Source organism: Acidovorax sp. Root267 (assembly GCF_001429215.1).
GTDB classification, from domain to species: domain Bacteria; phylum Pseudomonadota; class Gammaproteobacteria; order Burkholderiales; family Burkholderiaceae_C; genus Acidovorax; species Acidovorax radicis.
On sequence record NZ_LMJC01000001.1, the window covers coordinates 919,665 to 975,729 of the forward strand.

52 protein-coding genes and 1 pseudogene (2 of these 53 only partly in view) are annotated in these 56,065 nt (G+C 65.4%); 32 read left to right on the forward strand and 21 right to left on the reverse strand.

The features are described from left to right. Positions 1–841, reverse strand: partial view of a nitronate monooxygenase family protein gene (locus tag ASE39_RS04045; RefSeq protein ID WP_057270237.1) — the 5' portion only. 131 nt of this gene lie to the left of the window's left edge; 841 of the gene's 972 nt are visible here — the first part of the coding sequence; the start codon lies at positions 839–841; its stop codon lies off the left edge, out of view. A gap of 137 nt (positions 842–978) precedes the next feature. Here ASE39_RS04045 and ASE39_RS04050 point away from each other — a divergent pair, with 137 nt between their 5' ends. Continuing rightward, entirely contained in the window at positions 979–1,509 is a 531-nt protein-coding gene (locus ASE39_RS04050) for a PadR family transcriptional regulator (RefSeq protein WP_010466513.1), read from the forward strand. Positions 1,510–1,718: 209 nt separating this feature from the next. Here ASE39_RS04050 and ASE39_RS04055 read toward each other — a convergent pair whose 3' ends face one another. Further along, positions 1,719–2,366, reverse strand: coding sequence for a DsbA family oxidoreductase (locus ASE39_RS04055; protein ID WP_010466514.1), 648 nt, complete (start codon positions 2,364–2,366; stop codon positions 1,719–1,721). Between the two features lie 240 nt (positions 2,367–2,606). Here ASE39_RS04055 and ASE39_RS04060 point away from each other — a divergent pair, with 240 nt between their 5' ends. Next, positions 2,607–2,915: an antibiotic biosynthesis monooxygenase gene (locus ASE39_RS04060; protein WP_010466516.1), complete on the forward strand. Its 309-nt coding sequence runs from the start codon at positions 2,607–2,609 to the stop codon at positions 2,913–2,915. A gap of 60 nt (positions 2,916–2,975) precedes the next feature. Here the strand turns inward: ASE39_RS04060 and ASE39_RS04065 are convergent, their stop codons facing one another. Further along, a complete protein-coding gene (locus ASE39_RS04065) occupies positions 2,976–4,493 on the reverse strand; it encodes an AMP-binding protein (protein WP_057270238.1) in 1,518 nt (505 codons plus the stop codon). 286 nt (positions 4,494–4,779) lie between these two features. Between ASE39_RS04065 and ASE39_RS04070 the strand changes: the two genes are divergently transcribed. The 3 genes from ASE39_RS04070 to ASE39_RS04080 all read left to right on the forward strand — a co-directional run bounded on the left by ASE39_RS04070 (position 4,780) and on the right by ASE39_RS04080 (position 8,263). Beyond that, positions 4,780–5,811: a DUF533 domain-containing protein gene (locus ASE39_RS04070; protein WP_057270239.1), complete on the forward strand. Its 1,032-nt coding sequence runs from the start codon at positions 4,780–4,782 to the stop codon at positions 5,809–5,811. 223 nt (positions 5,812–6,034) lie between these two features. Further along, positions 6,035–7,378: an SPOR domain-containing protein gene (locus ASE39_RS04075; RefSeq protein WP_057226138.1), complete on the forward strand. Its 1,344-nt coding sequence runs from the start codon at positions 6,035–6,037 to the stop codon at positions 7,376–7,378. Positions 7,379–7,510: 132 nt separating this feature from the next. Then, positions 7,511–8,263: an SGNH/GDSL hydrolase family protein gene (locus ASE39_RS04080; RefSeq protein ID WP_057270240.1), complete on the forward strand. Its 753-nt coding sequence runs from the start codon at positions 7,511–7,513 to the stop codon at positions 8,261–8,263. A 25-nt stretch (positions 8,264–8,288) separates the two neighbouring features. Here the strand turns inward: ASE39_RS04080 and ASE39_RS04085 are convergent, their stop codons facing one another. Together ASE39_RS04085 and ASE39_RS04090 are read right to left on the reverse strand one after the other, a co-directional pair. Next, positions 8,289–9,062 (reverse strand): alpha/beta hydrolase, encoded by a 774-nt coding sequence (locus tag ASE39_RS04085; protein WP_057270241.1) that lies wholly within the window; start codon positions 9,060–9,062, stop codon positions 8,289–8,291. Between the two features lie 15 nt (positions 9,063–9,077). Continuing rightward, positions 9,078–10,088 carry a M14 family zinc carboxypeptidase gene (locus tag ASE39_RS04090; RefSeq protein WP_057226132.1) on the reverse strand — a complete coding sequence of 337 codons (1,011 nt, stop codon included), beginning with the start codon at positions 10,086–10,088 and terminating at the stop codon, positions 9,078–9,080. A 180-nt stretch (positions 10,089–10,268) separates the two neighbouring features. Here ASE39_RS04090 and ASE39_RS27255 point away from each other — a divergent pair, with 180 nt between their 5' ends. From ASE39_RS27255 to ASE39_RS04095, 3 genes are all read left to right on the forward strand, one after another. Next, entirely contained in the window at positions 10,269–10,403 is a 135-nt protein-coding gene (locus tag ASE39_RS27255) for a hypothetical protein (protein ID WP_282434117.1), read from the forward strand. Further along, positions 10,372–10,536, forward strand: coding sequence for a hypothetical protein (locus ASE39_RS26850; RefSeq protein ID WP_010466530.1), 165 nt, complete (start codon positions 10,372–10,374; stop codon positions 10,534–10,536). Before ASE39_RS27255 ends, ASE39_RS26850 begins: the two co-directional genes overlap by 32 nt. Before the next feature lie 255 nt (positions 10,537–10,791). After that, entirely contained in the window at positions 10,792–11,265 is a 474-nt protein-coding gene (locus ASE39_RS04095) for an HU family DNA-binding protein (protein ID WP_010466532.1), read from the forward strand. A gap of 143 nt (positions 11,266–11,408) precedes the next feature. Here the strand turns inward: ASE39_RS04095 and ASE39_RS04100 are convergent, their stop codons facing one another. From ASE39_RS04100 to ASE39_RS04115, 4 genes are all read right to left on the reverse strand, one after another. Continuing rightward, positions 11,409–13,208, reverse strand: coding sequence for a feruloyl-CoA synthase (locus ASE39_RS04100; RefSeq protein ID WP_057270242.1), 1,800 nt, complete (start codon positions 13,206–13,208; stop codon positions 11,409–11,411). Between the two features lie 155 nt (positions 13,209–13,363). After that, a complete protein-coding gene (locus ASE39_RS04105; protein ID WP_057270243.1) occupies positions 13,364–14,305 on the reverse strand; it encodes a 3-hydroxyacyl-CoA dehydrogenase NAD-binding domain-containing protein in 942 nt (313 codons plus the stop codon). Between the two features lie 11 nt (positions 14,306–14,316). Then, on the reverse strand, positions 14,317–15,309 hold the full coding sequence (locus ASE39_RS04110; RefSeq protein WP_010466539.1) for a Bug family tripartite tricarboxylate transporter substrate binding protein: 993 nt from the start codon (positions 15,307–15,309) through the stop codon (positions 14,317–14,319). Positions 15,310–15,349: 40 nt separating this feature from the next. Beyond that, positions 15,350–16,270, reverse strand: a complete 921-nt coding sequence (locus ASE39_RS04115; RefSeq protein ID WP_057270244.1) for a 3-keto-5-aminohexanoate cleavage protein — start codon at positions 16,268–16,270, stop codon at positions 15,350–15,352. Positions 16,271–16,400: 130 nt separating this feature from the next. On the opposite strand from ASE39_RS04115, the gene ASE39_RS04120 reads away from it, so the two are divergent. Further along, entirely contained in the window at positions 16,401–17,093 is a 693-nt protein-coding gene (locus ASE39_RS04120) for a Crp/Fnr family transcriptional regulator (RefSeq protein WP_010466542.1), read from the forward strand. Positions 17,094–17,174: 81 nt separating this feature from the next. Here ASE39_RS04120 and ASE39_RS04125 read toward each other — a convergent pair whose 3' ends face one another. From ASE39_RS04125 to ASE39_RS04140, 4 genes are all read right to left on the reverse strand, one after another. Then, on the reverse strand, positions 17,175–18,002 hold the full coding sequence (locus ASE39_RS04125) for an alpha/beta hydrolase (protein ID WP_057270245.1): 828 nt from the start codon (positions 18,000–18,002) through the stop codon (positions 17,175–17,177). Next, the gene (locus ASE39_RS04130) at positions 17,999–19,549 is read right to left on the reverse strand and encodes a benzoate-CoA ligase family protein (RefSeq protein WP_057270246.1); all 1,551 of its coding nucleotides are present in this window, start codon (positions 19,547–19,549) and stop codon (positions 17,999–18,001) included. The genes ASE39_RS04125 and ASE39_RS04130 overlap by 4 nt, the downstream gene beginning before the upstream one ends. 38 nt (positions 19,550–19,587) lie before the next feature. Further along, a complete protein-coding gene (locus ASE39_RS04135; RefSeq protein ID WP_057270247.1) occupies positions 19,588–21,138 on the reverse strand; it encodes a 3,4-dehydroadipyl-CoA semialdehyde dehydrogenase in 1,551 nt (516 codons plus the stop codon). Positions 21,139–21,200: 62 nt separating this feature from the next. Next, the gene (locus ASE39_RS04140; protein WP_057270248.1) at positions 21,201–21,668 is read right to left on the reverse strand and encodes a DUF4863 family protein; all 468 of its coding nucleotides are present in this window, start codon (positions 21,666–21,668) and stop codon (positions 21,201–21,203) included. 252 nt (positions 21,669–21,920) lie between these two features. Here ASE39_RS04140 and ASE39_RS04145 point away from each other — a divergent pair, with 252 nt between their 5' ends. From ASE39_RS04145 to ASE39_RS04170, 6 genes are all read left to right on the forward strand, one after another. Beyond that, positions 21,921–22,862 carry a helix-turn-helix transcriptional regulator gene (locus ASE39_RS04145; RefSeq protein ID WP_057270249.1) on the forward strand — a complete coding sequence of 314 codons (942 nt, stop codon included), beginning with the start codon at positions 21,921–21,923 and terminating at the stop codon, positions 22,860–22,862. Between the two features lie 165 nt (positions 22,863–23,027). Continuing rightward, entirely contained in the window at positions 23,028–24,692 is a 1,665-nt protein-coding gene (gene boxC / locus ASE39_RS04150; RefSeq protein ID WP_057270335.1) for a 2,3-epoxybenzoyl-CoA dihydrolase, read from the forward strand. Positions 24,693–24,723: 31 nt separating this feature from the next. Beyond that, on the forward strand, positions 24,724–26,151 hold the full coding sequence (boxB, locus tag ASE39_RS04155; RefSeq protein ID WP_057226111.1) for a benzoyl-CoA 2,3-epoxidase subunit BoxB: 1,428 nt from the start codon (positions 24,724–24,726) through the stop codon (positions 26,149–26,151). A gap of 148 nt (positions 26,152–26,299) precedes the next feature. Beyond that, positions 26,300–27,571 carry a benzoyl-CoA 2,3-epoxidase subunit BoxA gene (gene boxA / locus ASE39_RS04160; protein WP_057270250.1) on the forward strand — a complete coding sequence of 424 codons (1,272 nt, stop codon included), beginning with the start codon at positions 26,300–26,302 and terminating at the stop codon, positions 27,569–27,571. 492 nt (positions 27,572–28,063) lie between these two features. Further along, positions 28,064–28,276: a hypothetical protein gene (locus ASE39_RS04165; protein WP_010466559.1), complete on the forward strand. Its 213-nt coding sequence runs from the start codon at positions 28,064–28,066 to the stop codon at positions 28,274–28,276. Between the two features lie 216 nt (positions 28,277–28,492). Further along, positions 28,493–29,518, forward strand: a complete 1,026-nt coding sequence (locus tag ASE39_RS04170) for an SDR family oxidoreductase (protein ID WP_057270251.1) — start codon at positions 28,493–28,495, stop codon at positions 29,516–29,518. A gap of 18 nt (positions 29,519–29,536) precedes the next feature. Here ASE39_RS04170 and ASE39_RS04175 read toward each other — a convergent pair whose 3' ends face one another. Then, entirely contained in the window at positions 29,537–29,914 is a 378-nt protein-coding gene (locus tag ASE39_RS04175; RefSeq protein WP_057270252.1) for a DUF779 domain-containing protein, read from the reverse strand. Between the two features lie 169 nt (positions 29,915–30,083). Next, positions 30,084–31,607, reverse strand: coding sequence for an aldehyde dehydrogenase family protein (locus tag ASE39_RS04180; protein ID WP_010466565.1), 1,524 nt, complete (start codon positions 31,605–31,607; stop codon positions 30,084–30,086). 310 nt (positions 31,608–31,917) lie between these two features. Between ASE39_RS04180 and ASE39_RS04185 the strand changes: the two genes are divergently transcribed. Further along, positions 31,918–33,867 carry a sigma-54-dependent Fis family transcriptional regulator gene (locus ASE39_RS04185; RefSeq protein WP_057270336.1) on the forward strand — a complete coding sequence of 650 codons (1,950 nt, stop codon included), beginning with the start codon at positions 31,918–31,920 and terminating at the stop codon, positions 33,865–33,867. 24 nt (positions 33,868–33,891) lie between these two features. Here the strand turns inward: ASE39_RS04185 and ASE39_RS04190 are convergent, their stop codons facing one another. Further along, positions 33,892–35,478 (reverse strand): methyl-accepting chemotaxis protein, encoded by a 1,587-nt coding sequence (locus ASE39_RS04190; protein ID WP_057270253.1) that lies wholly within the window; start codon positions 35,476–35,478, stop codon positions 33,892–33,894. A 207-nt stretch (positions 35,479–35,685) separates the two neighbouring features. Here ASE39_RS04190 and ASE39_RS04195 point away from each other — a divergent pair, with 207 nt between their 5' ends. Beyond that, on the forward strand, positions 35,686–36,186 hold the full coding sequence (locus ASE39_RS04195) for an NAD(P)H-dependent oxidoreductase (RefSeq protein WP_057270254.1): 501 nt from the start codon (positions 35,686–35,688) through the stop codon (positions 36,184–36,186). A gap of 340 nt (positions 36,187–36,526) precedes the next feature. Here the strand turns inward: ASE39_RS04195 and ASE39_RS04200 are convergent, their stop codons facing one another. Both ASE39_RS04200 and ASE39_RS04205 read right to left on the reverse strand, forming a co-directional pair. Beyond that, positions 36,527–37,486, reverse strand: coding sequence for a sugar kinase (locus ASE39_RS04200; protein ID WP_057270255.1), 960 nt, complete (start codon positions 37,484–37,486; stop codon positions 36,527–36,529). Positions 37,487–37,489: 3 nt separating this feature from the next. Continuing rightward, positions 37,490–37,879 (reverse strand): RidA family protein, encoded by a 390-nt coding sequence (locus ASE39_RS04205; protein ID WP_057270256.1) that lies wholly within the window; start codon positions 37,877–37,879, stop codon positions 37,490–37,492. 117 nt (positions 37,880–37,996) lie between these two features. Between ASE39_RS04205 and ASE39_RS04210 the strand changes: the two genes are divergently transcribed. The 8 genes from ASE39_RS04210 to ASE39_RS04245 are packed head-to-tail and all read left to right on the forward strand — an operon-like array spanning position 37,997 to position 47,250. Then, positions 37,997–39,607 (forward strand): ABC transporter substrate-binding protein, encoded by a 1,611-nt coding sequence (locus ASE39_RS04210; protein WP_057270257.1) that lies wholly within the window; start codon positions 37,997–37,999, stop codon positions 39,605–39,607. A gap of 18 nt (positions 39,608–39,625) precedes the next feature. Continuing rightward, a complete protein-coding gene (locus ASE39_RS04215) occupies positions 39,626–40,576 on the forward strand; it encodes an ABC transporter permease (protein WP_057270258.1) in 951 nt (316 codons plus the stop codon). After that, positions 40,573–41,436 carry an ABC transporter permease gene (locus ASE39_RS04220; RefSeq protein WP_057270259.1) on the forward strand — a complete coding sequence of 288 codons (864 nt, stop codon included), beginning with the start codon at positions 40,573–40,575 and terminating at the stop codon, positions 41,434–41,436. Before ASE39_RS04215 ends, ASE39_RS04220 begins: the two co-directional genes overlap by 4 nt. Beyond that, entirely contained in the window at positions 41,433–42,500 is a 1,068-nt protein-coding gene (locus ASE39_RS04225) for an ABC transporter ATP-binding protein (RefSeq protein WP_057270260.1), read from the forward strand. The genes ASE39_RS04220 and ASE39_RS04225 overlap by 4 nt, the downstream gene beginning before the upstream one ends. Beyond that, a complete protein-coding gene (locus tag ASE39_RS04230; protein ID WP_010466588.1) occupies positions 42,497–43,519 on the forward strand; it encodes an oligopeptide/dipeptide ABC transporter ATP-binding protein in 1,023 nt (340 codons plus the stop codon). Before ASE39_RS04225 ends, ASE39_RS04230 begins: the two co-directional genes overlap by 4 nt. Beyond that, positions 43,516–44,802, forward strand: coding sequence for an amino acid deaminase (locus ASE39_RS04235; protein ID WP_057270261.1), 1,287 nt, complete (start codon positions 43,516–43,518; stop codon positions 44,800–44,802). The genes ASE39_RS04230 and ASE39_RS04235 overlap by 4 nt, the downstream gene beginning before the upstream one ends. Positions 44,803–44,804: 2 nt before the next feature. After that, entirely contained in the window at positions 44,805–45,767 is a 963-nt protein-coding gene (locus ASE39_RS04240; protein WP_057270262.1) for a MurR/RpiR family transcriptional regulator, read from the forward strand. Between the two features lies 1 nt (position 45,768). Beyond that, on the forward strand, positions 45,769–47,250 hold the full coding sequence (locus tag ASE39_RS04245) for a D-aminoacylase (RefSeq protein ID WP_057270263.1): 1,482 nt from the start codon (positions 45,769–45,771) through the stop codon (positions 47,248–47,250). A gap of 199 nt (positions 47,251–47,449) precedes the next feature. Here ASE39_RS04245 and ASE39_RS04250 read toward each other — a convergent pair whose 3' ends face one another. Next, positions 47,450–47,758, reverse strand: coding sequence for a hypothetical protein (locus ASE39_RS04250; RefSeq protein ID WP_057226079.1), 309 nt, complete (start codon positions 47,756–47,758; stop codon positions 47,450–47,452). Between the two features lie 744 nt (positions 47,759–48,502). Here ASE39_RS04250 and ASE39_RS27035 point away from each other — a divergent pair. After that, positions 48,503–48,746, forward strand: a pseudogene (locus ASE39_RS27035) (DUF4148 domain-containing protein); the annotation flags it as partial. Between the two features lie 411 nt (positions 48,747–49,157). Here ASE39_RS27035 and ASE39_RS04260 read toward each other — a convergent pair. After that, complete coding sequence (locus tag ASE39_RS04260) at positions 49,158–50,036, reverse strand: MBL fold metallo-hydrolase (protein WP_057270265.1); 879 nt, start codon at positions 50,034–50,036, stop codon at positions 49,158–49,160. A gap of 111 nt (positions 50,037–50,147) precedes the next feature. On the opposite strand from ASE39_RS04260, the gene ASE39_RS04265 reads away from it, so the two are divergent. The 5 genes from ASE39_RS04265 to fusA all read left to right on the forward strand — a co-directional run bounded on the left by ASE39_RS04265 (position 50,148) and on the right by fusA (position 54,599). Then, positions 50,148–50,489: a metalloregulator ArsR/SmtB family transcription factor gene (locus ASE39_RS04265; protein ID WP_010466601.1), complete on the forward strand. Its 342-nt coding sequence runs from the start codon at positions 50,148–50,150 to the stop codon at positions 50,487–50,489. Next, on the forward strand, positions 50,479–50,910 hold the full coding sequence (locus tag ASE39_RS04270) for a YeeE/YedE family protein (RefSeq protein ID WP_057270266.1): 432 nt from the start codon (positions 50,479–50,481) through the stop codon (positions 50,908–50,910). The genes ASE39_RS04265 and ASE39_RS04270 overlap by 11 nt, the downstream gene beginning before the upstream one ends. Positions 50,911–50,928: 18 nt before the next feature. Further along, positions 50,929–51,375, forward strand: coding sequence for a YeeE/YedE family protein (locus ASE39_RS04275; RefSeq protein WP_057226073.1), 447 nt, complete (start codon positions 50,929–50,931; stop codon positions 51,373–51,375). Between the two features lie 15 nt (positions 51,376–51,390). After that, positions 51,391–52,044, forward strand: a complete 654-nt coding sequence (locus ASE39_RS04280; RefSeq protein WP_057226070.1) for a DUF599 domain-containing protein — start codon at positions 51,391–51,393, stop codon at positions 52,042–52,044. Between the two features lie 494 nt (positions 52,045–52,538). Next, positions 52,539–54,599 (forward strand): elongation factor G, encoded by a 2,061-nt coding sequence (fusA, locus tag ASE39_RS04285; RefSeq protein WP_057270267.1) that lies wholly within the window; start codon positions 52,539–52,541, stop codon positions 54,597–54,599. Positions 54,600–55,247: 648 nt separating this feature from the next. Here the strand turns inward: fusA and ASE39_RS26210 are convergent. Next, positions 55,248–55,727, reverse strand: a complete 480-nt coding sequence (locus ASE39_RS26210; RefSeq protein WP_140426673.1) for a hypothetical protein — start codon at positions 55,725–55,727, stop codon at positions 55,248–55,250. A gap of 248 nt (positions 55,728–55,975) precedes the next feature. Between ASE39_RS26210 and ASE39_RS26215 the strand changes: the two genes are divergently transcribed. Then, a protein-coding gene (locus ASE39_RS26215; protein ID WP_140426674.1) for a hypothetical protein crosses the window boundary here: on the forward strand, positions 55,976–56,065 show its start. The gene runs 117 nt beyond the window's last position; only the first 90 of its 207 coding nucleotides appear in the window; it begins with the start codon at positions 55,976–55,978; its stop codon lies off the right edge, out of view.

Here is a 56,065-nt window from a genome sequence, read left to right on the forward strand (position 1 = left end):
CCTTGGCGGCGCCCCCGCCAAAGTTCATCTTGCTGGGGTCGCTGGTGGGCAGGTTTTCAGGATCCAGCCCCGCGGCCACGATGGACGGCCGCAGGTAGTTGCCGTGCACCCCCGTGAACAGGTTGCTGTAGACGATATCGTCTGAGCTGGAGTTCACGATGGCCTGCTTGTAGCCCTCCACGGCGCGAGCCTCTTCGGTGGCGATGAAAGCCGAGCCGATGTAGGCAAAGTCTGCCCCCATGGACTGGGCAGCCAGGATGCCGCCACCGGTTGCAATCGCACCCGAAAGCGCGAGAGGGCCGTCAAACCACTGGCGGATTTCTTGGATGAGCGCAAACGGGCTCTTGACCCCCGCATGCCCACCTGCGCCAGTCGCCACGGCAATCAGCCCGTCGGCCCCCTTGTCCACCGCCTTGCGCGCAAAACTGTTGTTGATCACGTCGTGCAGCACCACGCCACCATAGCTGTGCACGGCGGCATTGATGTCTTCGCGGGCCCCGAGCGACGTGATGATGATGGGCACCTTGTACTTCACGCACAGTGCCATGTCGTGCTCCAGCCGCTCATTGCTTTTGTGCACGATCTGGTTGATGGCAAAAGGCGCGGCGGGCTTGTCGGGGTGCGCCCGATTGTGGGCCTCCAGCGCTTCGGTGATTTCGGCCAGCCACTCATCGAGCAGCGAGGCAGGCCGGGCATTGAGCCCCGGCATGGAGCCCACAACACCCGCCTTGCACTGGGCGATCACCAGCTGGGGCGTGCTGATGATGAACAGCGGCGAGGCGATCACCGGGAACGGCAGGCGGTTGAGCGGGGCTGGCAGGCGCGAGGCGGGCAATGACATGGTGGCTCCAGTGGGGGATGGCAGGACAACGGCGACAGATGGCTGCCCAAACAATGCAACCAGTTGCATAAATATATGCTACCCAACCCGTCAATGCAACTGGTTGCATTGATTTTTCACAAGCTAGACTGCCGGCCATGTCGATGAGCCACGCCCTGTTGATTTCCTTGCTGGAAAAACCCTCCTCCGGGTTCGAGCTGGCACGGCGCTTTGAGCGCTCCATCGGTTACTTCTGGCACGCCACCCACCAGCAGATCTACCGCGAACTGGGCCGAATGGAAGCCGCAGGCTGGATCGAAGGCCAGGCAGCGGACGACGCGGGCCGCACGCGCAAACGGGTTTACCAGGTCTTGCCCGCGGGTCGGGGCGAACTCGCCCGCTGGACGGCCGAGCCCGCTGAACACCTGTTGCCACGCGATGCCTTCACGCTCAAGGTCCGCGCAGCCGCCGTGATGGAAGAGCTGGACCTGCGGCCCGAGGCCCAGGCCTATATGGCGCTGCACCAGGCCCGCCTGGCCGAATACCAGGCCATTGAGCAGCGTGACTTCCCCGAGCTGGAGGGCCTGAGCCGCCGGGACCGCATCCAGCGAGCCATCCTCCAACGCGGCATCCGCTTTGAAGTTTGCGAGATCGAGTGGGCGCAGACGCTGCTGCAGGCGCTGGAATGAGGCCTTCAGCTTCGTGGCCCGCAGAGTCAGCCAGGGCCATTGCACCGCGAAGCTGAGGGAAGCGGCTGGCATTCCGCCACGCAGCACCCGCAAGACCTGTAAAAAACTAGCGCCTCAGCTGCAATTTCCTAGTCAAATCGGCCATTAGCGCTTTTACGTAGAACGTTTACAGCTATCTAATGAATAGCAAACTCCATCCCCAAGGCGGGTCAGCCCTGCGCTGCAATCTGCCGCAGGGCCTGCTCGAACACCTCCACCGGCTGACCGCCCTGGATCAGGTGGCGCTCGTTGATGATGATGGCGGGCACCGAGTGAATGCCGTTTTGCAGATACAGCTGCTCGCGTTCACGCACCTCGTCGGCGTAGCGGTCGGACGCCAGCAGCGCACGCGCCTCACCAGCGTCAAGCCCCACCTCCTCGGCCACACGCACCAGCACCTCGTGGTCGCTGGGGTTCTGGCCGTCGGTGAAATAGGCCTTGAACAGCGCCTTCTTCAGCGCGGGCTGCACGCCCTTTTCTTCAGCCCAGTGCAGCAGCCGGTGCGCATCAAAGGTGTTGTAGATGCGGCTGCGCTTGTCCATGCTGAAGGTAAAGCCCAGTTCCGCGCCGCGTGCAGCGATGGCCTCGCGGTTCTTCTGGCTCTGCTCGGGCGTCGCGCCGTATTTTTCATGCAGATGCTCACCAATGTCCTGACCTTCTGGCGCCATCTGCGGGTTCAGCTCGAAGGGCTGAAAGTGCAGATCCAGTGCAACCTCGCCCTTCAGCCGGTCGGCCGCCTGCTCCAGCGCCTTGAGGCCGATGATGCACCAGGGGCAGGAGACATCGGAGACGAAATCGATCTTGAGGGTCGTGGTCATGCGGGTTCCAGTGAGGAAAGATGCGGCATCGTAGGCGTGGAGCCATACCCGTGCAGTCGCCGGGTTTACTAGGGTGCCACAGAGTGGTTGCCAGCCCGACGCGACGGTCCACCCCATGCCCAAATCGGCGGGCCGTACGTCGATCTTCCTCCCTGTGCTCCGTGTACAGGCGGGGGATATAGTGCATGGCGGTATGCACTGAGCCAGGCCCTTTGATTCACCATCGCCAAAAGGATCGCAATGACCGCATTTGCACTCATCATCAAGCACAAGACGCTGCCTGGAAAACGCGAGGAGGTCCGAAAAATCTGGGAAAAGCACATGGCACCGGCCATTGCGTCCAACCCAGGCCATACGGCCTACTTCTACTGCTTTGACAATGCCGACCCGGATTCCATCTGCGCATTCCAGCAGTATTCAAGCGTTGAAGCCTCCCAGGAATTTCTGAAAACGAGCATCTACGCCGCGTACCTGAAAGACGTTGAGCCTTTGCTGGCCGGTCCTCCTCAGGTCACGGCACTGACGCCCATCTGGTCCAAAGTGGCCTGACAGCTTCCAGCGGGGCGTCCACTCGCCACGCGGGCGGGCACCTGTTGACACGGACGCGCCTTAGCGCAACCACTCCCGCAGCTCTGTCTTCAACACCTTCCCATAACTGTTCTTTGGCAGCGCCTCCACCCAACGGTACACCTTGGGCCGCTTGAAGCGCGCGATGTGCTCCAGGCACAGGGCGTCCAGCACCGTATCCGCGATAGGCGGGCCCCCGCCAGCGACGAGAAAGGCAATCACCACCTCGCCCCATTCCGCATCGCGCAGCCCCACCACGGCGACCTCGTGTACCTGGGGGTGAAGCAGCAGCACCTCTTCGACCTCGCGCGGGTAGATGTTGGAGCCGCCCGAGATGATCACGTCCTTGGAGCGGTCCTTGAGCGTGAGGAAGCCGTCGGTATCCAGGCTGCCCGTGTCACCCGTGTACAGCCAGCCGTTACGCAGCGTCTGCGCCGTGGCGGCGGGGCTGTTCCAGTAGCCGGGCATGACGGTATCGCCGCGCACCACCACCTCGCCGGTCTCGCCGGTGGGTACGCTCTGGCCTTGGGCGTCGACCACGCGCACCTCCACCAGCGACTGCGCCACGCCGACCGAGGCCATGCGGTCGGCCCAGCGGGGATGGGCGGTGTCGGCCAGATGCGCGCGTGACAGCGCCGTGATCGTCATGGGGCTTTCGCCCTGGCCGTAAATCTGCACGAAGCGATCGTTGCCCATCACGGCCATGGCGTTGCGCAGGTCGTCGGCATACATGGGGCCGCCGCCGTAGACGATGGTTTTGAAGCCGGTCACATCTGCGCTGGTGGCCTGCACGTGCTCCACCAGCCGGTGCACCATGGTGGGCGCAGCAAACAGTGTGAGCTGGCCCACCGATGCCGCAAGCTGCACCAGCTCCGCAGGCTCGAAGCCGCCCGACACCGGCACCACGTGCCGCCCGCCGCGCAGCACCTGTGCGTAGTTATAAAGGCCCGCGCCGTGCGACATAGGCGCGGCGTAGACCATGGCGTCGCCGGGCAGCACGTCGTCCACGTCGGTGAAGTAGCAGGCCGTCATGGCCAGCAGGTTGCGGTGGGTCTGCATCACGCCTTTGGGGCGGCCGGTGGTGCCCGATGTGTAGAACAGCGAGGCGACATCCTCGGGTGCGCGGTCACAGACTTCCATGGGTGCGCATGCCACTGCGGCGCGGTATGCGTCGGAGCCGAAGACCAGCAAACCGGCGTCCATCGCCCCCGCCTCCTGCGCGGCAGATGCCAGGGCCTGTGATGCCAACACCACGCGCGCGCCAGAGTCCGCCAGCACGTAGGCCAGCTCCTTGGCATGCAGCTTGTAATTGACGGGCACCGACACCGCCCCGGCCCACACAATGGCGTGCAGCGCCTCCAGATACTCGGGCGCATTGGCGGCATAGATGGCCACACGGTCGCCGGGGGCCACGCCACATTGCACGCGCAGATAGCCCGCCAGGGCGGCGGCGCGAGCGCCCAGGTCGCGGTAGGACCACAGCACGTCGCCCCCCTGCAGCACAGCGGGCTGGTGGGCATGCAGCAAAGCGCTGCGGCGCAGCAGGTGGGCGATGTTCATCGAGTGCACTCCACAACAGAAGTTTTCAGGGTCACCAATCTCCACGGCCGGGGAGACATGCTGGCACTGTAGGCACACAGGGCGTTTGCGCACAGTCGCCCAAATACCCAAGGGAAAACCCCGCCCCGGCCAAGAAGCACCTGGTTACCACGCGCGGCCAATTCCCCACAAGCTGTGGCGTTGAAACGCGGTTGCCTAGACTGCATCTGATCCGCATACGCCGCGACTGGCCCACCCAGGCGAGCGCCCCACCGTTTTCACCCAACGCCTTCGCAGGCAACACCCCATGAACCTGGACCAGCAAAAATCCATCCTCACCATCGCCCTCCTGGCCGCATTTGCAGACGGCAACAAGGACGACGCCGAGCGCGAAGAGATCCGCCGCATTGCCCAGTCGCTCGCGGGCGATGCAGGCATGGCAGACCTCCCGCGCATTTACCAGGACGTGCTGCTCCAGCGCACCAGCGTGCAGGCGGCCGCGCAGGCCTTGAACGAGCCCATGCACCGCCAGCTGGCCTACGAGATGGCCGTGTGCGTGTGTGACGTGGATGGCCGGCAGACGCCTGCGGAGGCGCAGTTCCTGGCCACGCTCAAGACCGCACTGCAGCTGGGTGCACAACAGACCGCAGCCTTTGACCAGGAGGCTGACGCGTTGGTCGACGTGGCCGAGACGGCATCACCCTCTGCCGTGCCTTGGGGCGTGGCAGGCGCGGCCACAAGCGCTGCGGCCTATGCCGCTGCATCGGCGCCGTCGCCCGCATCCGTCCCCGTGCCGGCTGCCAGGCCCGCACCCACCGGCCCCGGCGACGCCGAGCTCGACAAGTCCATCCTGAACTACGCGCTGCTCAACGGTGCACTGGAGCTGCTGCCGCAGTCCTGGGCATCGATGGCCATTATCCCGATGCAGGTGAAGATGGTCTACGGCATCGGCAAGGCGCACGGCGTGGAGCTGGACCAGGGCCACATCAAGGAGTTCATCGCCGCTGCGGGCGTGGGCATGACGTCCCAGTACCTGGAGCAGTTTGGCCGCAAGCTGCTGGGCGGCCTGCTGGGCAAGGTGGCGGGCCGGACCCTCGGTGGACTGGGCGGCGCGGCCACGGGCATGGCGTTTTCGTTTGCCACCACCTATGCGCTGGGCCAGGTGGCCAAGCGCTACTACGCTGGCGGCCGGGTGATGAGCACGGCCATGCTGCGCGATACCTTCCAAAGCCTGCTCGGCCCCGCCAAGCAGATGCAGTCGCAGTACCTGCCGCAGATCCAGCAGAAGGCCGCCACGCTGGACGCCGGCAAGATCATGGCCATGGTGCGCGGGACCTGACGTACCACCGCATCTTCAGTAAATGCTATATTTTTAATAGCATTTAGCGCTTACCAGATAAGCGCCAGAGGCCATTTTCATCAATATTCGACGGTTTACATCGTGTTGATGGGGTGTGGGCTGGCTCCGGCGGTGTACCCACGGGGTGTGGAGGCGTTGCGCCCTCGCTGTACCCGTGCGCAAACCAGGTGGCGCAAACATCGGCCCATGACAGAATCGGCCCATGCTCGACCACACGGATCCTGTCGCCTCCATCATCCCGGCCATGTCGCTCGACTCACCGTCTGACAACGCCATGACGGCGCTGTCCCGGCTGGCACTGGGGCCCGTGAACACGGCCTACTACATGGCCGTCTTCGAGCGCTTTGACAACACGGGCCGCACCACCACCACCTGGAACTGGGCAGCCTGCCTGGCCACCCTCAACTGGATGCTGTTCCGGCAGCTGTGGACTCCCGCGCTGGTCTACCTGGCGGCCGCCGAGGGGCTCGCGCTGATCGTGTACGGCATTGGGCGGACGTTCCTGCAATGGCCGCCGGGCGTGGAACTGGGCGTGCTGGGCGCCTTTGCAATGCTGGCCTTTGCGGTGCCGGGCCTGTATGGCAACGCCATCCTGTATGCCGACATCCGCAAGCGTGTGGCCCGCGCGCTGGCCGCCTCCCGCACGTTGCCCGAGGCCTGTGTGCTGCTGGAGAAGCAGGCCAGCTCACGCAAGCGGCTGCAGGGGCTGGTGCTGGCCAATCTGGTGTTGGTAGCCGCAGCCGCACTGGCGTACCTGGTCTGGGCCCCTTCAGGCACCCAGCCTCTGGCCCTGGAACCCGCCGTGACCGTGGCCCAAGCCACAGCGACGGCCGCATCCCGGCCCAGCCCGGCGGCATCTGCGCCAACGCCAACGCCCGCCGCCACGCCTGCACCCGTACCGGTATCTGCGGAAGCGACCCCGACCCCAGCCGCTCCCTCCACCGCGGCCTCGGCCCCTGCCGCCGCTGCCGCAGTGGCGCCGCCCGCCCTGGCCGCGTCTGCGCCGGTGACCCCCTCCACCACCCAGCCTGCGGCCCCGGTCACCAAAGCACCAAAAGCCCCCGCGCAAGCCAGCACACAGGCGTTGCCCTCCGAGCCCAACGCTCCCGCACAGCCTGCCGCTTCCGCAGCCCCCTCGGTTTCCAAAACACCGACCTCAGCGCCAGCCGCAGCGACACCCAAGCCCGCAGCAAAGGCAACGCCCCCCGCCGAGCCCGCCAGCCGCGCGGCCTCCACACCCAAGGCCAAAACGGCCAAAGCCCCCGCATCGGCCGCTGCGCCAGCCGCCTCCGCCGCCCTGCCCACCGTGGGCACGGCAGCGGGCTACTACATCAACGTGGGGCTCTTTGCCGACGAGGCCAACGCCCGCAAGGCCCAGGCACGGCTGCTCAACGAGGGGCTGCCCGCCTTCCGCCAGGAGCTGAACAACACCAAGGGCCGGCGCATCCGCGTGCGCGTGGGGCCTTACGACAGCCGGGCCCAGGCCGATGCAGCGGCCGAGTCGATCCGGGCGATGGCACTCGAAGCGGTCGTCTTCAAGCAATAGCAGTCCAGGCCACCGAGTCGCCGGCAACGTCGCGCCTGTCCTACGCGTCCCACGGCCTGCCACCGACGCACACAGTCCCTGCCTGCCGGTAGGCTGCAGCAAGGTCCTACTACCCTTGCCGCAGCCCGCCCCATGAAACCCCCCTTCCCCACTTGCGCCGTCCCGTCCCACCGCGTGGCGACCGTGGTGGCGATTGCCACAGGCGCCCTGGTGCTCACGGCATGCGCGCCCTGGCGCATGTGGACTGCCGCTGACTTGGCTCGCGACGCCCAGCCGTACACGGCGCAGCCAGTCGAGCCCGTGCGGCGGGTTCTGGTGGTGGGCGACAGCACGGCAGTGGGCACGGGAGCCAGCATCCCGCTCGAGAGCCTGCCCGGGCGCATCGGCCAGGACCACCCGCAGTGGCGCATCGACAACCCGGCCGCCAACGGAGCACGCTACGCCGACGTGGCAGCCCAGCTGGAGCGGGCGTCTACCGGCTACGACCTGGTGCTGGTGCTCGCCGGTGGCAACGACGTGATCCGATTGACCGCACTGGACACCCTGCGCCCACAGATCGAACAGGTGGTGACCCTGGCCCGCCAAAAAGGCCAGCATGTGGTGCTGATGCCCTGTGGCAACGTGGGGCACGCGCCGTTTTTTATTCCCCCGGTTTCTTGGGCCATGTCGCGCCGGTCCGAGAGCCTGCACACCATGGTCAAAGGCATCGCGGCCACGCGCCAGGTGCGTTATGTGCGCCTGCTCAAGCCGCGCAACGAAGATCCGTTCGTGGCGCGCAGCAAGACACTGAATGCCGCCGACGGGCTGCACCCCAGCAGCGCCGGCTACCAGGAGTGGTACCGCGAACTGGTGGCACAGGGCGGGCTTGCGGGTCTGGGTGAATGAGCACCTGTGCGGCATCTGCGCCAGCTCACACGGAACCCTCCATCCATGCCCGTACCTGCCCAATGACCCATTGCGCATCATCCAGTGGAAGGTCATGTCCGGCATAGGGGTGCATCCGCAGCGGCACCCCCCAGGCCCCTGCGATGGCCTGCGAGCATTGGCTGGACACCAGCCTGTCGTGCTGGCTGGCCAAGAGCAATATGCGCGGGATTTCCGACGCCGGCGCCAGGGGCAGCGCAGCAGGCGCGGTGTAGCGCGCTGCAGCCAGCAACTGGCGCAGGGCGTTGGCAGTCGAAACCGGCCGCTGTCTGCGCAGGGCCACCCAGTCCTCCACCACGGCCCCCTGGACGGAGGCGAGATTGCTGGTCATCCGCAGCACGGCCTGTTCAATGGTTTGCGGGCTGCTCCATGGCAAGGCGCAGCGCAGCACGTGCAGATAGTTGCCTGGCCGCAGCCGGTGGTAGAAGGGGCTGAAGGGCCGCAAGCTGGTGTTGATCAACACACACCCCGCCAGCTCTTCAGGCGCCACCCGTGCCCACTCGGTCGCCACCATGGCACCCAGCGACATGGCCAGCACCCTAAACGGTGGCCGCAAGCCCCGCTCAGCCAGACCTGCGCGGCAGCGCTCCACCATGCCCCGCACCGTAACGGGCGAAACCGCCCCGTGCAGCAGGCCATTGCCTGGCAGGTCCTGCGCCACGACGCGGGCACCCGGCAGAGCGCGCTCGAACGCTTCGGCAAACGCCCCCCAGTGCGCTGCCTCGCGCGTGAGGCCCCTGAGCAGAATCCATGGGTGCATGGCGCTCGGCCTCCATCAGTACCAGGCGGCCAACGCCTGCGCGCGGTGGTAGGCGCGCGTTTCCGGAAGCGGCACCCAGCGCTCGTGGCTGCAGGCCGCGCGGGCCAGAAAATCGAGCAGCGACAGATGGCGCCGCAGCACCCGCTGCTGCCGGTGGTTGATGAGCGGGTTGAAGATGCCGTTGCGCGAAAACAGCTGGCGCGGGTTTTTCTTGATCCACAGCCAGGACCCCATCTCCAGCGTGAGCGGCAGGAAAGTGTGCGCGGGCGCCTCGCGGCAGGCCTGCAGGTACAGGTAGTCCCACAGGTCGCCGTGCGCCAGGTACTGGGCGCTTTGCGGCTCGATGATGTACTGGTGGTGGCTGTGGGCCTGCAGAAAGATCTCCTGCAGTGCATGCAGTTCGGCCAGGTGCGCGATGGGCTTGCGCGTGTGGGCAAACGGAAACCACAGGCGGTCCCGGGCGCCAAACCCTGAATGGCAGTCGATGGCGATGCTGAACGGCCGCGCCAGCAGCTCCTGCGCCACCACCTCGCACAGCGCCTGGCTTTCCGCCTCCATGGCATCGCCAGCGCGCCCCCGGTACCAAGGCAGCCCGGCGCTCACCCGCTGCCCACCGATCCAAGGCGGTACCCGGTCGGTGGCATCGACCGGCGCATTGCGCATGAGGTCCACCCCACGCGGATTGGCACGTGTGGCTGCCCACATGCCACCCGGATTGACCACCGGCATGAAGACCAGGCGCATCTGCTCCAGCTGGCGGTGCAGCGTGGTATCCCACTGCAGCCGCATGACCACGTTCTGCAAGTAAGCGATGACCACCTCGGCGCCGATGCGCTCCAGCCCGTGCACGCCCCCGAAGAAACCGATTGCGGGCACGTCCAGCGACGGGTTGCCCAGGCCAATGGCATGGATCGGAAAGCAGTGGCCTGACGCCAGCGGCACCTGCCGAACCACTTGCACCTGCAGATGGGGCGCCCCCAGCTCGATGATTTTTTCGAGCGCCAGCAGCTCGGGCAGGGTGTTCATGGTGATGGCGATGGCGGCACGGGGCCGCGCAGCAAGGCGATGGACAACGAGCATATCCCCGGCACGCACGCACCAACAGCGCCATCACGCCTCTGTGTGAATTCGGCGAAACGACTCGAAACTGTCACATGACCACGTTACCTTGGCCGCAGACACAACCCTTCGAAGAGGCACACGATCATGCTCTGGAGATTGCTCGGACTGCAGCGGCTGCTGGATGAACTCTTCGATGCTCCGGGCTGGCCCAGCTTCGATTTACCCAGCACCGACGGATGGGCCCAGTATGAAGACGCAACAGCTGCAACGCAGGACTGAGGTGCACCGTATCGCCCTGCTGTGCGGCACCCTGGGCTGTGCACTGGCCTGGGGTCTGGTGGAGTTGCTGGCGTTGCAGCGCCAGCGCTACCACCAGTGGCGCCAACGCCACCAGACCCCTGCACACCGCTGATGCAGCAGCAACACGGACGCATGCGTGCATGCGTGCATGCGAGCGCGTGATCGCACGCAGCACACACGGCCTTCAGCAGACACCGGCTGCGCGCGGCCCCTCATTGGCGGCGTCTTTCTACAGCCCCATCAGAAGCCTCTGACGCTGGCGGGTCTTCGTTTTTGCACGGTATGCCGCAGACACACCTAAAATTGCGCACCTTCCCTTCATTGGGGGGAGGCATATTGCAACTCTGAATAAAGAAGAACCACCATCATGGCAACTGCAAAGAAGACTCCAGCGCCCGCAAAGAAGGCCGTCAAGGCGGCAGCACCTGCTGTCGCAAAGAAGGCGGCACCTGCCGCCAAGAAGGTAGCCGCCCCCGCAGCGAAGAAGGCTGCCGCGCCAGCGGCCAAGCCCGTCGCCGTGGGCATCAAGCCGATCAAGACCGCGTTCAACAAGACCACGCTGATCGCCCACCTGGCCGAGCAGGCGGGTGTGGAACCCAAGGCCACCAAGGCCGTGCTGGCCGCACTGGAAGCCACCATCCTGGGTTCGGTGCACAAGAAGGGCTCTGGCGAGTTCACCCTGCCCGGCCTCATGAAAATCGGCCTGCAGCAAATCCCCGCCAAGAAGAAGCGCTTCGGCAAAGACCCCTTCACCGGTGAAGAGCGCTGGTTCCCTGCCAAGCCTGCAGCTGTCAAGATCAAGACCCGCGCGCTGAAGAAGCTCAAGGACGCCACGGTCTGATTACAGCCGTTGCGACGGACGTGACAAGGTGATGCTCCATCACCTTTCCCCCGCAAAGAGGACCCGTTGCCCAAGGCAGTGGGTCCCTTTTTTTTGGAGGGGTGGATAGGTCAAGGCGCAGAAGGCGCCGCCACCGTACCCCATCAGACGGTGATCACGTTGGGGGCAGCAGGGTCGGCATGCAGCAGTTCCACCTCTGCAGCCCGGCGCGAAAGCACCGCCCCCTGGTTGATATAGCCCTTGTCGGTGATTTCTCCAGCCTCTGGGTCGGGCGGCGCCGCCATCACCAGCGCACGCGTGGGGCACTGCGATGAACCTGCGCCGGCACTGCGGCGAACCTGGATCACAGCGCGCAGGGCTTGTTCCAGCCTCGCGCGGTCCGCTGCGCCTGTGGCTGAAGGAAACACCAGCATGCCCACTTCGTCCCGGTTGTGGCCCGTGAGCACGATGTCCTGCACCAGCGGCGCCAGCTCGGACACGAGCTCCACCCGCAGGGTACCTACCGACACCCAGCTCCCGCTGGAAAGCTTGAAGTCCTCGGCCACCCTGCCGTTGAAGACCACGCCACGCTCCGGCCGCGCGGGGTCCACCAGATAGCCCGCATCGCCGATGCGGTAGAAGCCCTGGCTGTCGAACGCTGCCGCAGTCTCGGCGGGCGCATTGCGATAGCCCGGAAATACCGACACGCCTTTCACCCGCATTTCGAGCTTGCTGCCATTGGGCACCAGCTTGAGCTCCAGCCCGGGCAAAGGTGCGCCAATACAGCCCGCGCCCTCCATGCGCCAGTGCGCGCTGGTCACGGCGGGTGACGTCTCCGTGGAACCCCAGGACGTGGTCAGCCACAGCGGCAGCGCGGGTCGCACGCGTGCTGCCACGGCTTCAAGCCGCTGCCAGGTGGAAGGGGCCAGCGCCGCAGCCGCGTAGAACGCCAGGCGCATGCGTGAAAGAACCTCGGTAGCCAACGCTGCATCCGCTTCCAGAAACGGCAGCAGCATGTCAAAACCACGCGGCACGTTGAAAAGCATCGTCGGCTTCACATCGCGCAGATTGCGCACCGTCTTCTCGATGAGCCCAGGCACCGGCCGTCCCTCATCGATGTAGAGCGTGCCCCCATGGCACAGCACCATGTTGAGGTTGTGGTTGCCGCCAAAGGTGTGGCTCCAGGGCAGCCAGTCCACCAACACGGGCTTTTCGTGGGCCAGAAACCGCCAAGCCTGGGCAATCATCTGCTGGTTGGCGCACAGCATGCGGTGGGTATTGATGACCACCTTGGGACGGCCCGTCGAGCCCGAAGTCAGCAGGTACTTGGCATGGCCATCCGCATCGATGGCCTGGAACGCCTGCAACACGGCCGGGCTTTCCACGCCCGTCCGCAGGTGCGCAAAAGACAAGGCACCGGGCACCATCTCGGCATGGCGGCTGAAGACCTTCAAGGCATCGGATGCGTAGCCCGCCAGGGCGGGCGCGTAGACCGAGGCGTCCGACGCGTAGATCAACGAAGGCTCCAGCACCGCGAGCATGCTGTGCAGGCGGCTCGGGTCCCGGGAGCGTGAATAGGCACTCGACAGCGAACAGGGCGTGATGCCGACATGCATTGCCGCCAGCATGAGCACCGCGTGGTCCACCGCATTGTCGGAAAGGATGGCGATGGGGCGGCCCACAGGCAGTTTCAGGTCCAGCAGCGACTGCGCGACGGCGCCCATGGCCTGGCGCAACTCACCATAGGTCAGGGTGCGCCAGTGCTCGGCATTCTCAGCACGCTCCGCCAGCGCCAGCGCATCGGGTGTCTCTCGCGCCCAACGCTCCACCCACTCGCCGATGCAGCGCGCATAGGCGCCCAGCGCCACGGGAGAACGCAGTGTGAACGAGCCATCGTCCTGGTGGACCAGCATCGTGGCGGACGGTGCTATTTGGCTTTCATCGCCAAGAAATTCGGGGTGCATGGTGTGGGTGGTCTCTCGTGTTCTTGGGGCAACAACAAAAATGGACGACACGGCGCTGGCGAGTGGCGTGGCTGTGCGCAGCAACACTGCCGAAAACGCTGGGTGCACCACGTCGAAAAACCCATGCGGCGGGACCGCACGGTGGCATCGCGAATTCAGTCCAGGACGCGGGCGTCCTGCTTGGCGCGCAGAAGGTTCACCAGCAAGGTATCGCGTGCAGCCGCCAGCTCCGCGCTGGTTCTCTCACCGATTTCCTGGGCTACGCCATCCGCCACAAGGCGCTGGAGCACCGGCGTCATCTGCGGAGCACCCAGGTCCTGCCACCAGTCTTCGATGGGGCCACCGAGGTGTGCCAGCAAATGGGCGATGCCGCCTTCGCCGCCCGACAGGTGCAGGTTCATGAACGGCCCCATCAATGCCCACCGCAGGCCCGGGCCGTGGGCAATGGCGGTATCGATGTCGGTGACACTGGCAACCCCTTCGTTGACCAGATGAAACGCCTCCCGCCACAGCGCAGCCTGCAGGCGGTTGGCAATGTGCCCTTTGATTTCGCGCCGGACATGGATGGGGCGCTTGCCAATGGCTGTGTAGAAATCCATGGCGGTGGCGATCGCCTGGGCCGATGTCATTTCGCCCCCGCCCACCTCCACCAACGGAATCATGTGCGGGGGGTTGAACGGATGGCCCAGCACCACACGCTCGGGGTGTTGGCATTGGGCTTGTATGGCTGTAATGGACAGGCCCGAAGAACTGGAAGCCAGGATGGCCTGCGGCGGGGCGGCATCGTCCATCCTTCGCAGCAGATCCGCCTTGAAGTCCAGCCGCTCGGGCCCGTTTTCCTGCACGAAATCGGCTTGCACCAGGGCGTCCTCCAGCCGGGGGTGAAACTGCAGCCTCGCCATGCTCGCACCCGACGCAAGTCCCTGCCGTTCCAGCGCCGGCCAGTGCTGGGCCACGGCATCGCGCAGGCGTTTCTCGGCCCCTGGTGCGGGATCGGTGGCATCCACGTCCAGCCCCCGGGCAAGGAAGCAGGCAGCCCAGCTCGCGCCAATGACGCCGGTGGCGACCACCGCCACGCGCTTCACGGAAGAAACCATGTCGGTGCCCTTCAGGACTCTGCCGTGAAGCCGATCTTCTTGACCAGCGGACCCCAGCGGTCGAATTCTGCTTGCTGCGACGCCGCCATTTCTGCTGATGTGGAGCCCCGGGCAATGAGGCCCACCACGGCCAGGCTGTCGATCACGGATTTCTCCTTGATCGCGGCATTGATGGCCGTGTTGGCAGCGGCAACCACGCTGGCAGGTGTCTTGGCGGGTGCATAGAAGCCAAACCATTCCTCGGTGGTGAGCTCGGGGAAGCCTTGTTCCGCAAACGTGGGCACCTCGGGCGAGAACGGTGAGCGAGCCTGCCCGGAGGTCGCGATCAGCCGCAGCTTGCCAGCCTTATGGTTGGGAATGAAGTCGCCGCTCGGGGTCACCATCGAGGCAATCTGCCCGCCGACCACGTCCGTGACACCGGGGATGGACCCTCGGTAGGGCACGTGCTTCAAGTCCACGCCGTTGTTCAGGCCCAGCAGCGCGCCGATGAAATGGGGGGTAGAGCCTGCGGCGGGTGAGCCGTAGTTGGCCTGCCCCGGGTTCGCCTTGGCCCAGGCCAGGAAGTCCTTGACTGTTTTGACCGAGGCCGGGACCAGCGGCCCCACGGCCAGCCCATGGTGCATCACAGCGGCGATGGACACCGGCACGAAGTCCTTCGTCGGGTCGTAGCTGAGTTTGCTGTAGATGTGCGGATAGATGGAGGTGCACGAAAAAGGAGACAGCGTGAGCACGCTGCCATCGGCGGGAGCCCCCTTGAGCGACTCCAGCGCAATGCGGCCGCCTGCACCGGGCTTGTTTTCCACAACGGCTGCATTGCGCGTGTAGGACGAACCGGCAAGCTTCTCGCCCACCCGGCGCGCCACGCTGTCGCCCGCGCTGCCCGCCGGGAAGCCGTAGAAAAATTTGACCTGCTCCAGCGTCTGGGCCATGGCGCTCCAGGGAGCCAGTGCCCCCAGCGCGGTCGCATAACCCAGGTGGTTCATGAATTGGCGGCGTGTCTGCATCATCTGTCTCCTCTTTCTTGGTGGGTGAAATCGCAACAACTCAATCTACGGCAAATGCGGGCCGAACGCTACCGGCGCGGGGCAGTCCCATCAGTGCACGGGCTTCTGCAGGGGAGGCGGGCTCCATGTCCAGTTCGCGAATGACGCGCACGATGCGCTCCGTCAACTGCACATTGGTGGCCAGCTCTCCGTGGCGGAAATACAGGTTGTCTTCCAGCCCCACGCGGGCATGCCCGCCCAATAGCAGCGCCGCCACGTTGGCTTCAAGCTGCGAGGGCCCGATGCCACTCACGCAAAAGATGCTGTTGCGCGGCAAGGTGTCCACCATCATCTGCAGGTGGCGCGGCGAGTACGGCATGGCGTTCTGAAAGGCGCGGTGCACGTTCATCACGAGGTTGATGAAATGCGGCCCGTCGTCGTGCCCTTCTTCGATCAGCGTCGTGGTGTCCTGCAGGATGTGCGTGGGGCTGAACACCTCCCACTCGGGCTTGATGCCGCGCGCCTTCATGCCCATTGCCAGCTCGCGCCCTTTGCTGAGCGGGGTGTCCATGAGGATCTCGCGACCTTCAAAACTCAGGTTCAGGGTGGTGGCATCCAGGGTGCACATTTCGGCCCCCGCATCCATGCCCTTGATGCGCTCTTCCCAGGCGATCTCCCAGCGGTCACCGGACAAGGGCCGCACCATGTCGCCATGCACACCACCGCCGGTGGAATTGTTGATGACGATGTCGCAGCCTTTGGCCCGGATGCGGGTGTTGATGTCACGGTAGATGTCTGCGTTGCAGGTGGCGCCGCCGTCGGGGCGCCGGGCATGGATGGCCACCACGCTGGCCCCTGCGTTCCAGCACCGCTCCACGTCATCGGCAATTTCGCCGGGCTGGGTGGGCAGATGCGGGTTCTGCGACTTGTGGGCCATGCCACCGGTGGGGGCTACGGTGACGATGACTTTGCGCTTGGTCATGGCGTGGACTGGTGGAAAATGGTAAGGCACCCATTATTTTTTTTGGCGCCTGCATACTCAGTCATCGCGATGACATTTGGACTCAGGGTATACGAGGACGCCTTTCTCCTTCAATCCGGAGCCCCACCCCATGCTGGTCAAACTGGCGCCGCCCACGGTTGCCAATCTCCTGAAAACCTCGGCCTGGTTTCCATTGCTGGACGACAGCGCGCAGCAACGCGTCATGGACGACCTGCGCGAAGTCGAGGTCGCCCAGGGAAGTGCCCTGTGCCGGCGCGGCGATATGCCCATGCACTGGTATGGCGCCATCGAGGGCCTGCTCAAGTGGACGGTGACCTCGGACAACGGGCGCTCGGTCACACTGGGCGGCCTTTCTGCAGGCAGCTGGTTTGGCGAAGGTACCCTGCTGCGCGGCGTGCCGCGCACGGCGGACATCATTGCGCTGCGCCCGAGCCGGGTCGCACTCTTGCCGATGGAGACCTTTCAATGGCTGCACGCCACCCAGCGCAGTTTCGACCACTTCCTGCTGCGCCAGATCAATGAGCGCATGCACTGGTTCCTGGGCAATTTCACGGCCCACCATCTGCTGGACACCGACAGCCAGGTGGCACGGGCGCTGGCAGGCCTTTTCCACCCCTGGCTGCACCCTGGCAGTGACCCCCACCTGCAGGTATCGCAGGAGGAAATCGCCAACCTGTCCGGTGTCTCGCGCCAGCGCTGCAACGCCGCACTGAAGCGCCTGGAGGCTGCGGGCGTACTGCAGATCGAATACGGTGGCATCACCGTGGTGAACCTGGAAGAACTGCGCCGCAGGGTCGATTGAGGCGACGTTCGCGGGGCACGGCATGGAAACCTCAGCCCCCAGGCGAACCGGTGGATCTCAACCGGCAGACCTATCGGAGCTTCATGGCGTTCCGCCCGCAGCCGCCACGAACGCAATCGTCGCTGCGATCACGTCTTCAGGATGATCGCGGTGGGGTGAGTGCGCGCAATCGGGCAGTTCCAGCAACTGCGTTCCAGGCACGCGGGCGGCAATGCCGTGGATCTGGGCCAGCGTGCCGTACTCGTCGTCCAGCCCCTGCACGGCCAGTACGGGCGCGCGCACGGTCGCGAGCTCTGTTTCGATGTTCCACGCGCGGAATGCCGGATCGAGCCAGATGCGGTTCCAGCCCCAGAAGGCGGAGTCCGGGTCCCCGTGGTAGCGGCCCAGCCTGCCGGGCAGGTCGGTGGTCTGGTAGGCGTCCCGCGCCTGCTCGATGTTCTGGATGGTCACGTCCTCCACAAAGATGTGGGGGGCCAGCACCACCAGGCCGCTGACGCTCTGCGGGAATATCGACGCATACAGCAAGGCAATGGATGCGCCGTCGCTGTGGCCAAAAAGCCAGAGCGGCTCGTCAATGCCCAAAGCCCCAAAGAATGCAGGCAGCACCTCCTGCGCCTGCCGGTGCATGAAGTCCACACCCCAGGCTTCTTCGGGCGCCCTTGGGGTGGAACGCCCATAGCCAGGCCTTGAGAACACCAGCCCCCGAAAGCTCCCCGCCTCGCACAGCTGGTACGGGAAATCCTTCCACATCGCCACCGATCCCAGCCCTTCGTGCAGGAACACCATCAAGGGCGATGCACGGCGTTCTGGCGCGATCCACTGGTATTCCACCTGTAGCGGCCGGCCTCGCCAATCGATGGCGGCAAATTCGCTGCCCTCGCGTGTACTCCCGCTGACAACGCCGTTCACGCCCGGGCCTCCAGCTCACGCAGCCTGAAACGCTGGATCTTGCCCGTGGCGGTCTTGGGCAGCTCTGGCACAAACTCGATGAAACGCGGGTACTTGTAGGGCGCGAGTTTTTCCTTCACAAAGGCCTTGAGCTCGTCCTGCGTCGCGGCCTTGCCGTCCTTGAGCACCACGAATGCCTTGGTCTTGGTGAGGCCGTCCGCGTCCTGCTTGCCGATCACAGCCGCCTCCAGCACGGCAGTGTGCTGCATCAGCGTGGCCTCCACCTCGAACGGAGAGACATAGATGCCGCTGACCTTGAGCATGTCGTCGCTGCGGCCCGCGTAGGTGTAGTAACCCTCCGCGTCGCGCACGTACTTGTCGCCGCTTTTGGTCCACCCGCCCTGGAAGGTGTCGCGCGTCTTCTCGCGGTTGTTCCAGTACATCAAAGCCGCGCTGGGGCCCCGGATGTAGAGGTCGCCCACCTCGCCATCGGGCACGCTCTGGCCGTCTTCGCCACGCAACTCGACCTCGTAGCCCGGTACGGGCTTGCCGGTGGTGCCATAGCGGATGTCGCCGGGGCGGTTGGACAGGAAGATGTGCAGCATCTCGGTGGAGCCAATGCCATCGATGATGTCGCAGCCAAAGTGCGCCTTGAAGCGCTGCGCAATCTCCGCAGGCAGCGCCTCGCCCGCCGACGAACACATGCGCAGCGCCACCAACGCACGCGCCGGCAGCCGGGGCGATGCGAGCATGCCCGCGAAGCCTGTGGGGGCTCCAAAAAAAACTGTGGGCTGGTGGTCCACCCAGCGCTTGAAGGTGGCGTCGGGCGTGGGGCGTTCGGCCATCAGCACCACAGTGGCCCCCACGGACAGAGGGAAGGTGAGCGCATTGCCCAGGCCATAGGCAAAGTACAGCTTGGCCGCTGAGAAACAGATGTCCTGGGGGGTGAGGCCCAGCACGGGCTTGCCATACAGCTCGGCCGTCCACCACAGGTTGCCGTGGGTGTGCACCGTACCCTTGGGCTTGCCTGTGGAGCCCGACGAGTAAAGCCAGAAGCCCGGGTCGTCCGGCCCGGTGAGCGCGGGCACTGCCAGCGGCGATGCACTGTTCAGGGCAGCCTCCATATCTCGGGCGCCCGCGTGCAACTTGCCCACCGGCAGCGATACCAGCAGCGTGCCCACTTCGTGGGGGCCGCGCGCCATGGCCTCGGACAGAATGGGCAACAAGGCCCCAGACACCAGCGCCGCCTGCGCCCGGCTGTGCGCGAGCATGTACGCATAGTCATCCGCCGTCAGCAAGGTATTGACGGCCACCGGCACAGCCCCTGCGTACAGGCAGCCCAGAAAGCAAACCGGCCAGTCGCTGGTGTCGTGCATCAGCAGCAGCACACGCTCTTCGCGCCGCACCCCGGCCTCCACCAACACGCTCGCAAGCCGCCGGGCACGGTCTTCGAGATCGCCATAGCTCAGGCGGCCCCGGTCGTCGATGTAGGCCGTGCGCTCAGCGTGCGCCCGGTTCATGTGGAACAGATGCTCCGCGAAATTGAACCGCTCTGGCAGGCTGGTCATGGGGATATCTCCGTGTTGTTCTGGGGGATTCGCAGGCATCAAAGACCGAGCGATGCCAGCACACCCGGGCTGGCCTGCACGGCACTACGCTGGTGGTAAAAGTCGAGCGCACGCAGGCCACCCAGCTCTGCACCGCCGCCGGCACGCCCTGGACCACCATGCTGCGACATGGGCATCACATTGCCGTGCCCTGTGTGGGCCTGTGCCACATCGGGTGTGACCACATGCACGCGCCCGTGGCTGGCAGCCAGCTGAACGGCCGCATCCGCCAGGGCTGCCTCGTCAGCGCCAAAAAGCGAGGTCACCAGCGAACCCTGGCCCCGGTGCGCCAAGGCCAGGCCATGGTCCATATCGCGATAGGGCAGCAGCGTGGCGACGGGGCCGAATACTTCCATGTCATGCACAGCAGATGCCGCGTCGGCATCGCGCGCGCCCAGCAGCACCGGACCCATGCAGGCCGCCACGGCAGGGTCTGCATCCACCAGCGGCCGGGCACGGCCGTCGTGCAGCATGTCGGTGTGGGCGCCCAATGTGGCCAGGCCTTCGCGCACCGCGCGCAGCTGCGCAGCGCTGACCAAGGAGCCCATGCGCACGCTCTCGTTGCGCGGGTTGCCCACGCTGATACCTGCGAGCTTGGCACCGATGGCTTCGGCCGCAGCGTCATACACCGCAGCGGGCACCAGGATACGGCGGATCGCCGTGCATTTCTGCCCGGACTTGACCGTCATCTCGCGCACCACCTCGCGCACCAGCAGGTTGAAGGCATCGCTGCCCACGGCTGCGTCGGGCAGCAAGAGGGCCGAGTTGAGGCTGTCGGCCTCGATGTTGGCCCGCACCGAGCGGTGCGCCACGGCCGGGTGCGACCGGATGACGCCCGCAGTTTCCGCAGAGCCCGTGAAAGAGACCACGTCGAAAGGCTGCAGCTGGTCCATCAAACCCGCCGAGCTGCCTGCAATGACTGACAGCGCCCCCACAGGCAACACCCCCGCGTCGATCACATCCTTCACCATGCGCTGCGTGAGCCAGGCTGTCGCCGTGGCGGGCTTCACGATCACCGGGACACCAGACAGCAGCGCAGGCGCCGCTTTTTCCCACAGCCCCCAGGCCGGAAAGTTGAAGGCGTTGATGAACAGCGCCACGCCGCGCGCCGGCACCTGCAGGTGCTGCGACAAAAAGGCCGGTTCCTTGCCCAGCTTGACCGCGTCGCCATCGCGCAGCGCGCGCACATCGCCCAGCGCATCGCCCCACTTGGCGTACTGGCCCAGCGTGAAGATACCGCCGTCAATGTCCACCGCCGAATCGTTCTTCACCGTGCCAGAGTTGGCGGTTGCAATGTCGTAGTAGCTGTCACGGTGTGCCTGCAACACCTTCACCACGGCGGCCAGCAGGGCAGCCCGCTCGCGGTAGGTCATGGCCCGCAAGGCGGCACCGCCCCGGTCCCGGGCAAAGGCAAAGGCTTCCCGCAGGTCCAGCCCGGTGCAATCGACGCGCACCAGCGCATCGCCCAACACCGGGTCGCTGAGCACCGTGCCCGGGCCGTTTCCGGTTTGCCAGCGGCCAGCGGCAAAGTTGGCCAGGAGTTCAGTCATGCAGGTCTTTCAAAAAATAGGGGATAGGCAAAACGGGTCGGCGCCGGAATGGAGGGTCCGCTTCAGCGCGTGAACTGGATCTGCCCTTCCGGCAGCAGATAGAGCACCAATGCACGCCCTTGGGCCACCGTGGGGCGGTGGGCGCTGCCCGGTGGATAGACGCACCACCCAGCAGGATGCCCGTCAAAGGTGGCTCCGCCCGTGAGTGGCATGATCAAATCGATTTCCCCCAGGGGATGGCTGTGGTGGGGGCCCGCAATGTCCTGCATGTCCACCACATCCACGGAAAAGCGGTGCAGCGCATCGTCGGCCTTGAAGACGCGGCCGTAACGGATGCCACCGCCCTCCCGGTCGCACAGCCAACCCTCTTCCACGCCCACCACACAGGCCGCCTTGAGCCTTGCATAGGCCGCGCTGGCAGGCCCGTGGGTCTGGTTGAGCCAGTCCTGCAGTTCGGAATCCAGAGGCCGCCCGGCGATCTGCGCGGTCAGATCCACCAGGGCTTGATGAAATGCGGCTTTGTGGGGCATGGCTTCTCGTGGGGCTAGGAAAATGGGGGCCTGCACACCTTTTTGATCTGTATCCTTGTGGATTTTGCAGATGTGCAGTATTTTGCTTGCACATGAACAATAGGTAATGATTGAATGAATGTCAAGCACTATAGTGCATGAATTTTATTTGACCCAAGTGGTGCAGAAGCGCCTTGGTGAGGAGCCCCCGAACGTGCCCCACCCGCCGATACCCGCCAATGGGCTGTAAGAACCTGTTCCAAGAAAGATGGCATGAACGAACAAGAAGACGCAGAAACCGCGCTCTCCACGCCTGCCGAGAACATGCTGAGTGCTACGGAAGAAGCCAAGAACCCTCTGCTCGTCGCCTTGGGCGAGCGCGTGCGCAACCTGCGCGCGCAGCGCGGCCTCACGCGCAAGGCTGTCGCGGTGGCGGCCGATGTGTCCGAGCGGCACCTGGCCAACCTCGAATACGGCACCGGCAACGCATCTATCCTGGTACTTCAACAGGTGGCTGGCGCCCTGCACTGCCCGCTGGCTGAGCTGGTGGGCGACTTCACCACCCGCTCGCCAGAATGGCTGCTGATCCGGGAGTTGCTGGAGCACCGCAGCGAACCCGAACTGCGCCGCGCGCGGCTGGCGCTGCACGAACTGCTGAGTGGCGGCGGCAGCGACACGGCACGCCACCGGCGCATCGCACTCGTCGGATTGCGGGGTGCGGGCAAGTCCACACTGGGGCCCTTGCTGGCGCGCGACCTTGACGTGCCCTTTATTGAGCTGAGCCGCGAGATCGAAACCCTGGCGGGCTGCAGCGTGCGGGAAATCCACGACCTGTACGGCACCACGGCCTACCGCCGCTACGAACGCCGCGCACTGGAAGAGACCGTGCAGATCCACAGCGAAGTGGTGATCGCCACACCCGGCGGCATCGTCTCGGACCCCGCCACGTTCAACGAACTGCTGGCGCACTGCACCACCGTGTGGCTGCGCGCCGCGCCCGAGGAACACATGGGGCGCGTGCTGGCCCAGGGCGACATGCGCCCCATGGCCGCCAGCAAGGAGGCCATGGACGACTTGCGCCGCATCCTGGAAGGCCGCGCGGCCTTCTATTCCAAAGCCGACCTCACCATCGACACCTCCGGAAGCAGCCTGGAAAACAGCCTGCAGCAACTGCGCACCGGGGTGCGCAAACTGATGACCACCCGACCAGGCTGACTCCCTTCTACGGGTCCCCGGGCTTGGAGCCCCAACCGGGGCACCCCAAAAAAATCTGCAAAAAACAGCCACATGCATTGACACGCCCAACAACATGCATGATGATGCACATCAATCAATCAATTTATGCATTATTATTCCTGTTAGCAGATGGATGGAGACCCCATGACCACACCAGCCCCCACCCGCGTGGACTACCGCACCGACCCCACCCAATACCGCCACTGGACACTGGCGGTGGAGGGCTCTGTGGCGCGCCTATCGCTCGACATTGCCGAAGACGGCGGTATCCGCCCCGGCTACAAGCTCAAGCTCAACAGCTATGACCTGGGCGTGGACATCGAGCTGCACGACGCGCTCAACCGCGTGCGCTTCGAGCACCCGGGCGTGCGCACGGTCATCGTCACCAGCGCCAAGGACCGCATCTTCTGCTCGGGCGCCAACATCTTCATGCTGGGTGTCTCCAGCCACGCCTGGAAGGTGAACTTCTGCAAGTTCACCAACGAGACGCGCAACGGCATCGAGGACTCGTCCAAGCACTCGGGCCTGAAGTTCGTCGCCGCCGTGAACGGCGCCTGCGCGGGCGGCGGCTACGAGCTGGCCCTGGCCTGCGACGAAATCGTCCTGGTGGACGACCGCTCGTCGGCTGTGTCGCTGCCTGAAGTGCCGCTGCTGGGCGTGCTGCCCGGCACCGGCGGCCTGACCCGCGTGACCGACAAGCGCCATGTGCGACACGACCTGGCCGACATCTTCTGCACCAGCGTGGAAGGCGTGCGCGGCCAGCGCGCGGTGGACTGGCGCCTGGTAGACCGCATTGCCAAGCCCGCACAGTTCGCGGCCGCCGTCGATGAAACCGCCGCACGCCTGGCCGAAGGCAGCCCCCGCCCCACCAGCGCGCAGGGCGTGGCCCTGACCCGCGTGGAGCGCGAAGAAAGCGCCGACAGCCTGCGCTATGCCCATGTCAGCGTCGACATCGACCGCACCCGCCGCACGGCCACGCTCACGCTGAAGGCGCCCACCGGCGCGCAACCCACGGACATTGCCAGCATCGAGGCCGCAGGCGCCGCCTGGTGGCCGCTGGCCCTGGCGCGCCAGCTGGACGACGCCATCCTGAACCTGCGCACCAACGAACTCGACATCGGCACCTGGCTGCTCAAGACCGAGGGCGACGCCCAGGCCGTGCTGGCCAGCGACGCCACGCTGATCGCCCACCAGGACCACTGGCTGGTGCGCGAGACCATCGGCGCACTGCGCCGCACGTTCGCGCGGCTGGATGTGTCCTCGCGCAGCCTGTTCGCGCTGGTGGAGTCGGGCTCGGCCTTCGCGGGATCGCTGGCCGAACTGGCATTGGCCGCCGACCGCACCTACATGCTGGCCCTGCCCGACGACGCCGAGCGTGCACCCAAGCTCACGCTCAACGAGTTCAACTTCGGGCTGCTGCCGATGGTGAACGACCAAAGCCGCCTGCAGCGCCGCTTCTACGAAGAAGCCGCACCGCTGGAAGCCGCGCGCGCTGCGGCCGGCACGCCACTGGATGCGGACGCCGCGCTGGCCCTGGGCCTGGTGACCGCCGCCCCGGACGACATCGACTGGGACGACGAGATCCGCATCGCCATCGAAGAACGCGCCGCGATGTCGCCCGACTCGCTCACCGGGCTGGAGGCCAACCTGCGCTTTGCCAGCAAGGAGAACATGAACACCCGCATCTTCGGCCGCCTGACCGCTTGGCAGAACTGGATCTTCAACCGCCCGAACGCCGTGGGCGACAAGGGTGCGCTCAAGGTCTACGGCACCGGCGAGAAGGCCGGCTTCGATTTGAACCGCGTCTGACCCCGCCGCCCCAACCATCCAAGGAGCAACGATGAGCACGATCAACTACAGCGAGAAGATCCCCAACAACGTCAACCTCGGCGAAGACCGCACGCTGCAGCGCGCGCTCGAAGGCTGGCAGCCCAACTTCATCAACTGGTGGGACGACGTGGGCCCCGAGGGCTCGACCGACCACGAGGTCTACCTGCGCACCGCCGTGAGCGTGGACCCGCAGGGCTGGGCACAGTTCGGCCACGTGAAGATGCGCGACTACCGCTGGGGCATCTTCCTGAACCCGGGTGACGCCAACCGCGAGATCCATTTTGGCGACCACAAGGGCGAGAAGGCCTGGCAGGACGTGCCCGGCGAGCACCGCGCCAACCTGCGCCGCATCATCGTGACGCAGGGCGACACCGAGCCCGCGTCGGTGGAGCAGCAGCGCCACCTGGGCCTCACCGCGCCCAGCATGTACGACCTGCGCAACCTGTTCCAGATCAATGTGGAAGAAGGCCGCCACCTGTGGGCCATGGTGTATTTGCTGCACAAGCACTTCGGCCGCGACGGACGCGAGGAGGCCGAGGCGCTGCTGCAGCGCACCTCGGGCGACGTGGACAACCCGCGCATCCTGGGCGCCTTCAATGAAAAAACGCCCGACTGGCTGGCGTTCTTCATGTTCACCTACTTCACCGACCGCGACGGCAAGTTCCAGCTCTCGGCCCTGGCCGAAAGCGCGTTCGACCCGCTGGCCCGCACCACCAAGTTCATGCTGACCGAGGAAGCCCACCACATGTTCGTGGGCGAGTCCGGCGTCTCGCGCGTGCTGGCGCGCACCGCGCAGGTGATGAACGAGCTGAAAACCGACGACCCCGCCAAGGTGCGCGCCGCCGGTGCCATCGACCTGGGCACGGTGCAGCGCTATCTGAACTTCCACTACAGCGTCACCATCGACCTGTTCGGCGCCGACCAGTCGAGCAACGCGGCCATCTTCTACAGCTCGGGCCTCAAGGGCCGCTACGAAGAAGGCAAGCGCACCGACGACCACATCCTCAAAGGGCAGACCTACAAGGTGCTGGAGGTCAAGGACGGCCAGCTGCTGGAAAAGGACGTGCCCATGCTCAACGCCCTGAATGAGGTGCTGCGCGACGACTTCATCAAGGACTCGATGGCCGGCGTGGGCCGCTGGAACAAGGTGTTGGAAAAAGCCGGCATCCCCACGCGCCTGTCGGTGCCGCACAAGGCCTTCAACCGCCAGATCGGTGCACTGGCCGGCATCAAGATGTCGCCCGACGGCCGCGTGGTGAGCGACGTGGAATGGGCCGCACGCAAGGCCGAGTGGCTGCCCACGCCCGAGGACTTTGCGTTTGTCGCGTCGCTGATGGGCCGCGTGGTGGAGCCCGGCAAGTTCGCGGGCTGGATCGCGCCGCCGGTCATGGGCATCAACCGCCAGCCGGTCGACTTCGAATACGTCCGCTTCGGCTGATCCGCCCACCCACCAACACGCCACCGCAACCCCGCTGCCCCGCGGCGGGGCCCCATGGGCCGGGGACCCCACGTATTTGCCGATAGCGCACCCCGCCCGCCTCCCGGTACAAACCACGTCACTACCGCGAGGCCTTCAGGAGAACACCATGGACATGGCCGTCGACGCCGCCGTCATCAAGCAGCACCTGATCGACCCCGAGATCTGCATCCGCTGCAACACCTGCGAGGCGACCTGCCCGGTGGGCGCCATCACGCACGACGACAACAACTACGTCGTGCGGGCGGATGTGTGCAACGGCTGCATGGCCTGCATCTCGCCCTGCCCCACGGGCTCCATCGACAACTGGCGCACCATGCCGCTGGCACGTGCCTACAGCATCGAAGAACAGCTCACCTGGGAAGAGCTGCCGCCCGAACTCACGCCCGATGAACTGGCCGCCGAGGGCGTAGTGCCCTCCACCGGGGATGCTGCGCAACCGTCCGCACCTGCGGCGGCCGTGGAGCCTGGCACGCAGGTGTTTCGTTCTGCCCAGTACGGCGCCACGGTACCGCCCTGGTCAGCTGCACACCCCTACACCAACCTGTTCCCCCCCAGGAGCCCCACCACCGCCACCGTGGTGGGCAACTTCAACTGCACCGAGGCGGGCTTTGAGAGCGAGACCCACCACGTGGTGCTCGACTTCGGAAGCATGCCGTTCCCGGTGCTGGAGGGGCAGTCCATCGGCATCATCCCGCCCGGCACCGACGCGCTGGGCAAGGCGCACCATGCGCGCCAATACTCCGTGGCCAGCCCGCGCAATGGTGAGCGGCCCGGCTACAACAACCTGGCGCTGACCGTGAAGCGCGTAACCACCGACCACGACGGCAACCCCGTGCGCGGCATCGCGTCCAACTACATCTGCGACCTGAAGGTGGGGGACCAGGTGCAGGTGGTGGGGCCGTTCGGCAGCTCGTTCCTCATGCCCAACCACCCGCGCTCGCACATCGTGATGATCTGCACCGGTACCGGCAGCGCGCCCATGCGCGCGATGACCGAGTGGCGCCGGCGCCTGCGCAACAGCGGCAAGTTCGAGGGCGGCAAGCTGATGCTGTTCTTCGGCGCGCGCACCCAGCAAGAGCTGCCGTACTTTGGCCCGCTGCAAAACCTGCCCAAGGATTTCATCGACATCAATCTGGCGTTCTCGCGCACGGCCGGGCAACCCAAACGTTATGTGCAGGACCTGATGCGCGAACGCGCTGCCGACCTGGCCGCGCTGCTGCGCGACGACAGCAGCCACTTCTATGTGTGTGGCCTCAAGAGCATGGAAGAAGGCGTGGTGATCGCCCTGCGCGACATCGCCAGCGAAGCTGGCCTGGATTGGAACGCAGTGGGCGCGGCCCTCCAGCGCGAAGGACGGTTGCACCTGGAGACCTACTGACCCGCAACGCTGCCGGCCCGTGGGCTGACGGCAATGGAAGCAGGCTTGGCGTGGTGTGCCTCCAGGTTGGTGGGATTGCGCACAAAATTTTGAGGGGAATGAGGCCCTAGCGCTTGATGGATAAGCGCAATAAGCTACTATTTTTATAGCATACAAGTTTGCACCGCGCCCGCTACGGTTGGGAAAAGTCGGGGAAGAATGCCTCTTCCCCATCCCCCAAACGACGCACTTTCCTCCACGCACCACGCCCTCCCTGCCAAGACAGGGCACTGCACTGCGCCAGCGGCGTCCAGAAAGATCTCACGCTCCGAACACTTTTGCGCGCCTTGAAAGATGCTGAAACATGGCGTGCGTCTGCTTACGGCAGGTGGAAATAAGCCGACCCCCCTATAGGACAGGGACTACAGAAATTGTGCTGGTGCATTTTGAGAATGAATTCACACACGGCCCCCGTGTGCATATTTTTCCTCTTTCTTTCACCAGGAGATATCCATGTCCAGCAACAACCCCCAAGGCCAGAACCAGCACACCGACAACAGCGACTCCCAGCGCAAGAACCAGGGCAGCCGCCAGGCCGAGCAGAGCACCGACCCATCCAGCAACCGCCAGCAGGGGCAGACCGACCGTTCGGGTTCCAGCGGCAACCAGGGAAACCGTGAGCAGCACGGAGATTCTTCCCGCCGTACACCCCAGAACCAGCGCTGATCGGCTGGCCGGTGCCATGCCGCGAGACTGACACAGGCTACAGGAGGAGCGCACGCCGAGCTGCAAGCCGGTGGTTTCGCATCCTCCTTGTGACCTCGGGCCGCCCTGCCTCCAACCCGAGAGCAGCGCGGCCTCTTTTTTTGACCTCCAGCTGCCGGCATTCAGTGCACCGCACCACCGCTTGTCTTTTCTTGCATTCAGCCAGCACCCTCTCTCATGAAAACCTCCAAGACGCCCTCCACCGACACGGCGGCCCGTGCAACGGTCCAGAAACAGAGGCGAATCCAGGCCGAGCAGGACCGCCACGACGCAGGCAAGCCGCCAAAGAGCAAGCCACAACCCGCAAAAGGCAAAGGAAGTCCACGGGCACCGGGGCCAGGTCACGCGGAACCGGCACCTCCGCTGCCCAACCAGCACCTCACCAAACCAGGCCTTGAGGCCGACATGGAACTCCAGCCCAAGTTCGAGGCAGTCCACTACCGGGGCAGCGAAAAACTCAAAGGGTTCTCTACCCTGATCACCGGCGGCGACTCAGGCATTGGCCGCGCGGTTGCCATACTTTTTGCCCGCGAGGGCGCGAACGTTGCCATTGCGTACCTGGCGGAACACGAAGACGCCGAGCAGACACGCCTGCTGGTTGAGGCCGAAGGTGGTCGGTGCATTCTGATCCCCGGCGACGTCAAAGACGCCGCGTACTGCGCCGATGCCGTGCGGCAGGTGGTCAAAGCGTTTGGCAAGCTCAATGTGCTGGTCAACAACGCGGCGTTCCAGGAGCATGCGGCATCCCTTGAAGAACTGACGGCAGAGCGTTTTGACGAAACGTTCCAGACCAATATCTACGGTTACTTCCACATGGCCAAGGCAGCCCTGCCACACCTGCACCGGGGTGACTCGATCATCAACACCGGCTCCGTCACCGGGTTGCGCGGCAGCAAGGAACTGATCGACTACTCGGCCACCAAAGGGGCCATCCATGCGTTCACCAAGGCCCTGGCCCACAACCTGGCCGACCAGGGTATTCGAGTGAACGCCGTCGCGCCCGGGCCGGTGTGGACACCCCTCAACCCGGCAGACAAGGCCCCAGAGGACATCGCGAAATTTGGCGCAAAGACCCACCTGGGACGCCCGGCCCAGCCTGAGGAGATTTCACCCGCCTACGTGTTCCTTGCGGCACCATGCTGCTCCAGCTACATCACAGGCACCGTGCTGCCGATCACGGGCAATGCCGGAGATGGCGCGTGAAGGGAGCACAGCCGCGCATCACGCCAGATCCCGGGTAGCCCGCGGTTCAATCCCGGCCCATTCCTCATCCGTGAACAGGCGCGAGCGGGTATGGAAAGCCTTGCCGGTGCTGCCTTCCAGCGAAAACGTGCCGCCGTGCCCGTCGATCACATCCAGGATGAGCTGCGTGTGCTTCCAGTATTCGTACTGCGATTTACCGATGTAAAACGGCGCGCCGCCCACATGCCCCAGCAAAACATCCCCCGCCCCAATGGTCAGATCGGTAGGCAGATAGCAATTGGCCGCACTGTTGTCGCAGCAGCCGCCCGACTGGTGGAACATCACGCTGCCATGCTGCGCCTGCAGCTGCGCAATCAGCGCAAGCGCCGCGTCGGTGGCAATGACTCTTTCGACCATGGTGCTCTCCTGATGTGCCAACGCAAAAACTGCTGCAGAGCGACTCTGCCGCAGCGCCACCAGCGGTTCACAGGCCGTTCCTGGCTAGGCGTCTCTCCCGCAGACAGTAGCAACGCTACGGCGAGAGAGAGCAACGACGCCAGGGACGGTCGGTGGACCGCCACCCCGATCAGAAGAAGCCGAGTTTGTTTTCTGAGTAGCTCACGAGCAGGTTCTTGGTCTGCTGGTAGTGGTCCAGCATCATCTTGTGCGTCTCGCGCCCGATGCCCGATTCCTTGTACCCACCAAACGCTGCGTGCGCCGGGTAGGCGTGGTAGCAGTTGGTCCACACCCGCCCGGCCTTGATGGCGCGGCCCATGCGGTAGGCCACGTTGCCGTTGCGGCTCCACACCCCGGCGCCCAGGCCGTACAGCGTGTCGTTGGCGATCGCCAGGGCCTCGGCCTCGTCCTTGAACGTGGTCACGGCCAGCACGGGGCCGAAGATTTCTTCCTGGAAGATGCGCATCTTGTTGTGGCCCTTGAACAGCGTGGGCTGCACGTAGTAGCCGCCTTCCAGGTCACCGCCCAGGTGGGCTTGGCCGCCACCGGCCAGCACTTCGGCGCCTTCTTGCTTGCCCAGGTCGAGGTACGACAGGATCTTGGTGAGCTGCTCTTTGCTGGCCTGCGCGCCCATCATGCTGTCGGTGTCGAGCGGGTTCTGGTGCTTGATGGCGGCTACGCGCTTCAAGACACGTTCCATGAACTTGTCGTAGATGGATTCCTGGATCAGCGCACGCGACGGGCAGGTGCAGACCTCGCCCTGGTTGAACGCGAACAGCACCAGGCCTTCGACGGCCTTGTCCAGGAAGGCGTCGTCCTTGTCCATGATGTCGGCGAAGAACACATTGGGGCTCTTTCCACCCAGCTCCAGCGTGGCGGGGATGAGGTTGTTGGCGGCGGCCTGCGCGATCACGCGGCCGGTGCTGGTGGAGCCGGTGAAGGCGATCTTGGCAATGCGCTTGCTGGTGGCCAGCGGCATACCCGCCTCGCGGCCGAAGCCGTTGACGATGTTGAGCACGCCGGGCGGCAGCAGGTCAGCGATCAACTCGGCCAGGATCAGGATGGAGATGGGCGTGGACTCTGCAGGCTTGAGCACCACGCAGTTGCCCGCGCCAATCGCAGGGGCCAGCTTCCAGGCCGCCATCAGGATGGGGAAGTTCCACGGAATGATCTGGCCCACCACGCCCAGCGGCTCCTGGATGTGGTACGCCACGGTGTTCTCGTCGATGTTGGAGAGGGCGCCTTCCTGCGCGCGCACGCAGCCTGCAAAGTAGCGGAAGTGGTCCACGGTGAGCGGGATGTCGGCGTTCAGCGTCTCGCGGATCGCCTTGCCGTTGTCCACGGTTTCGGCATAGGCCAGCAGCTCCAGGTTCTGCTCAATGCGGTCGGCAATTTTCAGCAGGATGTTGCCGCGCGTGGCGGCGTCGGTCTTGCCCCAGGCATCGGCAGCGGCATGTGCGGCGTCCAGCGCCAGCTCGATGTCTTCGGCAGTGGAGCGGGCGGCCTGGGTGTAGACCTTGCCGTTCACGGGCGAGATCACGTCGAAATACTGGCCCTTGACCGGGGCCACAAATTTGCCGCCGATGAAGTTGTTGTACTGGGCTTGGTAGGCGATCTTGGCGCCAGCGGCGCCGGGGGCTGCGTAAACGGTCATGTTGTCTGTCTCCGGTGGATTTGTGGACATCTGCTCGGCACACCGCGCCGCCAGATAGAGGACATGACTCAAAACCCGTGCCAACCCAGCCAATCTTCCAAGTGGTTGATTTTTATGGCTTTGTTTGCGTGTTCGCAAGAAAGCACAACCCATCGGCCGTTAAGGTGTCCGCTCCAGAACGCGACACCTGTCACGAAATGGAACAGTTGAAGCAGCCCCGCGGCCATCGCTATTGCCCTGGCCTCTGGCCACCGCCATACTGGCTTTCAAACAGGGCGCGTTCATGACGCCCGGGCAGGAGACAAACACCATGCGATCCACTTCCACATCTGTGGCACTGCGGCAAGCCCGCCAGCACCTGCTGGAATCGGGCCAATGCCCCAGTGGCCTCGTGGACGAGCGCCTGGCACGGTCGTGGCAGCGCAGCCTGGACAGCGGCCTGCTACCCACCGGGCGGCTGGGCAACCCCGACAACCTGGAACACCAGGCCTTGCGGCAGTTGCGCGGCCACCACCAGGAGTTGCTGGCGCATTCGCGCCCCGTGATGGAGTACCTGTTTGAGCAGGTGCGCGACAGCCAAAGCGTGGTGGTGCTGGCGAGCCCCTGCGGAACGCTGGTGGACACCTGTGGCGACGCCTACTTTCTCGGCAAGGCCGAACGGGTGGCCCTGACCAGTGGCGCTTCGTGGCACGAAAAGCAGCGCGGCACCAACGCCATCGGCACGGCGCTGGCCGAAATGGCGCCCGTGGAAGTGCATGGCGCGGAGCATTTTCTGGAGCGCAACGGATTCCTGACCTGCGCCGCCGCACCCATCCTGTCTGCCACGGGGCAGATACTGGGCATTCTGGACATCTCCAGCGAACACAGCCGGGGCAACCCGCACACGCTGGGGCTGGTCAGCACCGCTGCGCACATGATCGAAAACCGGCTGCTGGTGTCGGGCAGCCAACGCCATGTCCGCCTGCACCTGCACACCCACCCCGAGGGCATTGGCACCGTGGCCGAAGGCATCGCGCTGGTCTCGGAAGACGGCTGGGTGGTGGGCGGCAACCGCAGTGCGCTGGCGCTGCTGCGCCTTTCGGTGGCGCAACTGGGCAGCATCTCGCTGGACCAGATCCTGAATGTGGGCCTTGAAGAGCTTCTGGCGCGCCACCACCGCCGCCCCGACGCCCCCCTTTCATTGCGAAGGCACGATGGCGCCTCGCTTTTTGGGCAGCTTGTGCCTGACAAGCGCACGGTGCGGACCCTGGCCCCGTCCATGCCCACCCGCCCCCCCGAGGATGCACTGGCCCAGCTGGACACCGGTGATGCCCGTTGGCGCGCAGCCGCCGCCAAAACACGGCGCATTCTTGGCAAGCCCATCGCACTGCTCATCCAGGGCGAATCCGGGGTGGGCAAGGAATGGTTTGCGCGCAGTGCACACCAAAGTGGCCCGCGCCGTGACGGCCCCTTCATCGCCATCAACTGCGCGGCAATGCCCGAGTCGCTGATCGAGTCCGAGCTGTTTGGCTACAGCCCCGGGGCGTTCACGGGTGGCCGGCGGGAGGGGCGTTTGGGCCTGCTGCGGGAAGCCCATGGCGGCACACTGTTTCTGGATGAGATTGGCGACATGCCACTGGCCCTCCAGACGCGGCTGCTGCGCGTGCTGCAGGAGCGGCAGGTGATTCCATTGGGCAGCGCGCAGCCGGTTGCCGTGGATTTCGCCCTCATCTGCGCCTCCAACCGCAAGCTGCGCGAAGAGGCGGAACAGGGGCGGTTTCGCACCGACCTCTATTACCGGATCAACGGGCTGGCGGTCGAACTGCCCCCCTTGCGCGAGCGCACCGACTTTGAAGCGCTGAGCCTGCGCATGCTCCAGGACATTGAACCCGCCCGCCACCTTCGCCTGGCCCCTTCGCTAATGGCCGCGTTGGAAAAACACCGTTGGCCGGGCAATCTGCGGCAGTGCACCAGCGTACTGCGCACAGCCTGCGCCATGCTGGACGCGCACGAGGAGGTGGTGGAATGGCACCACCTGCCGGATGACTTTCTGGAAGAGCTGCAGAAGGCTGACCGTTTCGCCACCCCGGCAGCCATGGCGCGTCCGCCGCAAAACCTGGATGAACTGTCCCAATCGGCCATCCAGCAGGCGCTGGAGAGCTGCCGGGGCAATGTGAGCCATGCCGCACGCACCCTGGGCATCAGCCGCCAGACGCTGTACCGCAAGCTGGCCCTGCGCAAGGATCGCCTTGCCCACCCTGATTCGCGGCACACCCACTAGGGCCGGCCGCCGGGGCGCTGACTTTCAGGCCAGCATCAACCGCTGACCGGCATGCTGACCAGACTCCAGCTGCGGAGCCGAACTGGAGAGCTTGAACGTAGCGACGGTGTCCACCAGCCTCTTGGACTGGATGCTCAAACTGGAGGCCGCTGCGGCCATCTCCTCCACCAGCGCTGCGTTTTGCTGGGTGGCCTGGTCCATCTGGTTCACCGCCACATTGACCTGGTTCACCCCTTCGCTTTGCTCGGTTCCGGCAGCACTGATTTGCGCCACCGTCTCCGTCACCCGCTCAATGGACGAAACCACCTCCTTCATGGTCTGGCCGGCGGTGCCGACCAGCATGGTGCCAGCCTCGACGCGCTCGACACTCGTGGCGATGAGCGTTTTGATCTCCTTGGCCGCTGCCGCAGAGCGCGCAGCCAGGCTGCGAACTTCCGAGGCCACCACGGCAAAACCCCGCCCCTGCTCACCCGCTCTGGCGGCCTCCACAGCCGCATTCAGCGCCAGGATATTGGTCTGGAAAGCAATGCCGTCAATGACACCGATGATTTCGGAGATCTTCTTGGAGCTCTCGTTGATGCCACTCATGGTGTCCACCACTTTCGACACCACGTCGCCCCCCTGCTTGGCGACCGTGGAAGCGTTTTGCGCCAGCACATTGGCTTGCCGGGCATTCTGCGCATTGGTTTGCACCGTGGAGTTGAGCTCCTCCATGGCGGCAGCCGTCTCCTCCAGCGCACTGGCCTGGTTCTCCGTCCGGGTGGACAGGTCGCTGTTGCCGATGGATATCTGTGCGCTGGCCGCCGCCACCGTTTCAGAACCGTTGCGCACCTGGCTGACGATCCGGGTCAACGAGTCCTGCATCACGGCCAATGCGGCGAGAAGCGGACTGAATTCGTCCCTGGACGCATCCACCACCGGCGTGGTCAGGTCGCCATCCCTGACACGGTCGGCCACGGCCTGCGACGCGGCCACCCGGCGCTGAAGGGTGGCGCCGATGTGCCACGAAAACAGCAGCAGCCCAATCCCCACCGCCACGACGGCACTGACCAGCGCACGCAAGGTCAGCCTGACGTCCCGCTCAATCTCGGCAAGGCTGGCCCCGAGCAGCTGGGACTGATGCTCTTTTTCCTTGGCAAGAACCGCCAGGACGGCATTGCGGGTGGGTATCGTGGACGCAACGAGAAAGTCAAATGCGGGCTCCTTCTTTCCTTCCTTGATCAATTGCAGGTTCTGTTCTGCAACCCGCCAGAAGGCTTCCAGCCCTTTGGACAATTCCGCGCTCAGGGCCTTTTCCGACGCTGTATCCGCTGCCTGCTGGAAGCCCGCAAGGTCTTTGTCAATCAGGCGCTTTTTCTCGCCGATATCCGCCAGCGTTGCGGCCAGGTCTTCGGGTGTGCGGACCAGCATGGCATGGCGCACCTGCAGGGAGGCCCGCGTGACGTTCAGCTCCATCGCACTGGCCTGAAGCTGGCGCGGCACCTCTTCCCGGGCCACGAGTTCGGTCTGGTGATTAACCTCACCCAGATAGACCCAGGCCAGCATGGCGATCCCGGCAAGCCCTGCAATCAGCAGGAAGGAAATGGCATGAAGACGTCTGGCAATGCTCATGGTGTCACCTCAGCAAGGATGGAATCTGCGTTCCGGGCGGCTCGGTACCGTGCTCACTGGCCTGCGTACCGATTGCGACAGTTTGCAACCGACCGGGGCCTCTTGGCGGATTGAACGCGCTTCTCGAATGCGGGTCAATGGGGCCGCCCCTGCATGGCAGGACACACATTTTCTGACGCCTTACAGCCACAGGACTATGCTTTACCCATGAGCCGCCGCAAGACCTTGTTGATCGTCTACCACTCGATGACCGATGGCACGCGCCAGATGGCAGAGGCCGCGCGTGCCGGTGCGTCTGCGGATACCGGTGTGGATGTGCGGCTGCTGCATGCCGCGCAAGCAGCCGCCACAGATGTGCTGGCTGCGGAGGGGTTCATTTTTGCCACGCCAGAGAACCTCGCAGCCATCAGCGGGCAGCTCAAGGATTTTTTTGACCGCAGCTACTATGCGGTGCTCGACCACGTCAATGGCCGCCCTTATGCATGCCTGATCTGCGCCGGCAGTGACGGGCACAACGCGGCCAGGCAGATTGAACGCATTGCCACCGGCTGGCGCCTGCGGCCCGTCGCAGAGCCCCTCATTGTCTGTACCCGTGCCCAGACGCCAGAAGCCATCCTGGCCACCAAAAGTATCCGCAGCGAAGAGCTGCAACGCTGCCGGGCCCTGGGCGAAGCGATGGCACAGGGAATGGAGCTGGGGGTTTTCTAGCCGGGTTGCCGCACCTGGCTACTGGCCGCGTGGGTTTTAAAACACTCCGCACACCATCTGAGACACGGTGCCGACCCCAGGGTAGTGCAGCAGCTGGCGCGCGATATTGCCGCAGACCAGATCACACAAGGCATCGACTGACTCATCCGTCAACTCGCCGCGCATGGCTACCAAGTCCGGCTTCTTCGCTGCACATGCCTTCGGAAGCATCGCATTGCGCGCTTACTTCACGCGATGATCGATGCCCCCAAAGCACACCTCCGCCGGTGCATCAAAACTCTCGGAGGCAATCGCCGCAGCCCATGGCAATCCACTGCCACGGGCTGGGCTCATGGCATGGCTAAAGCAACGCCCCCACTTGCTGCGCCGTGGGCAACGGTGCCACCGCGCCAAAGCCCTGCACGGCGAGCGATGCCGCCGTGTTGGCATAGCGCACGGCAGCGGCCAGGTCGTCGCCCAGCGCCAGGCGCGCGAGCAGGTTGCCGTCAAAGCAGTCGCCCGCGCCGGTGGCATCCACCAGCGCAACACTGCGGCCCGGCACCCGCTGGCGCGGCGCGGCAGGGTCGGCGCTGCTCAGCAACACCCCATCGGCCCCCAGCTTGACGACCACCATGGCCGCGCCCTGCGCGTGGCCCCAGTCGGCAATCGCATGGGCATCGTGCAGGCCCAGCAGCGCAGCCATGTCATCGAGGCCTGGCAGGAAGATGTCGCACAGCGACACCGCATGCGCGATGCAGGCCCGCGCCCGTGCCAGCGGCCAGAGCTTGAGGCGCAGATTGGGGTCGAACGCCACGCGCGCCCCGGCCGCCCGGGCCACGCGCATGGCCTCGTAAGCCGTGTCGCAGGCCGAGGCCGACACCGCCAGCGAGATGCCCGACACATGCAGGATGCGGCACTGCTGCAGCACGGTGGCGGGCCCATTCGCCGATGCATCCAACAACCACGCAGGTGCCATGCGGCTCGCGGCCGAGCCCGCGCGCAGGTAGCTGAACTCGTGCCCGGCCGCACCATGCGTCACAAAGTAGATGCCCGTGGGGTGCTGCGCATCGCGCTCCACCGCCGTGGTGTCCACGCCTTCGCGCGCCCACAGGTCCAGCAGCGCCTGGCCAAAGGCATCGCTGCCCAGGCGTGTCAGGTAAGCGGTGCGTGCACCTGCGCGGGCCGCGGCGATCACCGCGTTGCTGGTGTCGCCCCCAAAGCCCTGCAGGTACTGCGGCTCGCCAGGGCGGGTCTGGTTGAACTCCACCAGCGCCTCGCCCAGCGCCACCACATCCCACACGGGTTGTTTGGCCGCAGTCATGGCTCAGCCGCGCGGCTTGTAGGCCGTCACGTCGATCTCGACCTTGGCGTCGATCATCAGGCGCGATTCGACCGTGGAGCGTGCGGGGCGGTGGTCGCCAAAACACTCCATGTACACGCGGTTGAAGCTGCCGAAGTCCCGCGCATCGGCCAGCCAGACGCTGACCTTGGCCACATCGGCCAGGGTGCAGTCGGCCAGGGCCAGGGCGTCCTTGACGCGCTGGAACACCTGGCGCGTCTGCGCCTCGATACCGCCGACGATGACCTGGCCCTGGTCGTCGGTGGGCACCTGGCCCGAGACAAAAACGAAGTCGCCTGCACGGGTGGCGGGCGAGAGGGGGCGTGCGAGGCGATCGGACGCGAGCGGCGCTTGGCCGAGGGTTTCTACTGGCATGGAAAACGCTCCTTTGAGTAAAGATATTACAAACTTCTTTCCAGAAATGCCCATATTGTTCGCAATTCTGGCATCGAATGTGCTTATTCGTGTAATCCTATTACTTCGAGGTGTGCAATGCAAACGTCTGGAACCAACCTAGTGCAGCATCCGCTGCCAACGCTTGAACTGCGGGGCCGCCGCAATCTGCTGGGTGCAGCGGCGCTGACCGCCGCCCTCACCCTGGCCTGCAGCGCCAGCTGGGCCCAAACGGCCCCCGCCACCCCATCCAAGGGCGGCGCCGCCAACCTCGCCATGGTGGGCGAGCCCCAGGGCCTGGACCCCATGGTGAGCACCGCCGACCTGGTGGGCACCATCATGCAGCACGTGTACGAGCCGCTGTACACCTTCGACGCCAACTGGGCCATCGCCCCCATGCTGGCCGAGGGCCTGCCCACCGTCTCCAAAGACGGGCTGACCTACACCATCCCCCTGCGCAAGGGCGTGAAGTTCCACAACGGGCGCGAGATGACGGCCGATGATGTAGTGGCCTCGTTGCAGCGCTGGATGGAGCTGAACCCCCGTGGCAAGGCCGTGGGCAAAGAGGTCGCCTCGCTCACCGCCAAGGGCGCACTGGCCGTGGAGCTGAAGCTGAAAACCCCTTACGCACCGCTGCTGGCCCAGCTGGCCCTGCCCAGCGGCATGGCCGCCATCATGGCCAAGGAGAGCATTGCGCCCCAGCTCAAGGACTTCGTCGGCACCGGCCCCTACCAGTTCAAGGAACGCCGCCCCGACCAGTTCACCGTGCTGGTGCGTTTTGACGGCTACGCCAGCCGCAAGGAAGCCGCCAGCGGCTACGCCGGCAAGCGCGAGGCGCTGCTTGATGAGCTGCGCTTTGTGCCCGTGCCCAGCGCCAACACACGCGTCGAAGGCGCGCTCTCGGGCCAGTTCCAGTACGCCGACCTGCTGCCCGTGGAGGCCATTGGCCGCATCGAAAAAGGCGCCCCGGCCGTGGTGCCCATCGTGACCAAGAACTTTGGCTTTCCGTACATCGTGTTCAACACCAAGGAAGGCGTGCTGGCCTCGCAGCCGCTGCGCCGTGCGGTGCAGACCGCTGTGGGCACAGGCGAGTTGCTGGCCGCAGGCTTTGGCGACAACCGCTTCTTTGTGGTGGAACCCAACTTCTTCCCCAAGGGCACGCCGTACTACTCGGACGCGGGCAGCAAGCTCTACAACGAGCGCAACCCGCAAGCCGCCAAGGACCAGGCAGCCAAGGCCAGCTACGGCGGCCAGCCGGTGCGCATCATGGCCAGCCGCCAGTACGAGTTCCACTACAACATGGCGCTGGTGATGTCCGAGCAGCTCAAGAAGGCGGGCTTCAAGACCGAGCTGCAGGTGGTGGACTGGGCCACACTGGTGCAGCGCCGCAACGACCCCAAGCTGTGGGACGTGTACTTCACGCACTCGGGCCTGTTCCCCGAGCCCATGCTCTCGCCCCCGCAGCTGGGTGACGGTGCGCCCGGCTGGTGGGAGTCTGACGCCAAGAAATCCACCCTGGCCGCCTTCAACCAGGAGACCGACCCAGCCAAGCGCGGCCCGCTGTGGGGCAAGGTGCAGCAGGTGGTGTACGACGAAGTGCCGTTCATCGAAGTGGGCAAGTTCAACGGCCTGTCGGCCCGCTCGGCCAAGCTGCAAGGCTACACACCAGCCATCTGGCCGTTCTTCTGGAACACGGGACTGGCCAAGTAAGCAGGGGCAGACAGCACCATGATGCGATTTCTGTTGAAGCGCCTGGGCGGCGCCGTGGTGGTGCTGGCCCTGGTGGCGGTGCTGGTGTTCTGCCTCACGCGGCTGGCCTCGGGCGACCCGGTGGCGCTGCTGCTGGGCGACCAGGCCACCGCCGCTGACATTGCCCAGGCCCGCGCGCAGTACGGGCTGGACAAACCCCTGCCCGTGCAGTTTGGGCTGTGGGTGGGCGAGCTGCTGCAGGGCAACCTGGGGCAGTCGCTGTTCCTGCAGCGCCCCGTGGCCCAGGCCCTGCTGGAGCGGGCCGAGCCCACGCTGTTCCTCGCGCTGTTTGCCGTGGGCATTGCGGCGCTGGTGGGCGTGCCCTGCGGCATGGCCGCCGCCGTCTGGCGCGGCAGCGCCACCGACCAGACCGTGAGCGGCGTGGCGATGCTGGGCGCCAGCGTGCCCAGCTTCTGGCTGGGCCTCATCCTCATCCAGCTGTTTGCGGTCAAGCTGGGGTGGTTTCCGGCCTCGGGCTACGGCGACCCCACGGCCACGCTGGGCGAGCGATTGCAGCACCTGATGTTGCCCGCGCTGGTGCTGGGCCTGCTCAACTCGGCGCTCATCATCCGCTTCACGCGCGCCTCCATGCTCGACATCCTGGGCGAAGACTACGTGCGCACCGCCCGCGCCAAGGGCCTGCCCGAGGGCACCATCATGGTCAAGCATGTGCTGCGCAATGCGCTGGTGCCCATCGTCACTGTGCTGGGGCTGACCATGGCGCTGATGATTGGCGGCACCGTGGTAACCGAGACCGTCTTCAACCTGCCCGGTGTAGGCAACCTGGTGGTGCGTGCCGTGCTGCGGCGCGACTACCCCGTGATCCAGGGCACGTTGCTGGTGATTGCCGCCATCTACGTCTTCATCAACCTGGCCATCGACTTTCTGTACACGCTGGTGGACCCCCGTATCCGCCTGGAAGCCCCATGAACCCGAGCCCTTCCTTCTGGCACCGCCTGCGGGCCGTGCTGCGCCGCCTGTTCGCCCGCAAGGTGGTGCTGGCCTCAGCCATCGTGATTGCGCTGGTGGCCAGCATCGCTGTCGTCTTCCCCTGGGTGTCCGATGCGGACCCCAATGCCCTGTCGATCAGCGAGCGGCTGCGCGCGCCTTCGGGCTCGCACTGGGCGGGCACCGACGAGCTGGGCCGCGATGTGCTGCTGCGCATCGTGCACGGCGCGCGCTACTCGCTGCTGATTGGCCTGGTCACCGCCGCAGGCGCCGTGCTGCTGGGCACGCTGCTGGGCATGTTTGCGGGGTTCTTCCGCAAGCTCGACGCACCGCTGATGCGCGTGGTGGACGCGATGATGTCCTTCCCCGACATCCTGCTGGGCATTGCGCTGGTGTCCATCCTGGGCGTGTCGCTGTGGAACGTGATGCTGGCGCTGGTCATCGTCTACACCCCGCGCGTGGCCCGGGTGGTGCGCGCCACCACGCTGGTGCTGCGCGAGCTGCTGTTTGTGGACGCGGCCCGCGCCCTGGGCGTGCGCACGCACCTCATCCTGTGGCGCCACATCCTGCCCAACCTGATGTCGCCCATCCTGGTGCAGGTGACCTTCATCTTTGCCTACGCCATCCTGGCCGAGGCGGGCCTGTCCTTTCTGGGAGTGGGCGTGCCGCCTGATATCCCCACCTGGGGCACCATGATCGCGGGCAGCCTGGACTATGCCGACAAGGCCTTCTGGACCATCTTTGCCCCCGGCGTGGCCATTGTGCTCACGGCCCTGTCGCTGCAAATGCTGGGCGACGGCGTGCGCGACCTGCTCGACCCCAAACTGAAGAAGACCGTATGACCTCCTCCACGATGAGCGCCGCGCCCCGGCTCGAAGTCAGCGGCCTGTCCACCTCTTTTGCCACCGATGCGGGCCGCATCCAGAGCGTGGCCGATGTGTCCTTTGCCATCCACCCCGGCGAGACGCTGGCGCTGGTGGGCGAGTCGGGCTCGGGCAAGTCTGTCACCAGCCTCACCCTCATGGGCCTGCACGCCCTCACCTCGCAGGCGCAGGTCACGGGTCAGGCCTGGTTTGTGCAGCGCGACGGCCGCAAGGTCGATGTGCTGGCCCTGCCCGAGGCCGACAAGCGCACGCTGCGCGGCAACGAGCTGGCGATGATCTTCCAGGAGCCCATGACCAGCCTGAACCCGGTGCTGACAGTGGGCGAGCAGATTGCAGAGTCGGCCCGCCTGCACCTGAAGATGGACCGCAGCACCGCGCTGGCCCACGCCCGCCGCATGCTGGAGCTGGTCGAGATCCCGGCCGCAGCGCAGCGCGTGCACGAGTACCCGCACCAGCTCTCGGGCGGCATGCGCCAGCGCGTGATGATTGCGCTGGCCATGGCCTGCAACCCCACGCTGCTGATCGCCGACGAGCCCACCACTGCGCTGGACGTGACCATCCAGGCGCAGATATTGGCACTGATGGGGCGGCTGCAGAAAGAGACCGGCATGAGCATGCTGTTCGTCACGCACAACCTGGGTGTGGTGGCGCAATACGCCGACGCCGTGGCCGTGATGTACGCCGGGCGCATTGTCGAATCGGCCCGCGTGCACGACCTGTTTGCACGGCCCGAGCACCCTTACACGCGCGGCCTGCTGGCCTGCCTGCCCGGTGTGGCGCGGCGGCAAGCGCAGGCGACTGACCATGCAATAGCTGCCGGGCGGCGCAAGCTGGTGGCGATTCCGGGCCAGGTATCGAGCCCCCTCGCGCCCCCACCCGGCTGTGCCTTTGCGCCGCGCTGCACACGCCAGCAGGCCGACTGCACCCACGCCATGCCCGCGCTGGAAACCACCGGCCCACGCAGCATGGTGCGCTGCCTGCACCGCGAGGTGCACACCGAACCCGCCGAGGTGAGCGCATGAACGCCGTCCTGAACACCCCACAGCCCATGGCACCGACCGACACCACCGCACCGCTGCTGGAGATTGCCCACCTGCGCAAACACTTCGGCAGCGGCCCGCACCCCGTGCGCGCGGTGGACGATGTGAGCTTCACCATCCGCCGGGGCGAGACCCTGGGCCTGGTGGGCGAATCGGGCTCGGGCAAGAGCACCATTGGCCGCCTGCTCACGCGCCTGGTGGACCCGACCAGCGGGCAGATGCGCTACCACGGCGGCGCCGCACCGCAAGACCTGGCCCAGCTCTCGCAGTCGCAATACAGGCCGCTGCGCTCGCAGATCCAGATCATTTTTCAGGACCCCTACGCCAGCCTGAACCCGCGCATGCGCATCCGCGATGTGCTGGCCGAGGCGCTGGATACGCACGGCCTGGCCAAGGGCGCCGCACGACTGCCGCGCATCCACCAGCTGCTGGAGCAGGTGGGTCTCAGGCCCGAGCATGCCGAGCGTTTTCCGCACGAGTTCTCGGGCGGGCAGCGCCAGCGCATCGGCATTGCCCGCGCGCTGGCGGTGGAGCCCCAGTTCATCGTGGCCGACGAGCCGCTGTCGGCGCTGGACGTGTCCATCCAGGCGCAGGTGGTGAACCTGCTCGGCGAACTGAAGGAGCAGCTGGGCCTCACGCTGCTGTTCATCTCGCACGACCTGGACGTGGTGGAGTACCTGTGCGACCGCGTGGTAGTGCTGTACCTGGGCCGGGTAATGGAGATCGCCCCCACCGAGGCACTGTACGCCCAGCCCCAGCACCCCTACACCCAGGCCCTGCTGGCCGCAGCGCCCATCCCCGACCCCGCCCAGCGCCGCAGCATCGCGCTGCTGCAGGGCGACCTGCCCAGCCCGGCCAACCCGCCCTCGGGCTGCGTGTTCCGCACCCGCTGCCCCCAGGCCGAGGCGCGCTGCGCCAGCGCCGACATGCAGCTGCGCGAGGTGGCCCCCGGCCACCTGCACGCCTGCTGGAAAACCGCACCGACACACCCCGCACCATGACCGAAGAATTCCTGCTTGACCAGCGCTGCAAGGGCTATCCGCTGCACGCCGCGCCCAGCCGCCCCGCCGACCTGGGCCAGCGCGGCTGGAATGTGCTGGCGGGCGATCTGCCCTTGCCCATCGCCGTCATCCGCGAAAGCGCCCTGGCCCACAACCTGGCCTGGATGCAGGCCTACGCCGAGCGCAAGGGCGTGGCCCTGGCCCCGCACGGCAAGACCACGCTGTCGCCCGAGCTGTTTGCGCAGCAGTTGCAGGCGGGCGCCTGGGGGCTGACCTTTGCCACCGTGTACCAGCTCAGCGTGGGGGTGGAAGCCGGTGCGCGCTGCGCCATCATTGCCAACCAGGTGCTGTGCGACGCCGACCTGGACGGGCTGCACGCCCTGCTGCAGCGCCACGCCGATCTGCGCGTGTGGTTCCTCATCGACAGCCTGGCGCAGCTGCGCTGCATTGAAGACTGGGCCGAGCGGCGTGGCCACACCGCGCGCGGTGACCGGCGCCTGGACACCCTGCTGGAGATGGGCGTGCAAGGCCAGCGCACCGGCTGCCGCACGCTGGAAGAAGCCCTGGCGCTAGCCCAGGCCATGGCCCAATCGCCCGCCGTGCAGCTGGGCGGCGTCGAATGCTACGAAGGCGGCGTGGCCCGCTGCGACAGCGAGCACGACGCACGCGAGGTCACCGCCCTGGTGCGCCGTGTGACCGAGGTGGCCCGCGCCTGCGATGCACAGGGCCTGTTTTCCGACCCAGAGATTTTGCTGACGGCGGGCGGCTCGGCGGTGTTCGACCTGGTCATCCCGCTGCTGCGCACACAGGGCCTGTCCAAGCCCGTGCTGGGCGTGCTGCGCTCGGGCTGCTACATCACGCACGACCATGGCAACTACCAGCGCTTCTTGAAGCATGTGGAGCAGCGCGAGGGGCTGGACGCCTCGCTGCGCCCCGCGCTCGAAGTCTGGACCATGGTGCAATCAGTGCCCGAGCCTGGGCTGGCCCTGCTCACCGGTGGGCGGCGCGATGTCTCGTACGATCTGGAGATGCCCGTGCCCGTGCGCTGGGCGCCGCGCCACGAGCGCCGCGCTGCCAGCACCCCCACCGGGTGGACGGTGAGCGCGCTCAACGACCACCACGCCTACCTGCGCTACGACCCCGCTGCAGGCCCTGCCCCTGCCGTGGGCGATCTGGTGGCCCTGGGCATCTCGCACCCCTGCACCACTTTTGACAAATGGCGCTGGCTGCCCGTCGTGGACGACGCAGGCACCATCACCCGCGCCATCAGCACCCGTTTTTGACCATGTCCAAACCAAACCCTACCAGCCTGCTGCAGCAACTGCGTGAGCGCCAGCCCGACCTGCCCGAGGCGCAGCGCAGCGTGGTGCGTGTGGTGCTGGACGACCCGCGCGCCGCCGTGGTCGCCACCGTGGAACAACTGGCCCAGCAGGCGGGCGTGTCCATGCCCACCATCGTGCGCACCTGCCGCAGCTTTGGCCACGACTCGGTGCGCGAATTCATGGTCGCCCTGGCGCAGGATCTGGCTGTGTCGGGCTCGCACCTGCACCGCAGCGTGCTGGCCGACGACAGCGCGCAGGACGTGGCCAGCAAGATCGTGCACGCGGCCGTGTCGTCGCTGACCGAGCTGGGCCGCAACCTCGACGCCGAAGTGCTCGACCGCGTGGCCGAGCGGCTGGCGCAGGCGCGGCGCATCGACTGCTACTCGGTCGGTGCCGCCTCCACCTTCATGGCCAGCGAGCTGCAAAGCCGCCTGTTCCGCCTGGGCTGCACGGCCAACGCGATTTTTGATGCGCACCAGCAGCTCGTGTCGGCCAGCACGCTGGGGCCCGATGGCGTGGCCTTTGTCATCTCGCACGTGGGCCGCATGCCCTATGCGCTGGAGGCGGCGCGGTTTGCAAGATCCCAAGGCGCCACCGTGGTGGCGCTGACCCAGCCCGGCACGCCGCTGGCGGAGGTGGCCGACCTGGTGCTGGCCGTGTCGGTGCCACAGGACGCGGTGATGCGCGTGGGCACCGAGGCCTATCTGGCCCACCTGGTGGTGATTGAGATCCTGACCGTGCGCCTGGCGCAAAAGCTCGGCCCCGTGGCCACCCGCGGGCTGCAGCAGTTCAAGCAGCTGCTGCACAAGCACGGTTTTGACAGCGCCGAATACGTCGGCGCGTTTGACAGCCACGCGGGCCAGAGCCACTCCAGCGCCGCCAGCCAAGCCCCTGACCCATCGCGCGGCCAGGCCGCTGAGGAATGACATGGCGCATGCAACGCTGCTAAGCAATGGCCGCATCGTGGACGGCACGCCCCGCCCCGGCTGGGTGGGCGATCTGCTGATTGAAGGCGACCGCATCACCGCCCTGGCCGAGCCGGGCCAGATCGACCCCGCCGCCCTGGCCCGTGCCCGGGCCTGCGAACACTTCACCGAGGTGGACTGCACCGGCCGCGTGATTGCCCCCGGCTTCATCGACGTGCACACGCACGACGACGCCGCCGTGCTGGACGCACCCACCATGCTGCCCAAGCTCTCGCAGGGCATCACCACCGTCATCGTGGGCAACTGCGGCATTTCGCTGGCCCCCGTGGTCACCGACAGCCCGCTGGCCCCGCTCTCGCTGCTGGGGCGCCTGCAGTTTCGCCACGCCAGCATGGCCGACTACGCCCGTGCCGTGGACGCCGCCCAGCCCGCCGTGAACGTGGCCGCGCTGATGGGCCACACGGCCCTGCGCATGCGCCACCTGGCCGACCTGAGGCAAACCGCCACCGCCGACGAGCGCGCGGCCATGGCCGCCGACATGGAGGAAGCCATGGCCGCCGGGGCGCTGGGCCTGTCGTCGGGCATCTTCTACAGCGAGGCCTATGCCGCTGATGTGGAAGAACTGGTGGCCGTGGCCTCAGTCGCGGCGCGCCACGGCGGCGTTTATGCCACGCACATCCGCGACGAGCTGGCGGGCATCCTGCCTGCGCTGCAAGAGGCCGCACTCACCGCGCGGCAGTCAGGCCTGCCGCTGGTCATCTCGCACCACAAATGCGCCGGGCCCGCCAACTGGGGCCGCACGCGCGAGACGCTGCCACTGATCGACCAGTTGGCACAGGGCCAGGAGATTGCGATGGACGTGTACCCCTACACCGCCGGCTCCACCGTACTGCGCGAAGACTTGGTGGACGGCATCATCGACATCCTCATCACCGGCAGCCAGCCCCACCCCGAGATGGCCGGGCGCTACCTGGCCGACATTGCGCGCGAGTGGGGCGTGCCCCAGCAAGAGGCCGCCGTGCGCCTCAAGCCCGGCGGGGCCTGCTACTTTCAGATGCGCGAGGACGATGTGGAGCGCGTGATAACGCACCCGCTGTCCATGATTGGATCGGACGGGCTGCCGCACGACGAGCGCCCGCACCCGCGCCTGTGGGGCGCCTTCCCGCGCGTGCTGGCCTGCTACTGGCGTGACAAGGGCCTGCTGCAGCTCGAAGAGGCCGTGCACAAGATGACGGGCTTGTCGGCCCAGCGCTTTCGCCTCGACGGGCGCGGCCTGCTGCAGGCAGGGCACATGGCCGATGTGGTGGTGTTTGACCCCGAGCGCGTGCGCGACCTGGCCACTTTCGAGCAGCCCCAGCAGTTCAGCGAAGGCATTGAACAGGTGTGGGTGAACGGTACCTTGAGCTACACCCATACGGAGCGGGCCACTGGTGCACGGGCGGGCCGCTTTGTAACACGCAATACCAAGCCCTCAGCGGGCTGATCACAGTGCGCAGCGCTTTGGGCGCCTACGCGGTGGTGAGTGTGTTGCAACGGCCGGTTGAATCCTCCGCCGCGCGAACCCGCCACTGCTGTGGCATGTAGAGATTGCCTGCGCATGGATTCTTCAGATGCCACATGTCGGTTGTTGAACCACCTGCCCTCCGGCGACTTCACACGCCAGCGGTAGGTGATCTCAACCCTCATACCAGCCGCACTTCAAAGTACGCGCCATCCCCGTCCCCCAGATCCCGGAACCCCGCCTGCTTGGCGGCAACACTGGCCTTGCCCCAGGCCTTGAGCAAAGTGAGATCTCCTGGGGACACCACCTCCGGCGGGGACTCCTCCAGGCTTTGCATGGTGTCCAGGGCCGCAGCGACCTGCTCCGGGCCGCCCAGCTGCTTCTCCAGAGCCTTGGCGTACCGTGTTTCCGCTGCCATGTGCTCCTTGGCCGGGAGCTCCTCGGGATAGTCGCGCAGGGTGACAACGTAGGTGGATTCGATGACTTGCATGGCTGTGCTTTTCCTGTGTTTATAAAGCTGTATAAATATACAGCTTTCTTTAAGAAAGCGCATGCAGGATGAACCCAAGGAGGCCCCCACGGGGCACCCAGCCGCTTCCCGCGCTTGCCCATTTGTAGACTGCCCCGGGGACCGCCCCTTTGTCCCTGGGTTAAGTACGCACCCTGGTCCGACAAGGCGCTGCTACGCAGCGGCAAGTTGCCACCCGGCGAACACAAAGACACCTCGCCAATGCCAAAGAGTTCTGGAGGGCTCTGAACGATTGTTCTCAATACTGGAACAGTTAGTTTGCGACTGAGTGGTTTTTCTCTGAACAACAGCGGCGTACAGTTCAACCCATCGATGAGCCGAACCCGCAAGGCGACTCACCGAACCCGGTTCAAGAACGGTTTTTGTCCGTGGTTTTTCTCTGAACAACAGCGGCGTACAGTTCAACCCATCGATGAGCCGAACCCGCAAGGCGACTCACCGAACCCGGTTCAAGAACGGTTTTTGTCCCGGCTTTTATTGAGACGCTTTTTTAACTTCAAGGATTTTCATCATGAACAACACCGCACGTTTCCTCTCCATCGCCGCTGTAGCCGCTTTCGCTTCCTTCGGTGCCCAGGCTGACGAAGCCGATGCTTCGCAGTTCGCCACCAAGTTCGACACGAACCGCACCCGTGCTGAAGTGGCTGCTGAAGCCGCTACGGTTGCACAGACCCGCTCCATTGAGCCTGCTGGTTCGCGTGTGGNTTCCTTCGGTGCCCAGGCTGACGAAGCCGATGCTTCGCAGTTCGCCACCAAGTTCGACACGAACCGCACCCGTGCTGAAGTGGCTGCTGAAGCCGCTACCGTGGCACAGACCCGCTCCATCGAGCCTGCTGGCTCGCGTGTGGTGACCTACAAGTCCACCGCTGACCGCGCTGCGGTGCGTGCCCAGGCTGCTGAAGCCCTGCGCACCGGCCAGATCTCTTCTGGCGAATTCAGCGCCATGTAATTGACGCAGTTGCGGGCCTTCCCATGGTGGCGGCACTTCGCGGGTGCTGCTGCCATGGGGAGTGTTTTTATCCCGCACTGAAGCCAAGCAAACTGGGCTCCCGTTGGGAGCCTTTTTTGTTGCTGCGTCCATGCCTCTGCAAGCAGCTGAAAAKCCTCGCAACCCCTGCGCGTCCTTGGATCCGCGATCAGAGGCGAAGGATNATGGGGAGTGTTTTTATCCCGCACTGAAGCCAAGCAAACTGGGCTCCCGTTGGGAGCCTTTTTTGTTGCTGCGTCCATGCCTCTGCAAGCAGCTGAAAATCCCTGCGGGTTTTGCGCATGCGACCCAGGGCTCGAGGTCGTGCGCGGTTTTCATGGTCAGAACTCTCCGTGTGGGCGTGCAATATGCAGAGCTTGGGGGGACGGACGGTCACAGCGCATTGAGCGGTATGCGCAGGTAGGCCACGCCGTTGTCATCCTTGGGCGGCAGGTCACCAGCGCGAATGTTGACCTGCACGGAAGGCAGGATCAGCGCCGGCATCTCCAGCGTGGCGTCGCGGCGGGTGCGCATGGCGACGAAGTCGTCTTCGCCCACGCCGTCATGCACGTGAATGTTGCTTGCGCGCTGCGCGGCCACCGTGGTTTGCCAGGCGGGCTCGCGGCCGCCGGGCGGGTAGTCGTGGCACATGAACAGTCGAGTGGCAGGCGGCAGGGCCAACAGCCCGCGGATGGACTGGTACAGCGTGTGCGCGTTACCGCCCGGGAAGTCGCAGCGCGCCGTGCCCACGTCGGGCATGAACAGAGTGTCGCCCACGAACACGGCGTCGCCCACCTGGTAGGCCATGCAAGCCGGTGTATGGCCCGGCACCGCCAGGGCCTGAGCCTGCAGGCTGCCAATGCGAAACGCCTCACCATCGGCGAACAGGTGGTCGAACTGTGCGCCGTCGGCATGAAAACCGGACTCCAGATGGAAAATGCCCTTGAACACCTTTTGCACCTGGGTGATGGCCGCGCCAATGGCAATCTGCCCGCCCAGCACTTCTCGCAGGTGGTGCGCGGCCGTGAGGTGGTCGGCATGGGCATGGGTTTCCAGAATCCACTGCACGCTGAGCTGCTGCGTGCGTACAAAGTCGACCACCTTGTCGGCCGATACCGTGCGTATGCGACCGGCCTTGGGGTCGTAGTCCAGCACCGGGTCCACGATGGCGCAGTGCCCACCCGGGTGGTCGAAGACCACATAGGTCACAGTCCAGGTGGCGGGGTCGAAGAAGGCTTGAACCTCAAGTTGCGGTTTGTCTGGCTGTTGCATGGGAATGTGTGTCCTCGCAATTCAATTAAGATATTTATAGTTTATTGACATATAGTTTGTTAGTCAATAAACTATCGGCCAACACCCCACCCCGCAACCTATGGAGTCCTCATGCAGGCCCAAATCACTACCACCATGGACCTGGAAAGCCTTCGCCTCTCGGCAGATAGCGCTTGCCGGCTGATGAAGGCGCTGTCCAACCCTGACCGACTCTTGCTGCTGTGCCAGCTCACGGAGGGAGAAAAGCGCGTAGGAGAGTTGGAGGCGCTGGTGGGCATCGCCCAGCCCACGCTGTCGCAGCAACTGGGCGTACTGCGCGACGAGGGGCTCGTGACCACCCGCCGCGAAGGCAAGAACATCCATTACCAGATCGCCAGCCCCCAGGCACTGGCCGTCATGCAGACCCTTTTTGAACAATTCTGTGCCCCCAAAGAGGCTTTCCATGCAGATTGACTGGAACCACTTCACCCCCTGGACGGCCCTGGTGGGAGGCCTGATTCTGGGCTTGACCACTGCCGCCTTCGTGCTGCTGCATGGCCGTATCCTGGGCATCAGCGGCATCCTGGGCGGCCTGCTGCCCCCGCGCGGCAATGACACTGCGTGGCGGATGGCCTTCGCGCTGGGCTTGCTGGCTGCGCCTTTGCTCTACCGGCTGACGGTGGGTATGACGGAGGTGCGCATCGACGCCAGCTGGGGCATGGTGGTGCTGGCCGGGCTGCTGGTGGGCGTGGGCACGCGCTATGGCTCGGGCTGCACCAGCGGCCACGGGGTGTGCGGCCTATCGCGCCTGTCGCCGCGCTCTCTGGTGGCAACGCTGGCCTTCATGGGCGCGGGCTTTGCCACGGTGTATGCCATTCGCCACCTGCTGGCCTGATCGCAAGAGGACTGACCCATGAAGCTCCAACGCATTTCTGAATTCGGCATCGGCCTGGTCTTTGGCCTGGGTCTCATCATCTCGGGCATGACCGACCCGGGCAAGGTGCTCGGCTTTCTAGATCTGGCCGGCCAGTGGGACCCCTCGCTCGCCTTTGTGATGGGTGGCGCCATTCTGGTGGGCGTGGTCGCCTTCGCCGTGGCCCGCAAGCGCAGCACCAGCGTGTTCGGCGGCCCCATGCAACTGCCCACCGCGCGCCACATCGACCGGCGCCTGGTGCTGGGCAGCCTGCTGTTCGGTGCCGGCTGGGGCATCGCGGGCTTTTGTCCCGGGCCAGCCGTCGTGTCGTTGGGCACAGGCGAGCCCAAGGCCGTGGTGTTCGTGCTGGCCATGCTGGCGGGCATGGGCGCCTTTGAATGGCTGGAGATGCGCAAGGCGGCCCGCAACACATCCCACACGGCTTGAGCGAGCGTCAACGCCATGACCACCAACCCCTGGCTTGCCGCCATCTTCACCCTGGGCATGGTTGCGGCGTATGAAGGCTGGCTGGCCGCGGTACAGCGGCGGGCCCCCGGGCGGCTGGCGCACACCACCCACGCCTCGCTGCGCGAGGACTGGTTTGCGGCCATTTCGGCACAGCCCGGCTCCGAAATCCTGGCCGTGCAGACGCTGCGCAACTCGCTGATGTCGGCCACCATGACGGCATCCACCGCTGTGTTGGGCCTCATGGGCGCACTGTCGCTCACTGCCCCCGCGCTGCACGCCACGCTCGGCGAGGGCGCCACTGGCACTGCCGCGTGGCCGCATTTCACGCCCCGGCTGGCGATGGAGCTGATGCTGCTGTGCCTGCTGTTCGCGTCGCTCGTTGCCTCGGTGATGGCCGTGCGCTACTACCACCACGCTGGCTTCATCGGTGGCATGCCTGTGGGCGCCCCCCAGCGCCAGCGCTGGGCCGCCGCCGGCAGCGCCTATGTGCGCAAGGCCGGGCTGCTCTACAGCTGGGGCCTTCGGCAGCTGATACTGCTGGTGCCCGTGGTGACCTTTGTGCTGCACCCCCTGGCCGGCGTGGCGGGGGCACTGGCAGTGGTGATAGCGCTCACCCAGTTTGATCGATACAGGATCGAAAACGAGTAGCTCAATCCGGCGGCGGTTTCCCGCAACCGCTGGGGCTGTCCAACTTCTGGGGGTCAGTTCAAACCCGGCGGTTCAGCAATCAACCTTGAACGGGCGCCAGAATTCCAGGCGGCAACTTTGCAGCGATTACCACCGGTGGTGTGCGCTCCGTCAATTCACGGTGACGACCGCAGTGCAGTCGTTGAAAGCCCTCGACACATATCGAGCGCGATGACCGGTCGCCGGCAATGGCATACAGAGTCGACGGTGACAGTGGTCATGACGGGTTCAGAGCGTTGTTGTTGAGACATCTTGAGCGTGAGCCCATGTCTCTGCACGCTGGCAACAAGGGGAGGTTAACGCGGCACGCATGCCGGTCAGGTACTGGAAATCGGCGGCGCAATCAACTTGCATCAGCGCGGTCAATCCCGTACGCTGCCTCGACGTCCACACGCAACGCCCGAGCCCATGCGGGCCGCCGGGCCGGCCTTCCGGACGTGCAAAGGAGTCCAGCCATGCCAAGCCGATCGAACGGCCTCGCGGCCGAAATGAAAGCAGTGCGAACGCTGGCGCTGGTGGGCGCCGCGGCCGCCGGCAAGACCTCGCTGGCCGAGGCCTTGCTGTACAAGGCGGGTGCCATCGGGGCGTGCGGCAGCATCGAGCGCGGTAGCACCGTCAGCGACCACGACCCGCTCGAGCGCCGCATGCTGCATTCGCTCAATGCCTCGGTGATGCATCTCACGCATGCCGCCACGCGCATCCACCTCATCGACACGCCCGGCGGCCCCGACTTCCTCGGCCAGAGCCTGCCCGCGCTGGAGGCAGTCGAAACGGTGGCGGTGGTCATCAATGCCGCCACCGGCATCGAGCCGATGGCGGTGCGCATGATGGACTACGCAGCCTCGCGCCACCTCACCCGCATGATCATCGTCAACAAGATCGACGCGCAGGGCGTCTCGCTGACCGGCCTGCTGGCCGACATCCAGGCGACCTTCGGCCGCGAATGCCTGCCGCTGAACGTGCCGGACGGGGTCGGCAGGCAGGTGATCGACTGCTTCTTCAACCGCTTCGGGCGCTCCGACTTCGGCCCCGTCGAAGCAGCGCACCGCGCACTGGTCGAGCAGGTGGTCGAGGTCGACGCGGCCTTCGTCGATCGCTACCTCGAGGAAGGCGACGTGGACCCGTCCGAGCTGCACGCGCCGCTCGAGCAGGCGCTGCGCGAAGGCCACCTGATCCCGGTCTGCTTCACCTCGTCGCGCAGCGGCGCCGGCGTGGCCGAGCTGCTGGACGTGATCGTCAAGCTCCTGCCCGACCCGACCGAGGCCAACCCGCCGGAATTCATCGTTGGCGAAGGCGCACAGGCCATGCCCATGAAGGCCAAGCCTGACCCGACGCTGCACGTGCTGGCGCATGTGTTCAAGATCACGATAGACCCCTTTGTCGGCAAGATGGGCATCTTCCGCGTGCACCAGGGCACGGTCACGCGTGACAGCCAGCTCTACATCGGCGACGGCCGCAAGCCCTTCAAGGTGGGGCACCTGTTCATGCTCCAGGGCAAGGACCATGTTGAGGTGTCGCACGCGGCGCCGGGCGACATCGTGGCGGTGGCCAAGGTCGAGGAGATCCATTTCGATGCCGTGTTGCACGATGCAGCGCAAGACAGCCATGTGCATCTTGCACCGCTGCCGTTCCCGGTGCCGGTGTACGGCCTGGCCGTGGAGCCCAAGCGGCATGGCGACGAGCAGCGCGCCTGGGAGATTTTGGGCAAGCTCGTAGCCGAAGACCCATGCCTGCGCATCGAGCATGTGGCCGCGACCAACGAGACGGTGCTCTACGGGCTTGGCGAGCTGCACCTGCGCATCGTGCTCGAACGCCTGCGCGAGGTTTACCGCTTCGAGGTCCAGACGCGGCCACCGCGCATCGCCTACCGCGAGACTGTGACCGCGCCGGCCGAGGGCCACTACCGCCACAAGAAGCAGAGCGGCGGAGCCGGCCAGTTCGCCGAAGTCTTCCTGCGCATCGAGCCGCTCGCGCGCGGCGCGGGCTTCGAGTTCTCCGACGAAGTCAGGGGCGGCACGATCCCGGGCCAGTTCATCCCCGCCGTCGAAAAAGGCGTGCGCGAGGTGCTGGCGTGCGGCGCGATCGCCGGCTACCCAGTGGTCGATGTGCGCGTCGTGGTGTACGACGGCAAGCACCACAGCGTGGACAGCAAGGACATCGCCTTCGCGACCGCCGGCCGCAATGCCTTCATGGCGGCGATTCGCGAGGCCCGGCCGGCTGTGCTCGAGCCGATTGTCCAGATCGAGATCGCCGTGCCCGAGCATTCCGTGGGCGACGTCACGAGCGACCTATCGTTGCGGCGCGGCCTGGTCACCGGCACATCGGGCCTGGGGGCCGGCACTGTGGCCATCGGCGGTCGGGTGCCAGAGGCCGAGCTGGCCGACTACCAGTCGCGGCTCAACGCGATGACCAGCGGCCAGGGGCGCTACACCGTCGCGTTATCGCACTACGAGGCCGTGCCGCCGGCCGTCCAACAAACGCTGATGGGGCAGTACCGGGTGCGCGAAGACGACTAGGAAAGGCACAGCGCCAATGCTCAGCTTGCACGCGCGCGGCCGAGCAATCGACTTGGGCATACCGTGAGGTCAAAATGCTCCCTCGCCCGGCGATTGCGATCACCCTAATTCTTGTGGCAAATGTCCGATATGCAGCGATTTTCGTCATCCAGACTTGGCCATCGAACGCGTACTATTGGCCATGAGCAGCCAGTGGTGGCAGGTGAAAGCGGACGCTCAAAATTTTTGTTCAGCGGCTGAGGAAGGCAGTCCGCTGGAGCGAATGGTTAGGTACGACGAACGCGAGACCAGTGCCGGATAGTTAGTCATTTTCTTGTCGTGCCACAACAACCGCAAGTCCTATTCCAAGCATGAGCAGCGCGCAACCGAATGCGGCGACCCACACCCCATACTGAATGAGTTCTCCTGACGCTGACAAAGCGTTGAAGGCGCTAGACCAGGTCTTTGGGTTGCCCACAGTGTTGCGCGTTGTCATGAGTGCCGTTAGTAACGCGAGAACCCCAAGGCACAGAAGCCAGTTTCGAAAGGTGCGCAACCTTTCAAGCCGCAGAAGCCTTACTAGTTGTTCGTCAGACGAGCGCATATCGCTTGAAACCTAACGTTTGAGATGAGAGGCAAACAACGGCGGCTATGCATTGGCAAAAACACTCAAGCTTGACCTACCGTTGTTTGTCCTCTCGATTGAAGGATTAGGCGCTTTATGGAGAAGGACTTTGCCACGATGACAATAGACCCACCGAAGAGTCGGATGCGAAACAGAACGAGATTCGGTGCCTTGGTCAGCTTCTTCGGCAAGGGGTCGATGCTCTTCTCATAGGAAACATTCCAGCTTTTCTTCTGTCGCCGCATGAGCGCTTCGATTTCAGCGGCATCTGCTCGTGCCTCAAAGGAACATGTGTTGTTTGGGGCGTTGTCTTTCAGGACATCGCTGTCAACGATGGTTTCAATGTTGGCGCAATCGGTGAAGGTAACCAGGCGACAAGTGTTCTCCCAATGGCGGAACAAGGTGACCGTAACGCTCGATTTGCCGCCTCGTTTTGCCGGAGGATGAAACGAGATTCCTTCGACGGTGTCGTCGTGAGCATCAACGGCCTCAAATTTGGCGACGATTTGATTCGGTGAAAGCACTGGAGGCGCCTAACGTAATTTAGACCGCAAAACCTGCGGGTAAAGCAAGCAAACTATAGCGTGCCCGTAAGCTGGACTGGGCCCACCGACTGAAAGCTTTGGACGCCGATCAATCTGATCTGTTTTGAATCAATGGCCGCTTTTGGGACGGGATGCCCACTGTCGGCTCAGGGCCCGAAACCGCCTTTCCATCTGCTCGAAAGCGGCCATTCAATGGGGTCGCGGCCGGTCAGCGCGACGTGGGAGGTATGCTGTTCCGCTTGCAACCGCGATCCTTGAAGGATTTCGCCAATGCTGGACTGGTCAATGTGCTGATAAACACGGCCGGTCAGCGCGAC

Bases quoted from the DNA above. Each gene is read 5' to 3' on its own strand.
- ASE39_RS04050 (WP_010466513.1), top strand. From the start codon at position 979: ATGTCGATGAGCCACGCCCTGTTGATTTCCTTGCTGGAAAAACCCTCC.
- ASE39_RS04055 (WP_010466514.1), bottom strand. From the start codon at position 2,366: ATGACCACGACCCTCAAGATCGATTTCGTCTCCGATGTCTCCTGCCCC.
- ASE39_RS04060 (WP_010466516.1), top strand. From the start codon at position 2,607: ATGACCGCATTTGCACTCATCATCAAGCACAAGACGCTGCCTGGAAAA.
- ASE39_RS04065 (WP_057270238.1), bottom strand. From the start codon at position 4,493: ATGAACATCGCCCACCTGCTGCGCCGCAGCGCTTTGCTGCATGCCCAC.
- ASE39_RS04070 (WP_057270239.1), top strand. From the start codon at position 4,780: ATGAACCTGGACCAGCAAAAATCCATCCTCACCATCGCCCTCCTGGCC.
- ASE39_RS04075 (WP_057226138.1), top strand. From the start codon at position 6,035: ATGCTCGACCACACGGATCCTGTCGCCTCCATCATCCCGGCCATGTCG.
- ASE39_RS04080 (WP_057270240.1), top strand. From the start codon at position 7,511: ATGAAACCCCCCTTCCCCACTTGCGCCGTCCCGTCCCACCGCGTGGCG.
- ASE39_RS04085 (WP_057270241.1), bottom strand. From the start codon at position 9,062: ATGCACCCATGGATTCTGCTCAGGGGCCTCACGCGCGAGGCAGCGCAC.
- ASE39_RS04090 (WP_057226132.1), bottom strand. From the start codon at position 10,088: ATGAACACCCTGCCCGAGCTGCTGGCGCTCGAAAAAATCATCGAGCTG.
- ASE39_RS27255 (WP_282434117.1), top strand. From the start codon at position 10,269: ATGCTCTGGAGATTGCTCGGACTGCAGCGGCTGCTGGATGAACTCTTC.
- ASE39_RS26850 (WP_010466530.1), top strand. From the start codon at position 10,372: ATGAAGACGCAACAGCTGCAACGCAGGACTGAGGTGCACCGTATCGCC.
- ASE39_RS04095 (WP_010466532.1), top strand. From the start codon at position 10,792: ATGGCAACTGCAAAGAAGACTCCAGCGCCCGCAAAGAAGGCCGTCAAG.
- ASE39_RS04100 (WP_057270242.1), bottom strand. From the start codon at position 13,208: ATGCACCCCGAATTTCTTGGCGATGAAAGCCAAATAGCACCGTCCGCC.
- ASE39_RS04105 (WP_057270243.1), bottom strand. From the start codon at position 14,305: ATGGTTTCTTCCGTGAAGCGCGTGGCGGTGGTCGCCACCGGCGTCATT.
- ASE39_RS04110 (WP_010466539.1), bottom strand. From the start codon at position 15,309: ATGCAGACACGCCGCCAATTCATGAACCACCTGGGTTATGCGACCGCG.
- ASE39_RS04115 (WP_057270244.1), bottom strand. From the start codon at position 16,270: ATGACCAAGCGCAAAGTCATCGTCACCGTAGCCCCCACCGGTGGCATG.
- ASE39_RS04120 (WP_010466542.1), top strand. From the start codon at position 16,401: ATGCTGGTCAAACTGGCGCCGCCCACGGTTGCCAATCTCCTGAAAACC.
- ASE39_RS04130 (WP_057270246.1), bottom strand. From the start codon at position 19,549: ATGACCAGCCTGCCAGAGCGGTTCAATTTCGCGGAGCATCTGTTCCAC.
- ASE39_RS04135 (WP_057270247.1), bottom strand. From the start codon at position 21,138: ATGACTGAACTCCTGGCCAACTTTGCCGCTGGCCGCTGGCAAACCGGA.
- ASE39_RS04140 (WP_057270248.1), bottom strand. From the start codon at position 21,668: ATGCCCCACAAAGCCGCATTTCATCAAGCCCTGGTGGATCTGACCGCG.
- ASE39_RS04145 (WP_057270249.1), top strand. From the start codon at position 21,921: ATGAACGAACAAGAAGACGCAGAAACCGCGCTCTCCACGCCTGCCGAG.
- boxC (WP_057270335.1), top strand. From the start codon at position 23,028: ATGACCACACCAGCCCCCACCCGCGTGGACTACCGCACCGACCCCACC.
- boxB (WP_057226111.1), top strand. From the start codon at position 24,724: ATGAGCACGATCAACTACAGCGAGAAGATCCCCAACAACGTCAACCTC.
- boxA (WP_057270250.1), top strand. From the start codon at position 26,300: ATGGACATGGCCGTCGACGCCGCCGTCATCAAGCAGCACCTGATCGAC.
- ASE39_RS04165 (WP_010466559.1), top strand. From the start codon at position 28,064: ATGTCCAGCAACAACCCCCAAGGCCAGAACCAGCACACCGACAACAGC.
- ASE39_RS04170 (WP_057270251.1), top strand. From the start codon at position 28,493: ATGAAAACCTCCAAGACGCCCTCCACCGACACGGCGGCCCGTGCAACG.
- ASE39_RS04175 (WP_057270252.1), bottom strand. From the start codon at position 29,914: ATGGTCGAAAGAGTCATTGCCACCGACGCGGCGCTTGCGCTGATTGCG.
- ASE39_RS04180 (WP_010466565.1), bottom strand. From the start codon at position 31,607: ATGACCGTTTACGCAGCCCCCGGCGCCGCTGGCGCCAAGATCGCCTAC.
- ASE39_RS04185 (WP_057270336.1), top strand. From the start codon at position 31,918: ATGCGATCCACTTCCACATCTGTGGCACTGCGGCAAGCCCGCCAGCAC.
- ASE39_RS04190 (WP_057270253.1), bottom strand. From the start codon at position 35,478: ATGAGCATTGCCAGACGTCTTCATGCCATTTCCTTCCTGCTGATTGCA.
- ASE39_RS04195 (WP_057270254.1), top strand. From the start codon at position 35,686: ATGAGCCGCCGCAAGACCTTGTTGATCGTCTACCACTCGATGACCGAT.
- ASE39_RS04200 (WP_057270255.1), bottom strand. From the start codon at position 37,486: ATGACTGCGGCCAAACAACCCGTGTGGGATGTGGTGGCGCTGGGCGAG.
- ASE39_RS04205 (WP_057270256.1), bottom strand. From the start codon at position 37,879: ATGCCAGTAGAAACCCTCGGCCAAGCGCCGCTCGCGTCCGATCGCCTC.
- ASE39_RS04210 (WP_057270257.1), top strand. From the start codon at position 37,997: ATGCAAACGTCTGGAACCAACCTAGTGCAGCATCCGCTGCCAACGCTT.
- ASE39_RS04215 (WP_057270258.1), top strand. From the start codon at position 39,626: ATGATGCGATTTCTGTTGAAGCGCCTGGGCGGCGCCGTGGTGGTGCTG.
- ASE39_RS04220 (WP_057270259.1), top strand. From the start codon at position 40,573: ATGAACCCGAGCCCTTCCTTCTGGCACCGCCTGCGGGCCGTGCTGCGC.
- ASE39_RS04225 (WP_057270260.1), top strand. From the start codon at position 41,433: ATGACCTCCTCCACGATGAGCGCCGCGCCCCGGCTCGAAGTCAGCGGC.
- ASE39_RS04230 (WP_010466588.1), top strand. From the start codon at position 42,497: ATGAACGCCGTCCTGAACACCCCACAGCCCATGGCACCGACCGACACC.
- ASE39_RS04235 (WP_057270261.1), top strand. From the start codon at position 43,516: ATGACCGAAGAATTCCTGCTTGACCAGCGCTGCAAGGGCTATCCGCTG.
- ASE39_RS04240 (WP_057270262.1), top strand. From the start codon at position 44,805: ATGTCCAAACCAAACCCTACCAGCCTGCTGCAGCAACTGCGTGAGCGC.
- ASE39_RS04245 (WP_057270263.1), top strand. From the start codon at position 45,769: ATGGCGCATGCAACGCTGCTAAGCAATGGCCGCATCGTGGACGGCACG.
- ASE39_RS04250 (WP_057226079.1), bottom strand. From the start codon at position 47,758: ATGCAAGTCATCGAATCCACCTACGTTGTCACCCTGCGCGACTATCCC.
- ASE39_RS04260 (WP_057270265.1), bottom strand. From the start codon at position 50,036: ATGCAACAGCCAGACAAACCGCAACTTGAGGTTCAAGCCTTCTTCGAC.
- ASE39_RS04265 (WP_010466601.1), top strand. From the start codon at position 50,148: ATGCAGGCCCAAATCACTACCACCATGGACCTGGAAAGCCTTCGCCTC.
- ASE39_RS04270 (WP_057270266.1), top strand. From the start codon at position 50,479: ATGCAGATTGACTGGAACCACTTCACCCCCTGGACGGCCCTGGTGGGA.
- ASE39_RS04275 (WP_057226073.1), top strand. From the start codon at position 50,929: ATGAAGCTCCAACGCATTTCTGAATTCGGCATCGGCCTGGTCTTTGGC.
- ASE39_RS04280 (WP_057226070.1), top strand. From the start codon at position 51,391: ATGACCACCAACCCCTGGCTTGCCGCCATCTTCACCCTGGGCATGGTT.
- fusA (WP_057270267.1), top strand. From the start codon at position 52,539: ATGCCAAGCCGATCGAACGGCCTCGCGGCCGAAATGAAAGCAGTGCGA.